The sequence below is a fragment of the Ponticaulis profundi genome, assembly GCF_042659465.1.
In the GTDB taxonomy this organism is placed as follows: domain Bacteria; phylum Pseudomonadota; class Alphaproteobacteria; order Caulobacterales; family Hyphomonadaceae; genus Ponticaulis; species Ponticaulis profundi.
Genome location: NZ_JBHSSW010000005.1, coordinates 287137 through 343241, shown reverse-complemented (window position 1 = coordinate 343241; position 56105 = coordinate 287137). Strand labels below are relative to the sequence as shown.

55 protein-coding genes, 1 tRNA gene and 1 riboswitch (2 of these 57 only partly in view) are annotated in these 56105 nt (G+C 56.2%); of the genes, 26 read left to right on the top strand and 30 right to left on the bottom strand.

Features of this window, described 5'->3' with window-relative positions; genetic code table 11:
- Both lepA and ACFQDM_RS06675 read left to right on the top strand, forming a co-directional pair.
- A protein-coding gene (lepA, locus tag ACFQDM_RS06680; protein WP_377377133.1) for a translation elongation factor 4 crosses the window boundary here: on the top strand, positions 1–1009 show its 3' portion. Its footprint begins 797 nt before the window's first position; the window shows 1009 of its 1806 coding nt (coding positions 798–1806); its start codon lies off the left edge, out of view; it ends in the stop codon at positions 1007–1009.
- Positions 1010–1285: 276 nt separating this feature from the next.
- Positions 1286–2107, top strand: a complete 822-nt coding sequence (locus ACFQDM_RS06675) for a hypothetical protein (RefSeq protein ID WP_377377092.1) — start codon at positions 1286–1288, stop codon at positions 2105–2107.
- A gap of 164 nt (positions 2108–2271) precedes the next feature.
- Here ACFQDM_RS06675 and ACFQDM_RS06670 read toward each other — a convergent pair whose 3' ends face one another.
- The 3 genes from ACFQDM_RS06670 to ACFQDM_RS06660 all read right to left on the bottom strand — a co-directional run bounded on the left by ACFQDM_RS06670 (position 2272) and on the right by ACFQDM_RS06660 (position 6051).
- Positions 2272–2457 (bottom strand): hypothetical protein, encoded by a 186-nt coding sequence (locus ACFQDM_RS06670; RefSeq protein ID WP_377377089.1) that lies wholly within the window; start codon positions 2455–2457, stop codon positions 2272–2274.
- Positions 2458–2639: 182 nt separating this feature from the next.
- A complete protein-coding gene (locus tag ACFQDM_RS06665; RefSeq protein ID WP_377377087.1) occupies positions 2640–4202 on the bottom strand; it encodes a tetratricopeptide repeat protein in 1563 nt (520 codons plus the stop codon).
- Between the two features lie 64 nt (positions 4203–4266).
- Complete coding sequence (locus tag ACFQDM_RS06660; RefSeq protein WP_377377086.1) at positions 4267–6051, bottom strand: caspase family protein; 1785 nt, start codon at positions 6049–6051, stop codon at positions 4267–4269.
- Between the two features lie 214 nt (positions 6052–6265).
- Here ACFQDM_RS06660 and ACFQDM_RS06655 point away from each other — a divergent pair, with 214 nt between their 5' ends.
- Positions 6266–7030, top strand: a complete 765-nt coding sequence (locus tag ACFQDM_RS06655; protein WP_377377084.1) for a thioesterase family protein — start codon at positions 6266–6268, stop codon at positions 7028–7030.
- A 39-nt stretch (positions 7031–7069) separates the two neighbouring features.
- Here the strand turns inward: ACFQDM_RS06655 and ACFQDM_RS06650 are convergent, their stop codons facing one another.
- The gene (locus ACFQDM_RS06650) at positions 7070–7651 is read right to left on the bottom strand and encodes a hypothetical protein (protein ID WP_377377082.1); all 582 of its coding nucleotides are present in this window, start codon (positions 7649–7651) and stop codon (positions 7070–7072) included.
- Positions 7644–8165, bottom strand: a complete 522-nt coding sequence (locus ACFQDM_RS06645; protein WP_377377080.1) for an RNA polymerase sigma factor — start codon at positions 8163–8165, stop codon at positions 7644–7646. The genes ACFQDM_RS06650 and ACFQDM_RS06645 overlap by 8 nt, the downstream gene beginning before the upstream one ends.
- A gap of 122 nt (positions 8166–8287) precedes the next feature.
- Here ACFQDM_RS06645 and ACFQDM_RS06640 point away from each other — a divergent pair, with 122 nt between their 5' ends.
- Positions 8288–8815, top strand: a complete 528-nt coding sequence (locus ACFQDM_RS06640) for a hypothetical protein (protein ID WP_377377078.1) — start codon at positions 8288–8290, stop codon at positions 8813–8815.
- A 9-nt stretch (positions 8816–8824) separates the two neighbouring features.
- Here the strand turns inward: ACFQDM_RS06640 and ACFQDM_RS06635 are convergent, their stop codons facing one another.
- The gene (locus tag ACFQDM_RS06635) at positions 8825–10093 is read right to left on the bottom strand and encodes a hypothetical protein (protein WP_377377077.1); all 1269 of its coding nucleotides are present in this window, start codon (positions 10091–10093) and stop codon (positions 8825–8827) included.
- A 262-nt stretch (positions 10094–10355) separates the two neighbouring features.
- Here ACFQDM_RS06635 and ACFQDM_RS06630 point away from each other — a divergent pair, with 262 nt between their 5' ends.
- The 5 genes from ACFQDM_RS06630 to ACFQDM_RS06610 all read left to right on the top strand — a co-directional run bounded on the left by ACFQDM_RS06630 (position 10356) and on the right by ACFQDM_RS06610 (position 13782).
- Positions 10356–11237 carry a hypothetical protein gene (locus ACFQDM_RS06630; RefSeq protein ID WP_377377075.1) on the top strand — a complete coding sequence of 294 codons (882 nt, stop codon included), beginning with the start codon at positions 10356–10358 and terminating at the stop codon, positions 11235–11237.
- A gap of 165 nt (positions 11238–11402) precedes the next feature.
- Positions 11403–11684 (top strand): hypothetical protein, encoded by a 282-nt coding sequence (locus tag ACFQDM_RS06625; RefSeq protein ID WP_377377074.1) that lies wholly within the window; start codon positions 11403–11405, stop codon positions 11682–11684.
- The gene (locus ACFQDM_RS06620) at positions 11685–12179 is read left to right on the top strand and encodes a retropepsin-like aspartic protease (RefSeq protein WP_377377072.1); all 495 of its coding nucleotides are present in this window, start codon (positions 11685–11687) and stop codon (positions 12177–12179) included. It begins immediately after the preceding gene.
- Between the two features lie 189 nt (positions 12180–12368).
- The gene (locus tag ACFQDM_RS06615) at positions 12369–12542 is read left to right on the top strand and encodes a hypothetical protein (RefSeq protein ID WP_377377068.1); all 174 of its coding nucleotides are present in this window, start codon (positions 12369–12371) and stop codon (positions 12540–12542) included.
- 148 nt (positions 12543–12690) lie between these two features.
- Positions 12691–13782, top strand: a complete 1092-nt coding sequence (locus ACFQDM_RS06610) for an alkene reductase (RefSeq protein WP_377377066.1) — start codon at positions 12691–12693, stop codon at positions 13780–13782.
- Here ACFQDM_RS06610 and ACFQDM_RS06605 read toward each other — a convergent pair.
- Positions 13779–15107, bottom strand: coding sequence for a dicarboxylate/amino acid:cation symporter (locus ACFQDM_RS06605; RefSeq protein ID WP_377377063.1), 1329 nt, complete (start codon positions 15105–15107; stop codon positions 13779–13781). The genes ACFQDM_RS06610 and ACFQDM_RS06605 overlap by 4 nt on opposite strands.
- A gap of 181 nt (positions 15108–15288) precedes the next feature.
- On the opposite strand from ACFQDM_RS06605, the gene ACFQDM_RS06600 reads away from it, so the two are divergent.
- On the top strand, positions 15289–15693 hold the full coding sequence (locus ACFQDM_RS06600; protein WP_377377062.1) for a hypothetical protein: 405 nt from the start codon (positions 15289–15291) through the stop codon (positions 15691–15693).
- Between the two features lie 56 nt (positions 15694–15749).
- Here ACFQDM_RS06600 and ACFQDM_RS06595 read toward each other — a convergent pair whose 3' ends face one another.
- Positions 15750–16934 carry an MFS transporter gene (locus ACFQDM_RS06595; protein WP_377377061.1) on the bottom strand — a complete coding sequence of 395 codons (1185 nt, stop codon included), beginning with the start codon at positions 16932–16934 and terminating at the stop codon, positions 15750–15752.
- Between the two features lie 209 nt (positions 16935–17143).
- Positions 17144–17926, bottom strand: a complete 783-nt coding sequence (locus tag ACFQDM_RS06590) for an SDR family oxidoreductase (RefSeq protein WP_377377059.1) — start codon at positions 17924–17926, stop codon at positions 17144–17146.
- Positions 17927–18079: 153 nt separating this feature from the next.
- Here ACFQDM_RS06590 and ACFQDM_RS06585 point away from each other — a divergent pair, with 153 nt between their 5' ends.
- Positions 18080–18901, top strand: coding sequence for an enoyl-CoA hydratase/isomerase family protein (locus tag ACFQDM_RS06585; protein WP_377377057.1), 822 nt, complete (start codon positions 18080–18082; stop codon positions 18899–18901).
- Positions 18902–19150: 249 nt separating this feature from the next.
- Complete coding sequence (locus ACFQDM_RS06580; RefSeq protein WP_377377055.1) at positions 19151–19555, top strand: hypothetical protein; 405 nt, start codon at positions 19151–19153, stop codon at positions 19553–19555.
- Between the two features lie 64 nt (positions 19556–19619).
- Here ACFQDM_RS06580 and ACFQDM_RS06575 read toward each other — a convergent pair whose 3' ends face one another.
- The gene (locus ACFQDM_RS06575; RefSeq protein WP_377377053.1) at positions 19620–19781 is read right to left on the bottom strand and encodes a hypothetical protein; all 162 of its coding nucleotides are present in this window, start codon (positions 19779–19781) and stop codon (positions 19620–19622) included.
- Positions 19782–19892: 111 nt separating this feature from the next.
- A complete protein-coding gene (locus ACFQDM_RS06570; RefSeq protein WP_377377051.1) occupies positions 19893–20456 on the bottom strand; it encodes a carboxymuconolactone decarboxylase family protein in 564 nt (187 codons plus the stop codon).
- 135 nt (positions 20457–20591) lie between these two features.
- On the opposite strand from ACFQDM_RS06570, the gene ACFQDM_RS06565 reads away from it, so the two are divergent.
- Entirely contained in the window at positions 20592–21683 is a 1092-nt protein-coding gene (locus ACFQDM_RS06565; RefSeq protein ID WP_377377050.1) for a hypothetical protein, read from the top strand.
- 23 nt (positions 21684–21706) lie between these two features.
- On the opposite strand, the gene msrA is transcribed toward ACFQDM_RS06565, so the two are convergent.
- The gene (gene msrA / locus ACFQDM_RS06560) at positions 21707–22369 is read right to left on the bottom strand and encodes a peptide-methionine (S)-S-oxide reductase MsrA (RefSeq protein ID WP_377377047.1); all 663 of its coding nucleotides are present in this window, start codon (positions 22367–22369) and stop codon (positions 21707–21709) included.
- A gap of 148 nt (positions 22370–22517) precedes the next feature.
- On the opposite strand from msrA, the gene ACFQDM_RS06555 reads away from it, so the two are divergent.
- Positions 22518–22607, top strand: a tRNA-Ser gene (locus ACFQDM_RS06555).
- A gap of 14 nt (positions 22608–22621) precedes the next feature.
- Here ACFQDM_RS06555 and cueR read toward each other — a convergent pair.
- Positions 22622–23008 carry a Cu(I)-responsive transcriptional regulator gene (cueR, locus tag ACFQDM_RS06550; RefSeq protein WP_377377045.1) on the bottom strand — a complete coding sequence of 129 codons (387 nt, stop codon included), beginning with the start codon at positions 23006–23008 and terminating at the stop codon, positions 22622–22624.
- A 108-nt stretch (positions 23009–23116) separates the two neighbouring features.
- On the opposite strand from cueR, the gene ACFQDM_RS06545 reads away from it, so the two are divergent.
- Positions 23117–25474 (top strand): heavy metal translocating P-type ATPase, encoded by a 2358-nt coding sequence (locus tag ACFQDM_RS06545; protein WP_377377043.1) that lies wholly within the window; start codon positions 23117–23119, stop codon positions 25472–25474.
- 1127 nt (positions 25475–26601) lie between these two features.
- Complete coding sequence (locus tag ACFQDM_RS06540; RefSeq protein WP_377377040.1) at positions 26602–27150, top strand: hypothetical protein; 549 nt, start codon at positions 26602–26604, stop codon at positions 27148–27150.
- Between the two features lie 260 nt (positions 27151–27410).
- Here ACFQDM_RS06540 and ACFQDM_RS06535 read toward each other — a convergent pair whose 3' ends face one another.
- A complete protein-coding gene (locus tag ACFQDM_RS06535; protein ID WP_377377038.1) occupies positions 27411–28190 on the bottom strand; it encodes an SDR family oxidoreductase in 780 nt (259 codons plus the stop codon).
- Positions 28187–28516, bottom strand: a complete 330-nt coding sequence (locus ACFQDM_RS06530; RefSeq protein WP_377377036.1) for a nuclear transport factor 2 family protein — start codon at positions 28514–28516, stop codon at positions 28187–28189. The genes ACFQDM_RS06535 and ACFQDM_RS06530 overlap by 4 nt, the downstream gene beginning before the upstream one ends.
- A gap of 98 nt (positions 28517–28614) precedes the next feature.
- On the opposite strand from ACFQDM_RS06530, the gene ACFQDM_RS06525 reads away from it, so the two are divergent.
- The 4 genes from ACFQDM_RS06525 (at position 28615) to ACFQDM_RS06510 (ending at position 33354) form a co-directional block, all read left to right on the top strand.
- Positions 28615–29517: a LysR family transcriptional regulator gene (locus ACFQDM_RS06525; RefSeq protein ID WP_377377034.1), complete on the top strand. Its 903-nt coding sequence runs from the start codon at positions 28615–28617 to the stop codon at positions 29515–29517.
- Between the two features lie 60 nt (positions 29518–29577).
- The gene (locus tag ACFQDM_RS06520; protein ID WP_377377032.1) at positions 29578–30195 is read left to right on the top strand and encodes a hypothetical protein; all 618 of its coding nucleotides are present in this window, start codon (positions 29578–29580) and stop codon (positions 30193–30195) included.
- Positions 30196–30340: 145 nt separating this feature from the next.
- Complete coding sequence (locus ACFQDM_RS06515; protein ID WP_377377029.1) at positions 30341–31759, top strand: S10 family serine carboxypeptidase-like protein; 1419 nt, start codon at positions 30341–30343, stop codon at positions 31757–31759.
- A 53-nt stretch (positions 31760–31812) separates the two neighbouring features.
- Positions 31813–33354 carry a S10 family peptidase gene (locus ACFQDM_RS06510; protein WP_377377026.1) on the top strand — a complete coding sequence of 514 codons (1542 nt, stop codon included), beginning with the start codon at positions 31813–31815 and terminating at the stop codon, positions 33352–33354.
- Positions 33355–33468: 114 nt separating this feature from the next.
- Here the strand turns inward: ACFQDM_RS06510 and ACFQDM_RS06505 are convergent, their stop codons facing one another.
- The 4 genes from ACFQDM_RS06505 to ACFQDM_RS06490 all read right to left on the bottom strand — a co-directional run bounded on the left by ACFQDM_RS06505 (position 33469) and on the right by ACFQDM_RS06490 (position 37568).
- Positions 33469–33828, bottom strand: a complete 360-nt coding sequence (locus tag ACFQDM_RS06505) for a response regulator (protein WP_377377023.1) — start codon at positions 33826–33828, stop codon at positions 33469–33471.
- Positions 33829–33979: 151 nt separating this feature from the next.
- The gene (locus ACFQDM_RS06500) at positions 33980–35413 is read right to left on the bottom strand and encodes a glycosyltransferase family 2 protein (RefSeq protein ID WP_377377020.1); all 1434 of its coding nucleotides are present in this window, start codon (positions 35411–35413) and stop codon (positions 33980–33982) included.
- Positions 35410–36468, bottom strand: a complete 1059-nt coding sequence (locus ACFQDM_RS06495) for a HEAT repeat domain-containing protein (RefSeq protein ID WP_377377017.1) — start codon at positions 36466–36468, stop codon at positions 35410–35412. The genes ACFQDM_RS06500 and ACFQDM_RS06495 overlap by 4 nt, the downstream gene beginning before the upstream one ends.
- Positions 36468–37568, bottom strand: coding sequence for a YaiO family outer membrane beta-barrel protein (locus ACFQDM_RS06490; protein ID WP_377377014.1), 1101 nt, complete (start codon positions 37566–37568; stop codon positions 36468–36470). The genes ACFQDM_RS06495 and ACFQDM_RS06490 overlap by 1 nt, the downstream gene beginning before the upstream one ends.
- Positions 37569–37744: 176 nt before the next feature.
- On the opposite strand from ACFQDM_RS06490, the gene cobU reads away from it, so the two are divergent.
- On the top strand, positions 37745–38257 hold the full coding sequence (gene cobU, locus ACFQDM_RS06485; protein WP_377377011.1) for a bifunctional adenosylcobinamide kinase/adenosylcobinamide-phosphate guanylyltransferase: 513 nt from the start codon (positions 37745–37747) through the stop codon (positions 38255–38257).
- Here the strand turns inward: cobU and cobD are convergent.
- The 11 genes from cobD to ACFQDM_RS06430 all read right to left on the bottom strand — a co-directional run bounded on the left by cobD (position 38241) and on the right by ACFQDM_RS06430 (position 51936).
- Positions 38241–39245, bottom strand: coding sequence for a threonine-phosphate decarboxylase CobD (gene cobD / locus ACFQDM_RS06480; protein WP_377377009.1), 1005 nt, complete (start codon positions 39243–39245; stop codon positions 38241–38243). The genes cobU and cobD overlap by 17 nt on opposite strands.
- Positions 39242–40195 carry an adenosylcobinamide-phosphate synthase CbiB gene (cbiB, locus tag ACFQDM_RS06475; RefSeq protein WP_377377008.1) on the bottom strand — a complete coding sequence of 318 codons (954 nt, stop codon included), beginning with the start codon at positions 40193–40195 and terminating at the stop codon, positions 39242–39244. Before cbiB ends, cobD begins: the two co-directional genes overlap by 4 nt.
- A complete protein-coding gene (locus tag ACFQDM_RS06470) occupies positions 40189–41679 on the bottom strand; it encodes a cobyric acid synthase (protein ID WP_377377005.1) in 1491 nt (496 codons plus the stop codon). The genes cbiB and ACFQDM_RS06470 overlap by 7 nt, the downstream gene beginning before the upstream one ends.
- Positions 41676–42215: an alpha-ribazole phosphatase gene (gene cobC / locus ACFQDM_RS06465; RefSeq protein WP_377377002.1), complete on the bottom strand. Its 540-nt coding sequence runs from the start codon at positions 42213–42215 to the stop codon at positions 41676–41678. The genes ACFQDM_RS06470 and cobC overlap by 4 nt, the downstream gene beginning before the upstream one ends.
- Positions 42206–42979 carry an adenosylcobinamide-GDP ribazoletransferase gene (gene cobS / locus ACFQDM_RS06460; RefSeq protein ID WP_377377000.1) on the bottom strand — a complete coding sequence of 258 codons (774 nt, stop codon included), beginning with the start codon at positions 42977–42979 and terminating at the stop codon, positions 42206–42208. The genes cobC and cobS overlap by 10 nt, the downstream gene beginning before the upstream one ends.
- The gene (gene cobT, locus ACFQDM_RS06455; protein ID WP_377376997.1) at positions 42979–43986 is read right to left on the bottom strand and encodes a nicotinate-nucleotide--dimethylbenzimidazole phosphoribosyltransferase; all 1008 of its coding nucleotides are present in this window, start codon (positions 43984–43986) and stop codon (positions 42979–42981) included. The genes cobS and cobT overlap by 1 nt, the downstream gene beginning before the upstream one ends.
- A 113-nt stretch (positions 43987–44099) precedes the next feature.
- Positions 44100–44308: riboswitch (cobalamin riboswitch) on the bottom strand.
- Between the two features lie 84 nt (positions 44309–44392).
- Entirely contained in the window at positions 44393–44710 is a 318-nt protein-coding gene (locus tag ACFQDM_RS06450) for a hypothetical protein (protein ID WP_377376995.1), read from the bottom strand.
- Positions 44710–45882, bottom strand: a complete 1173-nt coding sequence (locus tag ACFQDM_RS06445) for a class I SAM-dependent methyltransferase (RefSeq protein ID WP_377376992.1) — start codon at positions 45880–45882, stop codon at positions 44710–44712. The genes ACFQDM_RS06450 and ACFQDM_RS06445 overlap by 1 nt, the downstream gene beginning before the upstream one ends.
- A gap of 319 nt (positions 45883–46201) precedes the next feature.
- Positions 46202–48562, bottom strand: coding sequence for a TonB-dependent receptor (locus tag ACFQDM_RS06440; RefSeq protein ID WP_377376990.1), 2361 nt, complete (start codon positions 48560–48562; stop codon positions 46202–46204).
- Between the two features lie 306 nt (positions 48563–48868).
- On the bottom strand, positions 48869–50584 hold the full coding sequence (locus ACFQDM_RS06435) for a carboxylesterase/lipase family protein (protein ID WP_377376987.1): 1716 nt from the start codon (positions 50582–50584) through the stop codon (positions 48869–48871).
- Between the two features lie 116 nt (positions 50585–50700).
- Positions 50701–51936, bottom strand: coding sequence for an MFS transporter (locus ACFQDM_RS06430; protein ID WP_377376984.1), 1236 nt, complete (start codon positions 51934–51936; stop codon positions 50701–50703).
- 303 nt (positions 51937–52239) lie between these two features.
- On the opposite strand from ACFQDM_RS06430, the gene ACFQDM_RS06425 reads away from it, so the two are divergent.
- The 5 genes from ACFQDM_RS06425 to ACFQDM_RS06405 form a co-directional block, all read left to right on the top strand.
- On the top strand, positions 52240–52917 hold the full coding sequence (locus ACFQDM_RS06425) for an isochorismatase family protein (protein ID WP_377377130.1): 678 nt from the start codon (positions 52240–52242) through the stop codon (positions 52915–52917).
- A gap of 2 nt (positions 52918–52919) precedes the next feature.
- Entirely contained in the window at positions 52920–53867 is a 948-nt protein-coding gene (locus tag ACFQDM_RS06420; protein WP_377377127.1) for a polysaccharide deacetylase family protein, read from the top strand.
- A gap of 2 nt (positions 53868–53869) precedes the next feature.
- Positions 53870–54772, top strand: a complete 903-nt coding sequence (locus ACFQDM_RS06415; protein WP_377376981.1) for a polysaccharide deacetylase family protein — start codon at positions 53870–53872, stop codon at positions 54770–54772.
- A gap of 55 nt (positions 54773–54827) precedes the next feature.
- Complete coding sequence (locus tag ACFQDM_RS06410; RefSeq protein ID WP_377376979.1) at positions 54828–55601, top strand: GntR family transcriptional regulator; 774 nt, start codon at positions 54828–54830, stop codon at positions 55599–55601.
- A 225-nt stretch (positions 55602–55826) separates the two neighbouring features.
- Positions 55827–56105, top strand: the 5' end (the start) of a protein-coding gene (locus ACFQDM_RS06405; protein ID WP_377376977.1) for an IclR family transcriptional regulator. It continues 582 nt past the right edge of the window; the window shows 279 of its 861 coding nt (coding positions 1–279); its start codon is at positions 55827–55829; its stop codon lies beyond the right edge, outside the window.

Below are 56105 nucleotides of genomic sequence, written 5' to 3'. Positions count from 1 at the left end.
CAAGGAAGTGGCAGACTGCGCCATTGGTGACACCATCACCTGGGAAAAGAACCAGACTGACAAGGCCCTGCCGGGCTATAAGGAAGTCCAGCCCGTGGTCTTCTGCGGTCTCTTCCCGGTCGACGCGGCAGACTTTGATGATCTGCGCGCGGCCATGGGCAAGCTCCGCCTGAACGATGCCAGCTTCACCTGGGAGATGGAAACATCTGCGGCGCTCGGTATGGGCTTCCGCTGCGGTTTCCTTGGGCTCTTGCACCTTGAAATCATTCAGGAACGTCTCAGCCGTGAGTTCGATCTCGACCTCATCGCGACAGCGCCAAGCGTGGTCTATCAGATGACCATGACCGACGGCGAGGAGATCGAGCTGCACAATCCGGCGGATATGCCGGAAGTCACGCGTGTGAAGGAAATCCGCGAGCCGTGGATTTCGGCGACCATCTACACGCCGGATGAATATCTCGGCTCCATCCTGAAACTCTGTCAGGACCGGCGCGGCATTCAGACCGAGCTCACCTATGTGGGCGGGCGCGCCATGATCAAATATGAGCTGCCGCTCAACGAGATCGTGTTCGACTTCTATGACCGCCTGAAATCCATCTCGCGCGGCTATGCGAGCTTCGATTATGAGATCACCGGCCACCGCGCCGAAAATCTCGTGAAGATGAACATTCTGGTCAATGATGAGCCGGTCGATGCGCTGGCCATGCTGGTTCACCGCGACCGCGCAGAGGGCCGGGGCCGTCAGATGTGCGAGCGTCTGAAAGACCTCATCCCGCGCCAGATGTTCAAAATCCCGATCCAGGCTGCGATTGGTGGCAAGGTCATTGCCCGCGAAACGCTCTCAGCGCTCCGCAAGGATGTGACGGCGAAATGCTATGGTGGTGACGCCAGCCGGAAGAAGAAACTGCTTGAAAAGCAGAAAGCCGGTAAGCAGCGCATGCGCCAGTTCGGCAAGGTGGAAATTCCGCAGGAAGCCTTCGTCGCCGCCCTCAAAATGGACGGGGATTAGGGGCCTAATTCCCGGCTTCAGTAACTCTCATGCTCAGGCCTGGATACCAGCCTTCGCTGGTGTCTCCGGCGTTCGAAGGAGAGCACCTAACGCTCAACCGCCGATCCCAGCGCACAATTTGGAGCCCTTGCCCCCGACGAGCAATGAAAGCGGGGATTCACGCCAGAGCATTGGCAAAGTTGATCCATGGAGGCATGTTACGCTCAGGTTGAAGAAAATCGATGAGAAGCGAATGTGATCCGGCTCGATAACGAACGCGCTCTGCTGTATCCCTCCATGCGGAGCGGCGAAAATCGCCTGTTGGTCATTGATCGTCAGCTGAATGAGGTTCCGGCCGATTTTGGTGGTCTGCGGGGCGAAATCGCACGGATCGCGGACAACACACTGGTCATGCTGCATGAGGACGGCTGTTCGGTGTTGGATGCGCGCGCGGGCGGCGCGATCAGAAAACTCTCCCTGATAGATGTGCCGCCGCCCGATTTCACTCCGGATGTTGCGTTTCTGAGAGCCCTAGTCGACACATGCTCCGGCACATATCTGAAACTCAATTTGTCATATGATCGTTTTGAGTTGGACGATCGGGGATATTCCGGGCCGACACAGGTCGCTCTGCTGCCGGATAAACGTCTTGCGATTGCGATCGCTCGAAACAGTCGATTTGCCGTATATGACTGGCGCTCGGATGAGCTGTCATATGTCCCGCTCGCCGGTCCGCGTGGGAACGGTGACCCGCAGGTCCGAGACGGGACGCTCTGGATGACAGCTTACGACATGTTTTGCCGAATTGATCCGGTAACGATGGAGACGCGCTGTTCGGATGTGCTTCAGCCGGCAGGAGTTTCCCGTGGCCGTCCCGTGCGCCAGTTTATCGGCGTTCCGGAATATGTGACGGGATCTGGTATGTGGCTGATCCCGAGACCTTACAATGGGGATGTGATTCTGGTCGATGGGGCGACGCTTCAGCCTAAATCGCTGTTAAAGACCGATGGGCGGCCTAACCGTGCCTGCGTCATGGACGACGGATTTCTTTTTATCTCGGATCATCCAACGAGTGAGGTCCGTGCGTTTCATATGGATCAGTTCGCGCCGTTTTTGTAAGTGGTGTCTCCGAGCGATAGGCGTGCCGAATGCATTTCTTCACGCTTTGCGACCCACTAAGAAAAATTTAACGGCGCCTAAAAAGGCTCACAGTAAGGCACATCGAAAGGCTGTTCTGATAAGCGCACGCCTCTGGATATGTTTATTAAATTATCGAAACTCGATCAGTCGTCTGGTTCGTCCAGATTCATGATCTTGCGCGCATTTCGAATAGCCTTGTCTTCCGGTAAAGACTTTGACTGCGGAATGGCATGCGAGGTCTTTAGCTCATCATCTTCCATGTATTCTATGAAGACCCACTGAGTGTCGGCATCTTCCAACACATATGCATCGCTGAAAGTTCTTTGCATATTCTCGACTAAATTGTTTTTTAATAATTAAAAACTTAAGGGGGTTTTCTGGGTGTGTCCATGAAAAAGTCTTCTCAACCATTCTTGAATGACTGTGGTTTGGGAGATGCGTCCGCAATCAATCAAATTCTAACGTTCAGAGCGCTGAATGGCTCGGGCATGTGTTCCAGCCCCCCGCTCCCCTACTCAAAGAACCTGGCGCACATTTTCCGGGTCTCGGCATTGGACGGACAGGTGTTCAGCGTTTCCTGGAAGGTGCAGCCGAGCCGGTCGCCGATCATGCAGAGCTCGCCTGAGAGATTTCTCGCTTCACGATAGTCTCCGGCCTGCGCCAGTGCATAGATTCGGTGCTGTTTCTGGCTCGGCTTGCAGTAATCTTCTTCCTCGGATTTGAAGCAGAGCTGCGCGTTCAGCCATTCCCATTCGCCGGGATCGGCCGGTCCGCCCTGACCTTCGCTCAGCATGTCGGCAAGTGTGCGGCAGGAATCCACCAGCGCGCCCTGATAACAGGCCTGCTCATAGAATTTACGCGCAGACACATAGTCCGGCGCCGCCATGCCAGCGCCGCGATAGGCGGCTGTGCCCGCATTGTTGCAGGCCTGGATGTCGGGATTTTCCTTGCGAAGACAAAGCGGCCCCAGAAGTTCAATCGCGCGCTTGCCATCCTTCTTCCCGGCCTTGCCGGAAATCAGCCAGGAGCCGGCATTATAACAGCCATTATCGCTGCCATGTTCGCAGGCCTGGCTCATCAGCTCGAAGGCGCGGGACGGATTGGGTGTCTGGCTATAGCGGCCCTTGTTATAGATATCGCCAAGTCTGAAACAGGCATTGGCGTGCTCGCGACCGCAGGCAATGCCATACAGCGATTTCAGATATTCGAACGTCGCCTGATCGTTGGCGTCTTCTGTGCGGTCCTGTTCCAGCATCAATCCGCCATCGTAGCAGGCAGGTGTGTTTCCAAGCAGGCAACCATCGGCGTAGAGCTCCATGGCTTTGAGAAGGTCTTTTTCATGGCCCTTCCCATTGCGATAGCCCCAGGCGGCATAACGGCATCCGGCACCGAGATCGCCGCGACAGGCTTTTTCAAAGGCCGCGTTTGCGCGCTTATCGTCTTTCATGCCCGTCAGAAATTCATTGCGATAGGCATTGCCAACCTGCTCACAGGCGAGCGGGAGTCCTTCATCGCAGAGCCGGGAGAACAGATCGAACGCGGCATGGCGGTCTTTTGGTGCCCCATTCCCATTCGCCAGGTTGAACGCAAAGCTGAGGCATCCGCGCGGATGGCCAGCCTCACAGGACGTTTTAACCCAGTCATGCCCGAGCGCGACATTTTCTTCGAAAGGGGCATAACCGCGCCGGATCGCATAGCCGAGCAGGAATTGCGCGGTGGAATTGCCCGCTTCGGCTTCGCGGCGCAGCGTTTCCGCAAGACCGGCCTCAAGCACGCGGTTTGTCAGATCTTTGGTGTACGTCGTGTTCAGCTCGATTTCGCTGAAGGTCACCTGAAAGGTCGATGTTGAATCGGTGCCCGACGGGAGATTGCTGCTGTCTGCTTCATCGCAGGCTTCGCCGCGGCGCTCAGCCAGCGGGGCAAAAGCGGAGTCCGGATAGCTCTCGGCAAAGGCGCGATAGTCGCAGGGATCCTCCAGGCTGTTATAAACAAGTGCAATCGGATCATCTGTCTGCGCCAGTGCAGACGTCGTCCAGAACAGTCCAAAGCAAAGATATAAAAACAGGCGCTGCATATCCGTTCCCCCTTCATTTCATTTATTTCTGCAAAATCAGGGGGGATTTGACAAGTTCAGCCTGTTACCATGGCAACGGGCCCTCCGTCATGGCAGACGGGCCGACCAGTTCCGGGCGCTGGTCATAACCAAGTTCGCTCAGCTGTCTGGAGGTGCGATCCACCAGCTCGGCAAAGGTCACGCTGCCCGGTTTGCTACGCCGCAGGAGATTGACCAGCGAATAGGTAAAGGCGCCATAGCTCGTTGCGCCATGGACATATTCAAACGCGTATTCGCTTTCCTGACAGGCGGACAGTATGACGGGCAGATAAGGGCCGGTGGCGATCTCGGCCTGTTCGTCCCGGATGGCGACATATTTCTGGTCGGTAATGCCGCGAAGGCTGGCGGCGCGGCCGAGCCGTTCGCAGGCGGCGGACTGGCCGAGCATTTGTTTTTCCCATTCCGAGTTGGTCGCAAAGGCAGGCGTGATGCGCTCGAAACTGCGCGGCACCCACATTTGCGTTTCCTTGTCCCATTTCAGCTGGCGGTGGCGAATGTCATCGGGCGGCGAAATCCCTTTCGGCGCACCGCCGGATCGCGACATGCCGCCGGAATTGCAGGCATCAAAGATCATCACAAAGCGCGTATCGTAAGACAGCTGCGCATAAAGCTCGGCAAGCTGGCGGTCCAGAATGGCCCGGCCTTCATCCCAGTCGAAATCATAAGGGACGAGTGCTTCGACAAACCGGTCAGGCTCTCCGCTCGCGCCGTATTCCGGGTAACGCGTGCCGTGCGAGCTGCAATAGAACAAAAGCTCATCGCCGGGGGCGGCCTCGGCCAGCAGCCAGGCAAGCCGTTCCAGAATGCCCTCCGTCGTGGCCCGGTCATTCAGGCAGACGCGAATGTCCTGCGGCGCAAAGCCGATCTCCTGCAGAACGGCGCTCATCTCATAGACATCGTTCACACAGCCTTCCAGCGTAGGAATGGCAGGCGAGGCATAGTCATTAATGCCAACCAGCAGGGCTTTGCGTTGTGGCGGGCGCTGCCGTTCGGTCGACAGAAAACTGCGCACACCCGGCAGGCCGGCAATCTCCACGCCCGCATCCTCGACAATCTCCGGCCAGAGCAGGCTGCGCGTGACGTCGTGATTGAAATAGCCTTTCGAGCTGTGCGGGGTCATATCCGCTGCTTTCTCAAAAGGCGTGTGCAGTTGCACGAAATTGCGGGCCGAGGGCAGGGAGATCGGCGCGGTGAAGACTTTGTCGTGCTGGTTGAAGAGGTGATACCATTTCTCGACATTGAGCCGCGCAATCCGGCCATTGGTGAGGTTCTTCTTCACGAACGGATTGTTGAGCTGTGAGCCGAACGTCACATAGCGCATCTGCGCAAGCACCTCATCCAGACCATCTTCCATGGCGTCCGGATGGGCCAGCGCGTTATAGGTGATCAGTGAGCCGAGCGAGTGGCCGAGCAGCACATCGGGCTTGTAGTCTGCAATATGGTTGAGAATGAATTTCCGCGTGCGGGCCTTGAAGTCTTCATCGGCCACCCAGGCGACGACATAGCCTGCGCTATAGCGAATGTCCTCGGCAAGATCATCGAACCAGTCCCACAGCCCGCGTCGCCGGAAAGGCCAGACCTGTGACAGGCCCGACCAGCCAAGCTTGACCAGCGCCTCCCCCACTTCGCCGATCGAAATATGGGTGTCCTCGAACAAATGGTCATAACCGGCAAACCGGAAGTCCAGCTCAACACCGTTCAAATGGGAAAACGCGCTTTCCAGCTCGGCTTTCCAATGATCCTGCCAGATCGTTCCCGGATGCCCACCCAGCCCGTGAACACACATGATCTTCAAAGTCTGATCGCTCATCACCGCCCCCCAAGGCCCTCAATGACGGGCGTCATCTTAACATGTTTGGCGGGCAATCAGAAGTGGTAAATTTGTGTTAACGGCTGGGTTTCGTAAGTCAGGACAGGCGAAAACGCGTGGCGGGCTGTCTTCCGTGCGCAAATTCCCATTGACTCCTCCCGCGTCAGCTTTGATTTCAATATAGTGAACTACACATAATAATCGGGGAGGTTTCATGGAGCCGTATTTCGAACTCAGGGGCGACAAGGTCATTGCCAGTCCGCACACGGCGGGGCCCTGGGATCCTGGCATGCAGCATGGCGGCGCGCCGACGGGTCTGATCACGCATATCGCTGAGAACCTGCCGTCAGATGCCCCGATGATGCTCACCCGGCTGACCGTCGATATGAAGCGTCCCATTCCGCTCGGTGAACTGACGGTGCGCACCGATATCACCCGGCAGGGACGCAATATTCAGGCGGCAGACATCACCCTGATCGCCAATGACAAGGAAGTCTGCCGCGCGGCCATTCTGAAGGTTCGCGAAGCCGAGTTCGACATGCCGGAAAGTGTGCGCCCACCGCCTGCAGATTTTCCCGCCAGCGAGGTTCAGCATGAAGTGCGCCGCTTCAGGGGGTTTAATGATGGTGTGACGATTTATGAGGCCAGCTCCGCGCCTGCCCATATGCGACGCGCGGCCTGGTTTCACATTGCCCGGCCATGGCTTGGCGATTATCCGACCACACCCTCCATGCGCGCAGCGGCCACGGGGGACTATTGCAACGGCTTTGGCTCGGGCCTCGATTTCGAGAAATGGACCTTCATCAATGCCGATCTGACCATTGATTTTGCGCGCAAGCCCGTCGGCGAAAAGATCATGCTGGCGGCAAATGCCTGGATCGGTCCGGAAGGGCGGGGCATTTCCTATGGCGAGCTGGCCGATGAGCAGGGCTTTTTCGGCCGGGCGACGCAATGTCTGGTGATTGATCAGCGCAAATAGATACAGGCATGGCGCCGCAGGATATGCGGCGCCATGGTGTTACTGCTCAGCCTCCAGCGATTCGATCTCTTCGGTGAGCTTGCGCGCAGCCGACTGGTTCAGCTTCCAGATCCCGACATCAATCGCGACGACGATGAGAAGACCAATCGCCAGCGTGCCAAGCTTTGCAGCCCATGGTGCCGGGTTATCGGCTGAAAACGTCACGCCAAACATGAAGACCAGCATGCCCGGAATGAAGGGGGCCAGATACCATCGCCACACCGTGGAAAGCGCATCACGCTGACGGCGCAGCTCTGTCAGGTGAAAATCTGCAAGGCTCATCGCTGTCTCATGGGCGCCAAGCGCTTGCGCGCTGGCCTGTTTGTGGAGTTGCCAGACCACATACAGCGTACCCAGCACGATCAGAACGCAGCCCGCCCGCACGATGGGTTCAGGGATCAGCACGGCGATGGCGGCAAAGACCAGGGCAACAAGGCCGCCTGTGATATATTCGGTGATATTGCGCCGGCGCACTGTCGACTGGAATTTGTCCGCGCGAGTGTGAATCTCATCAAGTGTCATGTGAAAATCCTTTGTGTCCTGTGATTTCCAGAGTTCCTGGAGGTGTTTGTCTTCAGGCATGGTCATCCTCCCTGAATGCGTGCTGCAGTCGGTCCTTCAGCCGCGAAATCCGCGTTGAAACCGCACCGGGTGTCAGCCCGGAAATCTCTGCAATTGTCTGGGTGTCGAGGTCTTCCAGATACAAGGTCATGATCTGGCGCTCCTCCGGTTTCAGGCCGCGGATCCAGGCATGCAGCTTTGCCAGCGCATCGGATCGTTCCTGCGCGCTTTGCAAATCCTCACCGCCGGGCATATCGGCCAGTGCGTCGTCGGAAACCTGTCGGCTGTGATGACGCTTTTCCCGTGCCACATGGCTCGCCGCCACATTGTGCGCCACCCGATAGACCCAGGTGCGCAGGCTGCATCGCCCATCAAACCGGGCAAGGCTTCGCCACAGCGCCACATGCATATCCTGCAACAGGTCATGGCGCCGGGCAGGATTGGCCTCCATGGTGATGGCCAGCCGTTCCAGGCTCGCACCATATTCGGTGCTTGCCTCCAGATAGCGTGCGTCCTGATCGTTTCCCTTGGTCATGATCAGATAGTCTGACCAGCTGCGGGTTTCTTACAAGAATTCTGAAAATATTTTGGCCGGAATGTCCGGGGCCGGGCGTTTCCTGACCTGTGGGGCAGGACTTGTCGGGGGATTGGCCGGATATGACATTGCAGGTTTACGCGCAGGCATCAACGGCGCGCTCGCTTGGCCGTATGAGCATGGTCTTTGCCGCTTTTCTGGCCGGGTTGTTCTTACTCGCCGCCGTCATTCTCATCGCAAATGGCTCGCCCATGTGGATTCTAGTGGTTATGCTTGCGCCACTGGCTGTCCTGGCGGTCAGCTCTGTGGTGCGGAACGCAAAACGCAGTCGGCATATCGCCGCAATGACGGGACCTGTCCTGACCATCAGCTCCAGGGGTGTGATAGATCATACGACCACGCCGCAAACCTCGCTCAGCTGGGAGGCGTTGCGCCTGATCAAGCTACGCAACAATCGCGGCGCCGTGATTGTGTTTTTTCGTCCGAAACACATGTCTCTGACATCACGCCTGTTCAGCCTGGTTGGCTTTGGCGCACATGCCTTTCCGGCGGCCATGCTGAAAACGCCGGTCAAGCAGATCTGGGGCGCATTGCAACAACACGCCCCACCAGACCTTCTGAAAACCAGCCATATCCATCAACTCTATTGAGGGCTGAGGCTAGCTTCCGTCTGTTTCCGACCGAACGTCAGGTCCGGGCAATTCCGTGTCGAGCGTCTGAACGATCGCTTCCATTATGGACCGCGCCGTCTCATAGCTTTCATCTGACGTGTCATATTCAAATATCAGATCAGCGAATTTGCTGGTGCTGCGCCACTGATAACGATCCTGTCGAAGTCCGGCTTGTGTTACCTTGAAGCGTTGTGACAGATCGCCCGGCGTGAAATCGGTCTCCCGTACCCAGGAAGGGATATGCCATTGCGCCCGGGCGGGGCGTATCGGGTCGAGCGCATCATCCCGATAGGTGACCATGACATCGATATTGTCACACTGCGCGACGACCTGCCGACCTATCGCGACAAGCTCGTCCTCTGCTCCCTCATCCGGGCTTTGCCGTTTCAGCTCCGGATTGGCTGTCGACTGCAGGATCTCACACCCGAAATCGGTCAGCACCGGATCGACCACAGGGGGCAGTGTTTCGATCACCGCAATAGCGTCGGCTGACACAGCATTGCGTTTTGCTTGTGCGATGGATGCTTCAATCAGGGTGTCTTCATCTTCCATGCTCGCGAGCTTTTGGTCCGCTTCAGCTTGCGTGAACACGCCTTCTGCGACCGCTGCGTTCAGCGCGTCCTGAAGGCGGTCTTTCTGCATTTTCATTCCCACATGGGCGCGTTCGCGCAACGCCTCTTCCTTGGCTTTCGTCCAGACGCTATCGGCTTCCTGTTCGGCCAGCCTGTCCTCGATGGTCTTCATCTCATCGACGACGGGTGGTGCATCTGGGTTGGAGTCGATCAGATAGCGCTCATGGGCGGTTTTACGCGATGCGACACGCCGACAAAGATTGTCGTCGAGCGTGGCCACCGCTTCGTCTGATAGTCCGTCGCAGGCTTGTTCGATGCGCCGGTACCATTCCTCCTGTGCGGCATCCAGATAATCTGCATAACCTGTCAGATATCCTTCAGGGGGATCGTATGTTGCGCGGCTCGGGGGTGAAAAGAGCACCTCACGTAATGCTTCATCGCTGAGCTCTGAAACAGCGATTGTGAGATCCGGCAAGGTCTCTGTCTGACGCTTCTCTGCCGTGGCCTCTCGGAAATACATACTGCCCGATTCCGTCCTTAAGACCGTCGTGCCGTCCGGTGTTTCCACTGCTTTTCGAGACAGCGCCGAGAGTGTTTCAAGTTTTGCGACCTCGGCGTCAGAGCGCGCGGCTTTCTCCTGTGCCAGAGCCTGACCCGTGGGCAGTAACGCGCCAGCCAGCGCCATGGCTGAGCACACATGTATCTTGGATATTCGGACGGAAGACATAATGACCCTTTCAGATGTTCCGGGCGAAGACTCGGAACGCCACAAATCAAAAAATACTGAAATAACAATCTGTAGTTAGGTTTGCAGCATCTCTATGTTGCGTCTCTTCGTCAAGATTAAATGCAATTAAGTTGCAAGAGCATTTCAAACGAAAGATGGATCGGAACAGGGCAGGCTATGCTGGAGCGCCATTCCCGCGTCGTTTTCACGCTCGGGGCAGATGGCTGCGCGCGCCCCCGAACAATCTTATCCCACATATCCGAACTGCCCTCATACTGGCGGCATGTCAGATACGGATGCGTTCACGATTGCGCGGATCATCGCGCCGCAGGTTGAGCAGGCAGAGGCCAGCTCACCGGCGACGCATCGCGCGCGACTCTCCCGTCTTCTGGACGGTGCGCTGGGCTTTCTGGACGTAAATCTCATACCGAATGCGCCGGAAACCTATCATCAGCCATGGACGACGCTTTATGCGATCCATGCCCGCCGCCTCAGAGCGCAAATTCGACGGATCGAGCATGGTTTGCGTTGTTTCATTCTCTTTCTGGCAACCGAGCTTTTAAAGAGCGGGGCGTTTCGCGCGCAGGCGTCAAGCCAGCCCACACCGGCAACTCGCGCCCTTCCTGAACGGCGTCCCTACGACCCGCTGGTCCTGACGGAAGCTGACAAGCCAGCCGCGCGGAGCAGTTTTACGCCTTTGCCGGTCCCATCCGGGCCTGCGCGCGGCAGGTCGGCCAGTCGACATGCCTGGCAGCCACTCGACTGGGCCGAAATCGATGCGGGAACCCTGATCAAACGCCTGCAGGCGCTTCCCGGCGCCTTTGCCAGGGCGGAGGCGCATGCCGAACGGCTGGCCCAGCGTCTCTACCGCTCGGAATTCTGTCTCAGCTCAGATGAAGCTGAGGGCCCCCTCATTCGATGTCTTGATGGCCCGTTTGCGGCGCATCAGGCGAGGCGTCCTTTTCCGCCTTTCTTTATGAAGCTGGAAAACTGGTATCCGCCCCCTGACCTCCTCGACAACATTCCTGATGAGGACCGCATCGCCCTCACAGAGCTCCACCTTGCCGGGTGCTGGGCCCTTTCGGGCTGCGCGGAATTCTGAGTGGCGGCCTGCACGGGTTAAGGAACCGCATTTACGTTAGGGCATTGTTATGCACAATGAGAGAGGATGTCATTGAAGTGTCACGGTATTGACACTCTGGATTGAAATCGTATCTATTCATCCCCGAGGACGGAGCGGCACGAGCCGGCGGATTTGGGGGAAGAGATGCTGGCACAGCAAAAAGATGATCGCGACGTTATGTTAGAGGATAAGACAGACTGCCCCGAAAGTCTGATAGGCTTTGAGAAGTCCGCGCGATTTGCTGCCGAGCGCGCAACCGAACTGGCCGAAAAATTTCCTGACGAATGGGTCGGTATTTATGATGGCACCATCTATCACAATGGCGATCTGGACACCTTGTTTGGTGAACTTGAGGCCAGCGATATTCCGATCAGTCAGGTTGATGTTCGCTTTGTTCCGAAAGACGTACCAGCGCCGACATACTAGATGCTCTACGGGTTTTTTCGGCGCGGGCGTGCAGGCTATCTGTATGACCCGCCCTGTCTGGCAGGCAAGGTTGAGATCACTCTGAATGCTGGCGAACCACCCCTTTCGGGATGTGTGACCTTCCTCGTGGATACAGGTGCGCAACACACTATACTGAACCCGGTTGATGCCCGTCGTCTCGGCTGGACTTTTTCATCTGACGTTCCGAACGTTCTCGTCCAGGGAATTGCGGGTGAAGCGCTCGCTCAGGAAGTTGAAGCCAGTGTTTTCTTTGCCGATCCTGACGAGGCTGTTCTGAGAGGATTTTCTGTATCCTTGCTGATTTTGCCATATGAAGAGCGCCTGCTTAAAAGACCGTCCGTCATCGGGCGCGATCTCCTGCATTTCTGGGATATGAGCCACGGCCCCTATCAGGGTGTCCTGGAATTCGAGCCTGTCTGGAAGGGCGAGGTGCGGGCTTACGAGGCTGTTATTGAAGACCGTCACCCGCGCTGAACGCGTCGAATTCTGAAAATCATTCATTGCCGCTCGTGAAATCCTCGTGTGGAGCGCCAGCAAACATCGTCCTTTCAATACCTTAGAATGCACCTTCTGGCATGTGTAAGCGCATGTCGATTCCGAATTGACAAACTTACACATGTTATGTAGATTAACCATGAAGATTGGGAAAAGGAGGGTAGTGACATGACGAAGATCATTTATCGCGGCTTTGATGTTCCGGCGGATACATCAGCAGACTCCAAAGAGACGCGCGAACGCACTTATCGCGGTGTTCGCTATGTCCCGACCGATCGAAAATATGTGTGTGGCAAGTCAGGCCATACCCGCCAGATCTATCGCGGCGTTGTCGCCGCATAGATACACCCAACCTCGAGACCGGCTTCGTGCCGGTCTTTTTTTGCCTGACCGGGATCAAAAAAAGCGCGAAGCTCCCGCCACGTCACGGATAGCCGACCTTCGCGCGCTCGCTTACCCTTTGCACAATAACAATCAGAGGGAGGCAAATATGGCGGGTGAAAAACTCTTTCAGCCCTGTGAACTTGGCGGGCTGAAGCTCCAGAACCGCATTGCGCTGTCACCGACCACGCGGGCGCGTGCGACGCCGGATGGTTATGCCGGTGACCTGCAAAGGGATTTCTACACGCAGCGCGCCAGCGCAGGCATCCTGATCACCGAGGCAACGGCCGTGGTGCCCGGCGGTCGCGGCGGACCGTTTCTTCCAGGGCTCTGGGAAGATGCGCAGATTGATGGCTGGAAACAGGTCAATGACTCCGTTCATGAAAAGGGCGCGAAGATCTTCTGTCAGCTCTGGCATGCGGGGCGTCTCAGTCATTCATCGCTCAGCGCTGATGGGAAGAGAGCCCCTGTGGCCCCATCGGAATTTCTGCAGCCAGGCAAGATCTTTACCGAGCAGGGCCCGCAGGATTACGAGCTTGCGCATGCGCTCACCATTGATGAGATCGCAGAGATTGTCTCGGCCTATCGCGACGCCGCGCGTCGGGCGAAGGAAGCAGACTTTGATGGTGTGGAGCTTCATGCCGCGCATAGCTATCTGGTCAGTGCCTTTCTCAATGACATGACGAACAAGCGCGATGATGACTATGGCGGATCGATCGAGAACCGCTGTCGCTTTCTGAAAGAGGTGCTCGGCGCCTTGCTCGATGTCTGGGAACCGGAGCGGGTGATGATCCGTATTGCCCCGCTCGGCCATGCCTACAATACATGGGATACCAATCCCGAACCGCTCTTTACACGCGTGGTCGACATTCTGAATGAGCTGAAGATTGGCTGGCTGGATCTTGTGGAGGGCGATACCGGTGTCACGCGCAAGCCTGAGCCTTATTTCGATTTATCGAAGCTCGCGCGGCAATTCCATGGGCCGGTCATCCTCAACAATCTCTACACACGTGAGATGGCCATCGAGGCGATGGAGCAGGGGGCAGGTGACATGGTGGCCTTTGGCCGCGCCTTTATCGGCAATCCCGATCTGGTCGCACGGCTCGAAGCGGATGCGCCAATCATCGATGCCGATCAGCGCGCCTATTATTCCGGAGGTGCCCGCGGTTATACGGATTTCCCGACGCTGGCCGAAAGCTAGACAGCGGTATCCGGCTTGCCGCTGAAATGGCTCTCCAGCCATTTGTCCATAACTGTGCAGGCGGTCAGGTCACCGGTGACGTTGACCGCCGTGCGGCACATATCGAGAATACGGTCCACGCCGAGCAGGATGGCAACGCCCTCTCCGGGAATGCCGAGGCTTTGCAGAATGGTCGCCAGGATCACAATGCCGACGCCGGGCGTTGAGGGGCTGCCAATCGAGGCGCCGACCACTGTGAAGATCAGAATGGAAAGCTCTGCCGGTGCCAGGTGCACGCCGTAAAGCTGTGCGATGAACAAAGCTGCTACGACCTGATAGAGAGCGGTGCCGTCCATGTTCACAGTCGCGCCCAGCGGAATGATGAACCGGACAATGGGTGGAGACACCCGCAGCCGATCCTCGGCGATCCGCATGGAAAGCGGCATGGTGGCCGCAGAGCTCGATGTCGAGAAAGCCAGCAACTGGGCATCCATCACCTGGCTGGCAAAGCGGAACGGATTACGCCGTCCCAGCACGGTGACGATCAGCAGATACATGAGCAACAGAATGACAAGGCCCAGTATGACGGTCAGAATATAGGCGGACAGGCCAACCAGTGCGCTAAGGCCAACGCGGAGAACGAAGTCCAGGATCAGACCGAATACCGCAAATGGGGCAAGGCGCATGGCCCAGCCGACGATCTTCAGAGAGACGTCCTGAATGGTCTGAAGCAGTTTTAACGCGGGCTCAGCCTTTTCTCGCGGCATGGCGACGAGTGCCACGCCGGCGAACAGGGCGGCCACTACGATCTGTAGCATATTGCCTGACAGCGCTGCCGACAGCAGGTTTGAGGGGATCAGGTCTGCAATCTGGCTCGATGCGGACGCCGAGGACACGGCCTCCATGTCTGCGGGATTGATCGGGGCTGTTTCGCCGGACAGGTCGAGTGTGCTCGTGTCGATGAACTGGCCGGGCTGGATGATGGTTGCAACCAGCGCGCCGATCAGCACAGCAATGGTCGAGGTAACGACGAAATAGGGGACAATCCGCGTCGCGGCCCGTTTCAGAAACTCTGGATCACTGCTCGATGTAATGCCGAGGATGATCGAAGAGGTCACCAGCGCGATCACAACCATCTGGATCATGTTGAGAAAGAGCTGCCCTGGCAGGCGGCTCCATTCGCCCAGCGTGTCGGCGCTGTCTTCGGGTATCGCGAGCAGGCTCTCTGAAGATGGTGAAAGCAGAATTCCGATCAGGACAGCGAGCACCATGGCGAGCAGGATCTGTGCCCAGAGATGGGTCTGGATCAGCCCTCGAATGTCACCAACCTTCAGTCCATTTGCCATCGAACCGCCCCAAACCGGACATGGTAACGCCCGCTATATCCGGATGATATTCTTAGGATGGTTGTTGCTTTGCGCAAGTTCGAAACAGGATGATGGCCAAGAGTTATCGGAACGATTTGGTTTTCATGGAGTTGGCTAATGCAACTGGTGGGCGTCGCACACGAATTAATTGGAGACCAGAATGACTATTGCCACCAACAAGACCCTCGCATCCTTGTTTGCCGAAGCCAAAAGCCATGAGCACTCGCTCGGTCGCGCTGTAAATACTGCGCACCCGGTTGAGCGTGAAGTATTTGGCGAACTGCTCACCGAGACCCGCGATATGGTGTATCACCTCGAACATGCGCTGGAGCTACGCAACATGCATCCAGAGCAGATCGATTTCAAACGCCGCACGGATACGATTACACCGCACAAGCTGATTGCTGAGCGTGAAGCCATTCGTGACACACTTGGTCAGGCTCTGTCTGAGTACACCACCAAGTCGTCGGTACGCGAGGTTCTGAAGACTCAGTACTCGCGTCTCTCCGGTGATGGTCAGGACAAGCTTGAGATTCTCTGTGCAGCGATCCTGAGCGACCAGTAATGTGGTTGCGGGGCTATTGGACACCATAGTGCCACCGTCTCAGACGGTGGCATTTTTCATGATCTGAGATCCTTTGCGCCTCTCATGCGCCAGCCGATAAAGGACAGGATCAGAACACCGAGCGAGAAGCCAAGTGCGAGCACGGCATTGCCCATCCAGCCGCCAAAGTCGTAAGCCGCCGTTCCGGCCCAGCTTGCAATGCCCGCGCCAGTGAACATCAGAACAATGAAGACGGTCATCAGCCGCGTCCGGATTTCCGGCGCTTCACTGAGAAAGGTCATCCGACCGGCCACATCAATCGCCGGGCCTGACATATTCATGATCAGGATCGGTATGATGAGCAGCCACAGGCTATGGCCAAGAAAGCCGAGCAGACACACACCGGCAAACTGCAGGATGGACAGCAGAAAGCGGGCCTTGCGCGCGCCGACCCGGTCAGCCCACCGGCCCAGCACAGGCGTGATTGCCAGATTGAGAATGGTCAGCAGGGCCAGATAGCCCACCACATCGACGCCATATCCCATCTCCGGGCTGGTCAGGTGCAGGCCAAGCCCCATCCAGACCGACAGGAACACCCCGAAGCTCATGCCCTGAAGGCTGCCTGACAGCAGGATTTCCGGATGCTGGCGGATGATCGGAAAGATGGAGAGGATCAAGGACAGATAGCTCTGCTTTGGTGTATCGGGGCGCGGCGCCTGTGGTCCCTCCATGATCATCAGGAGCAGCACAGAGACGATGGCCATCAGCCCGGCGGCAATGACATAGACGGCCCGCCAGCCGAGAAACTCGCCGACAATGCCCGCGCCTGCCCGAGCGACCAGCACGCCAAAGATGATACCGGCCGTCAGAATGGCTGTGGCATGCCCGAGCCGGTTTACCGGGATCCGTTTAGAGACATAGGCTGGCAGAATATAAGGCGCGATGGTGAAGAAGCCGAGCAGGGTTGAACCAACCACAAACAGGGCGAACCCTTGCGCCATCGCCATCATGACCAGCGCGCCGACCTGAGCGAACACGAAGATCAGACACAGTTTGCGATTGCTGAACCGATCGCCTAGCGGCAACAGCAGAAAGATGCCAATCGCCAGAGCAAGCTGATTGAAGGCTGGCACCATGCCAATCATCGCATGGCTCACCTCAAAGTAATCAGCGACCAGCGCAATGATGGGGTGGATGTAATATGCGTTCGCCGTCACCACTGCGCTTGCCAGAGCAAACAGCAGAAGTGTGCGTTCGGTCATATGGTGACCCGACGGGTCAGATGGCCCGGAAATCGTCTTGTCGCTTGAGTCTGAAATCTCACCGCCCTCCCGTTTTTGTATATGTCACTATACCGATGAGGACTGTGCGGCCATGAAAGAAATTCAACACCGCCTGAAAGGTGCGATACTGGTCTATGAGAGATGCGGTGATCCGGAGGCCGGGGTGCAGCCTCCGGATCGCCAGTCGTTTAACGCGGCGCCATGCGGATCGCGCCGTCGAGACGGAAATTGTGTCCGTTGAGATAGGTGTTGCGCGCAATTTCAAGCGCGAGAGACCCGAACTCTGGCGGGTTACCGAGGCGTTTCGGGAATGGAACAGACGCAGCAAGGCTGTCGAGCACGGGCTGCGGCGCACCCAGCATGAGCGGTGTCGCAAAAATGCCAGGCATGATGGAGTTCACACGAATGCCGATATCCATCAGGTCGCGTGCCATTGGCAGAACCAGGCCGTTCACGCCCGCCTTACAGGAGCCATAGACCACCTGACCAATCTGAGCGTCCTGAGCAGCGACAGATGCGGTCAGCGTGATCGCACCGCGTTCGCCGTCTTCCATTTCCGGTGCATTCGCCATGCCGAGGGCTGAGTGAGATGCAATGCGGTAGGATGAGGTCAGAATGCCTTCTGCGCCAAAGGCGTAGTCTTCGGTCGGCAGGCGCTTGAAGCCGTTTGTCGCCTTGTCAAAACGCAGCGTCTTGCCGCCTTTTGCTGTCATCGCGCAATGCACGCAAACGCGTTCCTGACCGTTCGCCGCGCGGGCTTTTTCAAAACCGGCAATCACGGAGTCTTCGTCCATGATGTTCACTTTACAGAACACACCGCCGAGTTCCTTGGCGACGGCTTCGCCCTGTTCTTCATTGATGTCGAAAATGGCAACCGGTGCACCCGCCGCCGCAAAGGCTTCAGCTGTGGCGCGGCCGAGGCCGGATGCGCCGCCCGTAACAACCAATGGCGTATCTTTTGAAATCTTCATGTCTTCCTCCCTTTGAGACGACCCATTTTGCGCAGGCGAACATCCCCGTCAAACCCTGTCGCAGCGGCAGGATCATGACGCAACGTCACAGATAGAGGAAGTCTCGGAAGTCCGTTAAGCTGGGTCAAAACGAGAAAAAAGAGGGAGAGAGACATGGCCGATACAAGCCACCCGGTAGCGTATGAAGAACTTCTGTTTGAGGTCGAAGATCATATCGCCACCATCACATTGAATGCGCCGGAGCGCATGAACACGATTTCCGGTCCCATGCTGGACGGGCTGAGTGAATTGCTGGTCAAGGCCGATGCCGACCCAGACATCCGCGTCATCATTCTGACCGGCGCAGGCAAGGCGTTCTGCGCGGGGCTGAACCTTCAGGCCGCGACCAGCGGCGAGGGCGGCGTTTCTGCGGGCTCTGCCGGTGTGACCCAGGCCAGTATTGATCTGCGCAACACCCCGCCAACCATTCTCTTCAACATGGACACGCCGACCATCTGCGCCATTAATGGCGGTGCGGCAGGCTATGGCATGGATACGGCCATGGGCTGCGATATCCGTGTGATGTCAGACAAGGCCAAGCTTGCTGCCGCCTTCACCAAGCGCGGCGTCGTGCCGGAATCCGGCGGCACCTGGTTCCTGCCGCGTCTTCTGGGATGGGAAAAGGCCGCTCAGCTGATCTTTACCGGGCGCACGCTGAATGCGCAGGAAAGTCTTGATTATGGATTGGTGGCCCAAATCGTACCGCATGACGATCTGATGAGCGAAGCGCGCCGCCTGGCAACCGAGATTGCCTCAAATGCGCCGCTGGCGGTCCAGAGTGCCAAGCGCATGATGCGCATGGGTTTGTCAGAACCGTTCAACGAGCATGTGCATCACGTTTATCTCCAGCTGCTTCCCTTGCTGAAGTCAGAAGATGCGCGCGAGGGCATGATGGCATTTCTGGAGCGTCGCGACCCGGTCTTCAAAGGTCGCTGACGCGGCCTGTTGCGGCTGACGAATCAAACTGGACAGACGAGATGACAATAATGTCACCCGCATTATTGCCAGAAACGGGTCTGACTTCTTCAATTTCGTGCCGCATTTCTGTCTTCTGAGCAGTTGAGCCTGCATTTGTTTTGAACAATCACAGTTATCACCGGAAAAGAGGGTGTCGTTGATAGACTGTAAAGATTTCAGAACAAATCTGAACGTGTGCATGTGCACCGACTGGCATGGGAGACTGAAATGACAGCCGCAACCAAGGACCGCCTGGAAGATGTTTATGGCTTGCTGAAGCGACATGAAAAATCGCTGGCCAGTGTTGCTGTTTCCGGGTTTCGAACAGAGAGCGATATCTTCTGTGAACTGCTTTCCGACACGCGCGCGCTCGCGCTCGAGGTCGAAAATATGCTGGAGCAGTCAGAAATTGATACGGCGCGAATTGAGATTCCGTCTTCGAAGCACGCTGTCACGCCGGGCATGCTCATTCGTCAGAGACAGGATTTCCGACACGCTTATGATACAGCGATCCAGCAGTATCCGCGTGGCTCGGAAACACGCGAAAAGCTTGAGAAACAGCGCCTGAAGCTCGACGGCTCAGGTCAGCAGAAACTGGAATTGCTCTGCGCCGCCGTGGTTGGCGGTCAGTAACACCGACCAGTCCCGACAAGTTCTGTTCCGGACTTGTCGGGGCGTTTCATGACTGGGGCAAACCCTAGAGGTTTGCGACAAAGACCAGTTTCATGAAAATCTGGATCGCCAGAATGCCTGTTGCGACCAGAAAACCCGCTTTTGCGATTGTTGCGACTCGTTCTTTTAAGCCCGAATTGCCCAATTCGGCCGATGCATACGCATCGGAACGTTCAGTCTTATACATGCCCACACTCTCATTCAGGCGTCTTTCCCACGCGCCTTACGTTAGGTACCCTAGCATGCGAATTTGCTCTGAAAAGTCTGAAATATAAAAAATTATTACCTGACGCGCGCGTCAACTTGGTAAAAATCCCGCCTCTTCGCCCCATTCGCGATAGCTTCTTTGACGTTTCGCCTCAGGGGCGAGTGCGCGCGGTGCCTCATAGGAGGCCTTCGTGGCGAGCCCGGCGCCATCAACCAGTCGGTTCATGAAATTATAGAGGCAGGTGATCATCAGAACATCATGCAGTGTGCGCTCCTGCCAGCCTGCGTCTTCAATGGCCCGGATGTCAGATGGCAGCACACTCTCCTTCAGCGTGACTTTGCGGGTATAATGAAGCAGGGGTTTGAGCTTTTCCGGCAGCGGGGATGTCTCAATATCGGCCATCAGGGCCTCAATCAGCTGCGGGTCCATGCCAAAGGCAATGGCCGTCGTGCGGTGTGCACCAAAGCAGTAAGCACACCGGTTGAGGCAGGAAACATAACAGGTGATCAGCTCCCGCGTGGCAATATCGAGCTCACTGTCATCGCTGCGTAGCAGGGCGTCATGAAGTGCAATCAGGGGTTCAACACCTTTTGCATGCGCCTTGAACAGGTCTTCCAGATTGGCGCGGCCTGGCAGGGAAGGAAAAAGCGACACGATGTTCAGCTCCGTTCTGTATGCGATTTGCACGGGACTTGCATGCGCTGCAACATAGTTTGACTTGCATGCTGGCTCCGAAAAGTCCAAACCATGCAGTCAGCCTAAACAGAGTGTAAAGTATTGGATTCGGCCATGGCGCAGACGGGCACCTCTTCAATTTCTAATCCGATCGAAGCGATCGCGGCGTTCACGCGCAATCAGATCGATGGTGACATTGCCACCGTGTTCGGATTGCTCGCGATCCTGGTGCTGGCCATTGTCGGTCTTGGCTTTGTCGGACTTCAGATCCTGCGCCTGTCGCGCGCTCTGTATCTGAAAGCGGCCTATCGCAATATGAAAGCGGACAAGACGCCGGGGAACAAGATCCTTGTCGGAACAGTGCGTGGCACGGGCGGTGGACGCGCGCGCCGGCATGTCCTGATGGCGCTTCAGCAGCATTTGCCGGACTTCAATTTCCGTTCGGCATTCTACATGAATTCAGCGCCGCTTCGCGTTGAATCGACCGAATACGCACTCTCCTCGCAGGACCGCAAGACTCTCAGCGAGGCGTTTGAACAGTCAGCGGCCGATCTGATCGTCTGGGGCGTGGCCTCGTCAAAACCAGATACTGTGCGCCTGTGCTTCTCGACACCTGCGCTCCTCAAGGGTGAAGATCCATCGGGCTTCTTTGCGTTCGATATTCATCAGTCACCAAAAGACTGGCATGACGATATGTACCGCGCCATCGCCTATGTGGCGGGCCGCCGTCTGCGTCCATCCATCGGCACGCCGTCCGCTTACAAAGCGGACCGTCTGGAGCCGATGCTGGATGCGATGATCCATCTGCTGGAATCACGCGACGTACTGAGCGGGCAGGCGCTCGTTCAGCTTGAGGATGATTTCTCGGCGGGCGCTCTGCATGTCGGTGAGCTGATCACCAGCCAGACCTGGCTGGAAAAATCAGCGGAGTGCCGCCAGCGCGTTCTGGAGAAGCTGTCATTGGCGGAAAATCCGCTGCGCTGGTCACAGGCGAAGATTGATCTTGGCCGCGCCATGATCGGTCTGTGTGATCAGAAGTTTGACCAGATCAAATTGCAGGAAGGGATGACCCACATCCGTGAGGGTATTGATGCGACCAAGTTTGACCGCCGGATGCAGCTTGCAGAGATCGGCTTTCAAAGCCTGAAGCGCGGCGAAGAGATTCTCGCCACGCGTCGTCGTTTTTCCATTCGCTGGTCCGTTTAGGAACAGCGCCGCACGGCAGAGGCTTAGCTCTCGGCTGGCATTACCCCGATCGGGCAGGACACGCCGGTTCCGCCAAGGCCGCAATAGCCGCCCGGATTCTTCGCCAGATATTGCTGGTGATATTCCTCGGCAAAATAGAAGTCATCCAGGTTGAACGGTGTGATCTCGGTGGTGATCGCGCCATAGCCAGCCGTTTCCAGCTGGGTCTGATATTCAGCCTTCGCTGCTTTTGCGATCTCGGCCTGCTCATCGTTCAGAGCAAAGATGACCGAGCGATACTGCGTTCCGATATCGCCGCCCTGACGCATGCCCTGGGTCGGGTCATGGTTCTCGAAGAAGACTTTGACGAGTTCGCCATAGCTCACCACGTCCGGGTTGAAGATCACCAGAACGGATTCGGCATGGCCGGTCTTGCCGGAACAGACCTCTTCATAGGTTGGGTTTGGCGTGAAGCCACCGGCATTGCCGACAGCGGTCACCCAGACACCTTCGGTTTGCCAGAAGCGGCGTTCCGCGCCCCAATAGCAGCCCAGGGCGAAGATGGCGGCCTGATATCCGTCCGGATAACCGTCTTTCAGGGCGCGGCCGGAAACAAAGTGAGTTTCGGCGGTTGGCAATGGCTCCTGGCGTCCTGGCAGGGCCGTGTCTGCGCTCGGCAGTGTGTTCGTCTTACGGGTCAGAAACATGGAAACGGACCTTTCTTGTCTTGTCTGCCAAGATAGTGTCACCAGCCCGCGCTGAACAGAGGGGCACATGATTGTGATTTTCCGTGCGATTGTGAAACTTATCTCTTGCGGGTTTGCGCGCGATGACTATATTCCGGCCCTTCTGAACGGTGAGGTGGCCGAGTGGTCGAAGGCGCACGCCTGGAACGCGTGTAGGCGGGAAACTGTCTCCAGGGTTCGAATCCCTGTCTCACCGCCAGAATTTCTCGCAAATCAAATTCCGGCAAGGTCATCCAGTATTGGGCATTCCGGACGCTGGTCTCCGTGACATTTGTGCACAAGATGCCGGAGCGTGCGTTGAAGTGATTCAAGTTCGGTGATTTTCGAGCTGATGCGCGCCAGATGATCTTCTGCAAGTGTTTTGACATCTGCGCTGGACCTGTCCCGGTCGTCATACAGAGACAGAAGAGACCGGCAATCATCGATCGAAAAGCCCAGTGATCGTGCCCGAGAGAGAAAGATCAGTTTCTGGCGGTCGTTTTCGCTGAAGACCCGATAACCGTTTTCACCGCGAGCGGGCTGAATAAGGCCAATGTCTTCGTAATAGCGAATGGTCTTGGTTGGCAGGCCGCTGGCCTCGGCAATATCACCAATATTCATACACAGCTCCGTATTGCGACGTTCATATTGAGAATCTGTAGGTATGTCGCTTGACCTTCCGGTGACTGGAAGGATTATTTAAGGGGTCATAGACGACAGGAGTCTGACATGACAAGTCATAACCACCCTCATTCGGACGCGCATTGTGGCCATGATCACGGCGTCGAAATGTCGAAAAACAGCGCGACCGACCCGGTCTGCGGGATGTCCGTCAACACAGAGCGTGAGGGGGTGCATGCGCGCGACTATCGCGGCGAACGCTTCTATTTCTGTTCCGAAAGCTGCCAGACATCCTTTGACGCAGATCCCTGGTATTATGCGTCTGGTCGAAAGGATAAAGCCCCTGAAACTGCGTCAGCTGGTGCGCATTGGACTTGTCCGATGCATCCTGAAATCATTCGGGAGGAACCAGGATCCTGCCCGATTTGTGGCATGGCGCTTGAACCGATGGTGCCCGGTGAAGAAGAAAACGAAGAGCTCGCTGATTTCACGCGTCGCCTCTGGGTGAGCGCTATAGCGGTGCCTCCCATCATGCTGCTTAGCATGGGGGGTATGGTGGGTCTGCCTGTGAGGGACTGGATCGGGCACCAGACCGCAATCTGGCTGGAATTTCTCATTGCGACACCGGTCGTACTCTGGGCCGCTCTGCCCTTCTTCAAACGCGGTTGGGATTCCGTCCGCAATCGTTCTCCGAATATGTGGACGCTGATCTCGCTTGGGGTGGGTGCAGCCTACATCTACTCAGTCATTGGCAGTTTTTTGCCAGAGATCTTTCCCGAAGCCTACCGGTCATTGCACGGCGTGGGTGTCTATTTTGAGTCCGCCGTCGTCATTATTGCGCTCGTCTTTGTCGGTCAGGTTCTGGAACTTCGAGCGCGCGAGAGAACGGGAGACGCCATCCGCTCGCTGATGGATTTGTCGCCCAAAACAGCGCGCCGGATCCTGCCTGATGGTGAAGAATACGATGCCCCGCTTGAGAATATTCTGGCAGGTGATGTGCTGCGTGTTCGGCCGGGCGAGAGTGTGCCTGTTGACGGAGAAGTCATTGAGGGCAGTTCCTCCATCGACGAGAGTATGATTACGGGCGAGCCGGTTCCGGTCGAAAAGTCTAAAGGTGACAAGGTAACGGGCGGAACAATCAACAGGAACGGAACGCTGTCGGTCAGGACCACAGCCGTTGGGTCGGAGACCGTTTTGTCACAGATTGTGACCATGGTTGCCGGGGCGCGTATGTCGAAGGCACCGATCCAGGGAATTGCCGATCGTGTGGCCGAGATTTTCGTGCCCGCAGTATTGGGCGTCGCTTTGCTTGCCTTCGCGCTGTGGGCCTTTCTGGGACCAGAGCCGGCTTATGTACATGCCATGGTGGCGGCGGTTTCGGTTCTGATCATTGCGTGTCCATGTGCGCTGGGGCTCGCAACGCCAATATCGGTGACCACATCAGCAGGCCGAGGCGCGCAGGCTGGCGTTCTCATCCGGAATGCCGAAGCCCTGGAACGCATGGCGAGTGTCGATACGTTGATCGTCGACAAGACGGGTACGCTCACCGAAGGGCGTCCGCGGCTCACCGAAGTTCTGGCGGCAGATGGTTTGGACAGGGACAGGGTTCTGAGCGCAGCAGCCGCACTTGAAATGGGGTCGGAACACCCATTGGCAGAGGCCATTCTGGACGGCGCGCGTGAGAAAGGTATCCAGTCCGACAAGGTTTCTGACTTTGAAGCGATTACCGGAAAAGGTGTGACCGGCAAGCTCGCTGGCGTTGAAATTTCGCTCGGGAACTCCGCGCTGATGCGTGATCTGGGTGTCGATATTTCTGCGCTTGCCGATCAGGTCGATGATCTGCGCGAGAGCGGGAACACAGTCATGCTGCTTGGCATGGGGGGTAAGCTCGCCGGTTGTGTTGCCGTCACTGACCCCGTGAAAGCGACGACGGAAATCGCCATTCGTACGCTCCATGAACAGGGGCTTAAAATCATCATGGCCACCGGCGACAACAGGAAAACCGCAAAGGCTGTTGCGGAGAAGCTGGGCATTGATCAAGTCGAGGCTGATTGCCTGCCCGAAGACAAGAAGGCCCTGATCGAGAAACTACGGGCAGACGGCAAACGCGTCGCCATGGCGGGCGACGGCGTGAATGATGCCCCGGCACTGGCAGCGGCAGATGTCGGTATCGCTATGGGTACAGGAGCAGATGTCGCCGTTGAAAGTGCTGGGATGACCCTGCTCGGCGGTGATCTGGAAGGGATTGTGCGTGCGCGGAAAGTTGCAAAGGCGACGGTCCGTAATATCCGCCAGAATTTGTTCTTTGCCTTTGTGTATAATGCGGCGGGGATTCCGATTGCAGCTGGCCTGCTCTATCCGATTACGGGTCTGCTTCTCTCCCCTATGATTGCAGCTGGTGCGATGTCGCTCTCATCCGTTTCGGTTATTGCGAATGCCCTGCGCCTCAGAGGTGTGAAACTCTAGTTGGCACCAGGAAGTGCGTGCGGCCGGAGAAAGTTCGATCACGGCTGCACTCGCTCCGCCTGAATATCTATTACAATCGAGTTGGTGTTTTGGCGAACCAGATCGCCTCACTCGGATGAATCCGTCAGTTCTCGGGTAGCCGGTCTTTCATGACTTGCGTCGATGTCGCAATGGGTTACCACTCCTGAGTGTATCAGTTGAGGACGTGACAAAATGCGCTTTCGGAAACAGGCTTACTCGCGGCTACGGTAGGTGGAAAAATGGTGGCAAAAGAAGGCTCTCCTGAAATTTCAGGTCAAGACATAATCGATGCTGCCTCAGATGTTTTTTCGAAGTGAGCGACAAAGTTAGTGAGGGTTTTGAGACAAAGCCGGTGAGGGTTTTGAAGCGATGAGCACTCAATTAGATTTGTCCAAAAATAGAACTTCTTCACAGCTATATAAATAGACACGAAATCTCTTGAGGAGGGTTAGGCATGTCTTTTTTTTCCAGGCTATCGCAAGATTTTCTGAAGTCTTTTTTTAAAGCATTTATTCAAAATATATTATTTTGGTACGTTTCGCTTACTTGGCTATCTAGGCTACTAGAAAGTGGCAGTTTTTGGGAGGTGCTTTCCTTTTTATTCTCTGTCTTTGGTCTATGGATAATAGTGTATAGAACGAGAAAGGTAATGAACATCATTCGGAATCGCTGACGCAGGCGTACCTATTGAATGAAATACTTTGGCCTTCGTCAGATTTTGATCCGTGACAAATCAATTTTTACTAGATATTTTTTGAAGATTCTTTTTTAGTCATCGTTTAGCTTAGATCTTCAGACAGGCAGCTATGTTCCCAATGATCTAAACCAGTATTCGAACGTGTCCGGGACGCAGAGCTATACCTATGATGCTCAGCACCGAATATTCATCGGGCCAGGTGAGACCCTTAAATATGACCCGTATGGCCGTTTTTATGGAGTGTTCCCACAAGTGCGACCGACTTCGCACGAGCCTTTAGTTCCGAAACTCAAGCTGATGCTGTCCAAAGAGAGTTTCTAAGGCATGTTCCGATGCTAAGCGCTGACGCAAAAGCTAATATGGTGCCTAAACGAACGATGAGCGATGTAATTAGAGATTGGGGCCGACCATGAAATTTACTTTAATATTGTTTTTCATGTCACTTTTTGCCCCCATGTGTAGTCAAGCTAACGAAGAAGATAAAAAACTCTCTTTCGATATATCAGCGGGACTTGAGGAGAAATACATTCGAGTGTGTTTGAGCATTACGAACAAATCGAAGTATCCTGCCTTAGTGCCAGCACCTTTTTCCTTCAAACTTGGAAATCAAGTGGCACTAGAGTTTGTGGACACTTCCGGAAACCCTTTAATATATTTCGATGGAATAATAGGCGGTTCATCGCGCCCAAAACCATTCCGCTCAGACCGCCTGAACTATTTGCAATTGTGGCCCGATGACTCTTTTAGTACGTGTTCAAGTTATTATTTACAAAATCTACCTGAAATCTTTGAATTTTACGGTGTATATGAGCCTTGGTTGGAAATTGATGACCCAGTCCCGTTCACTGCTGATGAATTGAGACTCTACAAGGAAGTGTATCGAAAACATAACAAATTAAAAACTGATACTTGCATCGTGGATAAAGCTCGTAAAACGATAAAATGTCAGCCTATGTGAATGACGTTCTTGCGTCCTTTTTTTTAATAAGAGTGATTTTCATAGCTTATGCAATCATCTCATATTCAATAAATTTGGTAAGCGGGTCGAGAACCACGCCCATATACCACTAGTATGGCCGTTTTTACGGAGTGTTCTCCAGAGGTGCGGTGTGCGTGGGTGTGCGTGGACCCGCGCCGATAACTGGCAAATCATCATCAGATCGTTACAGCAAACAATCGTTTGATCACGGTTGCACTCTCACCGCCAGAAGCATGATTTCATGCCACTGGAATTGTACCTCCATCGATCACGTATTCTGTGCCGGTGATTGTGCCAGCTCGATCTGATGAGAGAAACGCGATCAGATCTGCGATTTCATCGGGGCGAGACGGACGACCGATAGGTATACCGCCCAGTGACTCCATGATCATCTGTTTGCCTGCATCAACATTTCCGCCGTGTTCCGCGGCAAGGCGTTTTGCGAGTTCGATTGAGGCTTCTGTCTCGATCCAGCCTGGTGAGACCCGCACTACGCGCACACCCCTGGGTGACACCTGCCTTGCCAGCGCTTTGCTGTAAGTGGAAAGTGCAGCTTTTGCTGCCGCGTAGGCGGTTGTGGCATCGGGTAGCGGCAAGGTCCGCTGGATGGATGTGACGTGAATGACCACACCTGTGCCGCGCGCTTCCATTGCTGGCACCAGTTCCCGGTCGAGCCGCACCGCCGACATGAGGTTTAAGCTGATTTCTTTTTCCCACGCCTCATCATTGAGTGCAGAATAGCCTCCGGCTGGCGCGGAAGAGCCACCCAGCATGTGAATGATGACGTCAACAACACCCAGCCGGTTCCTGACGGCGTCTGCCAGCTTGGCCACGCCATCTCCTGTTGTCAGATCTGCCGAGACGAAACTCTTTTCTGGCAAGTCGGTCGGCTTGTTTCGGGCGGTGGTGAGCACGTCAGCGCCGAGTTCCCTGAACAAGCGCACAGTTGCCTTTCCAGCACCGCGGGTGCCCGACGTGATGAGCACCCGCTTTCCGGACATATCCAGAAATGGCTTCATGGAATGATTTCCAGCTCAGCAATCTCGTCGTTCCGGAGCTTGAAGAAATAGCGCAGATCGACGGGGCTGCCGGGAAAGTTACCGACAAGATGGCTCGTCACGATGATCTTTCCGTTTTCTTCGGAAAGCGAAAGGGGTTCGACCGTATAGCTGTACTGGGTGGAGGCATTTGCGATCCACTCACGGATGGCGTTTCGGCCGGTATAGGTGTTGCCTTCGTCTTTGACGATGGCGTTTTCCGCGAAGTACGTCGATAGCACATTCGCTTCGCCTTTATTGTCCGCGTCAAAATACGCGGCGATCACTTTTGGTAGGTTCAGGGCCATTTATCTATCTCCTTGCGGTTGATGAGATAAATTTAGAGGGTTGTTGTGGTTTTGATAATCGGGATAAAATGGGATGAAACGTCCCGGTTTTCAGGATAATGAGAAACTATAATCTTTCAGATTTTGATGCCGTTCTTGCGATCAGCCGGAAAGGCTCCTTCCGGTCTGCTGCACTGGAATTGGGGATGTCGACGAGTGCGTTGAGCAGTGCGATCGCCAAGATGGAGGCGCAACTCGGTGTCAGGTTGTTCAATCGAACAACCCGCAGTGTTTCGCTGACCGATGCGGGCCAGAGATTTGTCGAGCAGGTGACGCCGGCACTGAAGGATATTCATGCCGCGCTGGATACGGTCCGTTCGCAGCAGGGGACGCCATCAGGAACCTTGCGGATCAATACCTTCGCGACGGCTGGACGAGAAATATTGTCGCCCCTGGTGCTGGAGTGTCTACGAAGATATCCCGAAATCAGGATCGACGTCGTGACCGAGGGAAATCTCGTCGATATTGTCGCCGACGGGTTTGATTTCGGGGTCCGAAGCAAGAACCTTGTTCCGTCTGACATGATTGCCATTCCGCTTGGGCCTTCGCGCCGCTATGCCGTTGTCGCCACAGCGGACTATCTGGCGAAAAATGGCACGCCGGAATTGCCTTCGGACCTGCTGTCGCATGCCTGTATTCGGACCAGACTGCCCAATGCTGCAATATTCCGCTGGCAGTTTGAAGTGGACGGGCAGATTGTGCAGATCGATGTTGATGGTCCAATCACGCTCGACGAAGCCAGTCTGGCTCGCATCGCGGTTTTTGAATCACTGGGCATCGGATTTTTCATGGAATCTGACGTGATAGAGGATATCGAAGCCGGACGGCTCGTGCGCCTGCTTGAAGACTGGTCACCCGCTCTGTCTCCGCTGTGCCTGTACTACCCAAGTCGTCACAATCCACCGGCCTCGTTTCGCGTGTTCGTCGAGCTCGCCAGAGAGCTTGCGCGGGCCCAATCCTGACTTGCGTCGATGTCGCAATGGGCTACCACTCCTGAGTGTATCAGTTGAGGACGTTTCAAAATGCGCTTTCGGACATCTCTTTTTTGCCTGGCGATCTGCGTTGCCGGGGTCCTGTCACATATGAATGCTTTTGGGCAGGGCACGTCCTCTGATGGTGCCAAACCGGATCCACGGATCGTTGCCTATATTGCTGCGCAACGCGAAGCCAATGTCGCCGTTCTTGACCTCATGCAGACGATTTTCGCCCTTGATCTGAGTTGTGAGGTGACAGAGCGCGGAGAAACAAAATTGGACAAAATTGTGTGTCAGAGCGCGTCAGGCGAAGACTTCTGTCTGTCCGTCAAATTTGCAGATGGCGTCGAGAAGCCCGTCGAGCGCTGTTATCCGTACCAGAACGAAATGTACCTCTTCGATTCAACGAGAATTCCGGTGGGGCCAAGCGAAACGCACCTTTTGCAGTCCTGGGCGGTCTGGGGCGCCGACGCCACAGAGCCGGACATCCTCAATATCATGTATGTCCAGTACAACTCCGGAGAATGGGTTGGCCTTCTGGGCGGATATGGTGCGCCGCCCGCGCGCGTGGCGCAGGCCATGTATCCGCAATGGCTCAATCGAACAGCCGAAAAGGGCCGTGTGATTCCAGATCGGCAGATCACACCCGCGCAAACAGGAGAATAGTTCTTTCACTCAGCCGGAAAATGCCGCGCCCAGCGCCTAATTTATGCGAGCATGTCCCGTAATCGAGGATCGATCCTTTCACCAGTCCGAATAGACTGACGTCGACGCATCGTCGTAAGGCGTCAGTGGGTTCAGTGGAGGGTTTATGATCAGACGTTTCGACAAACAGAGTGTCCTGGCAGCGATATCGACAGCTGCTGTGCTCCTCACAAATCCGCTGTCTGGCTGGGCGGACGACATCCCGCCCATGGCAAGTCAGTGCCGCGACGCGCAGATCAATGATCAGACGATTTCCTATTGTTCGGAAACGGGCGAAGTGCCGCTCTATCTGGAAGATGGAAGTCTCGGTGGAACGCTGTTCAGTGCGGCCTTTATCGGTGACGAGCCAGCTCGTCCGGTCACATTTGTGTGGAATGGCGGTCCGGGTGGTGCGACCTGGCCACTCCGCGAACAACTTGCGCCGACAACCTTCGTCGCGGCAGAGACCGATACCGGCTTTCAGTTCGTCGATAATGACGACAGCCTGCTGGATGCAACCGACCTTGTCTTCATGGATGCGCCGGGCACAGGCTATAGCCGTGTTTTCAGCGACGCTGCGAAAGAGACTTTCTGGAATGTCTCTGGTGATGCAGACGTTTTTGCAGATTTCATCACAGACTGGCTGGAACGCCATGGCCGCGAGGGATCACCGGTCTATCTGCTCGGTGAGAGCTATGGCGGCACGCGCGCCGTTGAGGTTGCTGCGCGCCTGATGGATGAACCGGCAGATAGTGTTCAGCTGGCCGGGCTCCTGCTCATCTCGCCCAGCATTGCAGGCGAGATTGAAGGTGTTGAGATGCCGCCGCGTTCGGCTGTGTTGCTTCCGAGTGAAGCGGCTTCCGCGCACTGGCATGACAAGGGTGATCACACGGACCTTTCACTTGATGCGCTCATCGCCCAAGCCGAGGCGTTTGTTGCGGATGACCTGACAGCTTTGCCTGAACCGGATGCGCTGAACTATGCGCAGATTGCAGACACCATGTCTGGCTATATCGGCATTGACGAAACGGTGCTGAAGGCCGCTGAGCTAGATCTCGAAGCAACCGAGTTTCGACGGGCTCTGCTTGATGCAGAGGGGCTCGTCCTGACAACGTATGATGGCCGCGCCACCTATCCGCGCCCTGCACCGGGCGAAAGCCGGTCGGTGATCCAGCAGCGTGATGGGTATGATCTGCATGAGGCGATCGTCAGCAGCCTGACCGATGATCTCGGCTATGCCACCTCTGCCAGCTATAATCGCGACCCGGTCGAGATCAATAATTTCTGGTGGGCGAATGGTCGAAGTGAGGTGAATGCACTTTCGACCCTGAAGCGCCTGACCGCCGATGGTGAACTCCGGGTGAGTGTTCTGGCTGGCTATTATGATTTCGCGGTCCCTTACCTGCTTCAGAAATTGCAGATTGAGGCCCTGAATGCGCCAGCGCCGTCCGTCAGTTTTGAGGTCTATCCGGCAGGCCATGCCGTGTTCGAGGACCATGCGCTGAAGTCCGTGACACTCGGCGCTGCGCGAGACTTCCTGCGCTAGCCATACGTGCAGGCGGGGGCGAGGTCCTCGCCCGTGCTTTCAGAAAATTGAGATTGGATCAGATTGTCCTCAGAGGAGATATGCCGGTGAACGGACGAAAATTACGCTATCTGGGATTTGCCCTCCTTGCCCTGTCAGGGTTCGCAGCGCCGGGCGCAGCCTTCGCGCAGGGCGCGCCGTCGGAAACTTCAGCTGTCCAGGCCAGTGAGGACGCCTTTCCGCCGCCGCGTACCATCTCTCAGGAGGCCCGCATTTCAGGCCAGCTCCTGAAGTATGACGTGACGGTGGAAGCTATCCCGACGCATGGGGCTGGCGACAAGGTGACCGGTCATGTCGTGACCATGTCTTATATCGTTCCGAGCAAGACGCCGCGTCCGGTCGCGTTCGTGTTCAATGGTGGGCCGGGTGCTGCATCGGGCTTCCTGAACATTGGCGCTCTTGGCCCGAAGCGCGTGCAGTTCGGCGCGCAGGGCGACTCGCCATCCGACAGCCTGATCCCGGAAGACAATCCCAATACCTGGCTGGAATTTACCGATCTTGTCTTCATTGACCCAATCGGAACGGGGTTCAGCCGTTCAGAACTGGGGCCAGAAGAAACGGCCAGAACATTCTACGGCATCAATCAGGACGCCAGCTATCTTGCCCGCGTGGTCTATGACTGGCTGAAAGCGCATGGCCGGATGTCATCTGACAAATATCTGGTTGGCGAAAGCTATGGCGGGTTTCGTGTTCCGCGCATTGCCGCTGAGCTGCAGGTCTGGAACGGCGTCGGACCGAAGGGCCTGATGCTGATTTCGCCTTATCTCGATGGTCGCCTGCTGTCGCCCGGCGGCGGCGAAAAGGCGGCGGTTTCTCCCATGGCGGCGATGGTGCGCCTGCCTTCCATGGCAGCGGCAAACTTCTCGGCCAATGGCACGCCGCTCTCGCCAGAGATCATGACTGAGGTCGAAGACTATGCGCGCGGACAGTTTCCGGCAGACTGGCTGAAAGGCTGGTCTGATCCTGATGCGCTGGCGCGTCTGCAGGACAGGCTGATCGAGTATACCGGCCTATCAGAGGAAGCTGTAGAGCGCGTTGGTGGCCGCATCGACCAGAGCTATTTCCTGCGCGAGCGTTTCAAGTCAGATGCGCTTATGGCCAGCCGTTATGACATCAATGTCACCATTCCTGACCCGGACCCATGGTCGGCTTACAATGTGCCGATGGATGCGGTGGCCTCGACCTTCACCATGGTTGGTGGCGCCATGACGGACCTCATCACCAATACGCTCGGCTGGAAGGCGGATGGCAAGTACTGGGTTTATAATCCAACCGTGGGCCGTGACTGGTACAATCAGGGTGTTGACCCGGAATCGGTCTCTGCACTTCGCGGCGCGATGTCACTTGATCCGAAAATGAATGTTGTGATCGCCCATGGCTATGCAGACCTGTCCTGCCCGTATTTCGCCTCGACGCTGATCATTGATCAGATGCCACCCGGCCTGACAAAGGACCGGCTGGACTTCAAGATCTATGATGGCGGACACATGTTCTACAGCCGTCCAGGCAGCGGGGCGTCTTTCCGCGAGGATGTCCGGGCGATCTTCGAGCAATAGGCTTCAGAGCAGCTTGTTCAGACATGGCGGCTTGTATCAGGTCGCCATGTTGCCTGCTGAGACTGCAGGTCATAGCCGGTTCGGTATATCGCCCGATGTCTAAGCTCTTGAATGTTATTGAGATAATCGACGGATGCTGGCGATCATCTCATCGCGATCAATGGGCTTGGTCAGATAGTCATCCACGCCTTCCTTGCGGGCGTTCAATTCTTCCTCAGCGGAGCTAAGATTGCTGAGCATGAGAATCCGGATGTGACGCAGATTCGCATCTTCTCTGATGTGTTTTACCGTCTCGATTCCGTCCATGACCGGCATGATCTGGTCGAGAATAATGATGTCTGGCGTCTCCGCTCGCGCCAGTTCAAGCGCAGATTTTCCGTTGTCCGTTTCAATCAGACCAAACCCGGCTGCTTTTAGCTGATGGCAGATCAGCTTGCGTAAAATACGATCATCTTCGGCGACTAAGACTTTCATGGCAGAGGTCCGCTAAAAGCTCAAATTGTACGACAGTAAGCGGCTTTCTGCTCGCGGAGTAATGCGTTAGAAATTACGAATTACTTCAGTAAAACTGAAAGAAATTATGGTTGATCCTAACATGGAAAGCAGCCGAAAAACACATTTGACTTCAGTTATTCCCAGGTTTTGGGCCAAAGCCCTTGCGGGTCATCTCGCCCCAGCTTTCCGATCCTTTCAGATACTGCCAGGTCCCCAATATGCGCCAGAAATTATTGATCTGCCGATAGCCGAAGTTTTCCAGGATCGCGATGAGGGTCAGAAGGAGTAGATGGCGCACACGCGGAAAGCGTTTCAGCTGAACCTCCTCCAATGCCAGCGAGCAGACACTGACGGTGATGCCAAAGGTGAAACTGACAGCGAGGTAGGCAAGCAGGTACTCAATGGACAGAATCCCGGTCAGCCAGAATACCGGGATGAGGATATAGCCCAGCACTTCGACGATTGGCCCCAGCACATCGATGAAGAAGATATTGCCAAACCCGACGACGCCGACGCGGCCATAGCGCGGGTTGAGGAACATGCCCGCATGGCGGAAAAAGGTCTCCAGTGACCCTCTGTGCCAGCGCGCGCGTTGCCGACGCAGAATTTTCAGCGTCTCTGGTGCTTCTGTCCAGCAAACGGGTTCCGGTATATAGGCGATCCGGTAGGGTCGTTTTGACTGGCGGCAGTATTTGTGAAGCTTGATGACCAGTTCCATGTCTTCGCCGACGGTTCCGCGCTGATATCCGCCGACCTCAATCACCGGTGCACGGCGAAACAATCCGAACGCGCCCGATATGATGGTGAGCGTTCCCAGCTTGCTCCAGGCAAGCCGTGCCATGAGAAATGCACGCAGATATTCGATGACCTGAAACAGGGCGAGCGGGTTGGTTGGAACTCGAACTTCCGTGACGCGGCCGTCTTCAATGCGACTGCCATTTGCCAGTCTTACGGTCCCGCCGACGGCGATGACATTGCCAGGATCATCGATAAAGGGCCGTACAGCGCGGATCAGAGAGTCCGATTCCAGAATGGAATCGGCATCCATTGAGCAGAACACGGGTGCGCGGGACACATTGATCCCTGCGTTCAGAGCGTCCGCCTTGCCCCCATTTTCCTTGTCGATCACGATCAGGCGGGGGATACGCGGCGCGCTGTAAATGCCCCGGATCGGTTTGTGATCAATGTCGGTCGGGAAGGCCCGGGAAAGCGGTTGCAGATCAAAAGCGTCCTTCAGCGTCTGAAGGGTGGAATCCTTCGAGCCGTCATTGATCACAATGACTTCGAAAGCGGGATATTCCAGAGCCAGCATGGAGCGGACGCTGTCCACGATGGAGCGTTCTTCGTTATAGGCGGGCGACAGAAGGGCGATTGGCGGGGCGAGGTCAGCATAGCGTTTCCACAGCAGAGCCAGTCGGTGAATCGGCGGATTGGCGGTAAGCTCGCGCGCAGCCAGTATCAATTGAAGGATATAGATTGTGTTCTGTGCGAGCCCGACAAGCACAATGAACAGTGTGGCCCAGGCGGCGATGTCTGACAGGGAGCCGATTAGCCAGTCCGTCATGTGTAAAGCTCCTCATCCAGAATGAGCGCTGCGGTTCGCGAGGCAATCCGGTCTTCCGAATAATCAGCAATATCAGACAGCACAGACCGGCCCTGATCACCGAATGTCAGAAGGGCTTTGGCCGCGCGGAAGCGTACATCCCAGGCCCGGTCACCGATCAGAAGCGCAAGCTCATTTATCAGGGCACGCAGGCGAAGCAGCCCCACCGCGTCGGCCGCCTCGGCGCGGACCTCCTGAACCGGGTCTTTCAATGCGTCTGAAATGATACCGATCTCATCGGGTATAATCCCAATTGTGCCAATGGCGTCGAGCGCGGAGGCCCTGACCAGCGGGGAGGCGTCGCGCGCGTCTCGAATAAGGACGGGAAGACTTTCGGAAATGGCCAGAATGCCCAGCGTCTTCAACATCATGGCGCGAACATAGGGTGGGTCATATGCGATGCGGGCGCGCCGGACGAGCGGCTCGGGATTGATCCGGGCAACAGCTGTGAACAGCCCGGCCATGTCGATGGAGATGTCCTGACTGTGCAGGTCGAACTTTCCGAGGAAGTCCGCAAGCTCGGGTTTTGCCCCGGCAGACAACAGAGCCTGTGCAATCAGAATGCGCTGGCCCAGTGGGCCGGGTCTTTCAAAAGCTTTCCAGAGGGCATCGCGCACCTGGGGTGTGGGGAAGTAGGCCAGCGCTTCGGCAGCAACGATCCGAAACCGCGGATTGGAGCTGCCGAGCAGTTTGATCAGGCGTGGTTCAATCTCAAAGGCAGCGAGGCGTCGAATGAAGTCATCCAGCATGGCACCGCGAACCATGGTCGATGTTTCGACAATGGTCTGCGCGACCACGACACTCGAGCGGGTGAGGCGCTGCAAAACGGCGCTGTCTTCTGTTTCCGGACCGGTTATCAGCAGATGTTCGACGAGGTCAGATCGGGCGATTTCCCGGCGGCGGCTGAAGGCGCTCGAAATGACGCGGTTTATGATGAGCAGGCTCATGAAGATGACGGAAAAGAACGCCATCGAAAGAGAGATGTACCAGAGCAGAAGAAGTTCTGCCTGAAGCATCAGAACCGCCAGTTTGTCGCCAGAACCAACCCTGTGCGATCATAGGCGCCGCGTTCTTCGGTCAGCGCCACCACCTGGAAGCCATGGGTCTCAAACTGGAAGCGTGCGCCGATATGATAGCTCTTCACATCAACCGTCACACCCTCTGACGTCTCTGGCGAGTCTGCATAACCTGACAACAGTCGTATTGTGTCTGTCACCTGCCATGCGCCATCGAGCGCATAACCATTGCGACTTTCATCTGTTTCGTCTGACAGACCAATCAGGCGGGCGCCGATGCGATAACGGTCATTATCCAGTCGGAGCTGAAGACCGGCGCTCGCGCTCTGCACATCTCCGGATGCGAAGCTGGCCGTACTGGCGCTGATCTGGCCCCAGATTTCCAGGTCACGCTGGCTGCTGCTGACCATTGGGAAATCTCCGCCAGCCCGGAACTCGAACTCGGGACGGAAATCGCCGTCCGGTGCCCCGCCGAGCGACATGTAAAGAAGCGCTCTGTTATCCAGACTGTGTGTCAGGCCAGCATGCAGGAACAGGTCAGTGTTATCGAAACGACGCGCATACTGCAGACCGGTGGTGAGCGTGGTCGCGTCGGACAGGCGATAGCCAAGCGATAGCGCGCCTTCCGACCAGCCGGGCAGATTTTCGGTCAGCTCGCTATAACCAATGCTTGCATCCGCGCGCCAGCGTGGGCCGGATGCGGCGCTGTCGATTTGGGCTCGCAGCGCGTTTGCGTCTTGTGAGGTGCCCGCGCGTTCCAGATAGGATTGGGCTGCGGACCGGTTGCCGCGATACCATTCCACGCGTGCCAGTCCCAGATAGGCGTCTTCGTAGTCGGGTGCGATACGGAGCGCGCGCTTTAATGCCTCTTCTGCCTCGTCCAGTCTTTGCAGGTTGAGATAGGTGAGGCCGAGCTGAACCCAGGCGTCCGAATTATCAGGGTTTTCCTGTGTCAGGCGCTGAAAGATATCGACAGCCCTGTCGAGCTCACCAGCGTAACGCGCGCGCGTGCCGTCTTCAAAGGAGATGTCTTCTGCGGCCTCAGCCGTGCTCGCCAGTGCGAAGAGAGAAAGAGCCAGAAAGAGGGCGCCGGGCTTCATGGAAGCTCCACTTGTCGTGTTTGGTCCAGACCTGTGTCTTGCGGGGTGAGCGTGCAGGTGAGACGAAAACAATTGGTTAACAAAAACGGACCGCCTGCTAAGCATTTTTACGTTCAGGCCGTCATCTGTGGGTAAGTCAGCTTACAATTCCCGCAACGTCGCTATAACACGTCGCTATGACAGTTTCTCTCATTCTTGGTGGTGCGCGGTCAGGCAAGAGCCGCCGCGCACAATCGCTCGCCGAAGCGCATGTCGGCCCGCGTGTGTTCATCGCAACGGCTGAAGCAATGGACGACGAGATGACAGCGCGGATCGCTCAGCATCAGGCCGATCGCGGAGAGGAATGGACCCATGCCATCGAAGCGCCGGTTGATCTGGCAAATGCCCTGACCAAAGCTGAAGACATCGGGCGGGTCATTCTGGTCGACTGTCTGACCGTCTGGTTGTCGAACCTGATGTATCATGAGGTCGACCTGGATTCTGCAACCGATGCGCTTCTGAAGACGCTTCAGGCCGCGCGCACGGATATCATACTGGTCACGAACGAGGTCGGGCTGGGGCTGGTGCCGGAAACACCGCTCGGGCGCGAATTTCGTGATCTTCAGGGACGACTGAACCAGCAGGTTGCCGGGATTGCCGATCGGGTCGAATTTGTTGCAGCAGGTCTGCCGCTTACGCTGAAAGGCTGAGTTTCAAAGCTCCGACCAGCCTGTCCTGGTCGCGCTCAGTCTCTGGCAGACCGATGCGAAGATGGTCGGGCTGATCTGCAAACCGTCGGACATACACCCCTTGAGCACACAGCTTTTCCCAGACCTGATGGGCGCTCTCGATATGGACATAGCGGAAGAGGTCCGTGCCGGTGATGGTGGCGAGGCCCAGCGCGGCGAGTGCCGCATCAAGTGCTTGGCGCGCCGTCGCCAGACGCATGCGCGTTGCGTCCTGCCAGTCTTTGTCCTGATAGGCGCGCGTTCCAATGGTCAGGGCCGGGCCGGAGATTGGCCATACCCCCAGCGCCTGTTTCGCTGGTTTCAGAATAGATTGCGGACCAAGCAGGGCGCCAAGCCGCAAGCCTGCCAGACCGTAGAATTTTCCAAACGAACGCAGGATGATGAGGCCATCAGCGCCAGCGTCGGGCGTTATTCCGTCACCGTTTAAAAGCTCACCATAGGCTTCATCCAGAATGAGCCAGCCGCCTCGCCGGAGCATCTCGCCATGGAAGGCCTTCAGGGTGTTGAATGACCAGAGCCGTCCATCCGGATTGTTCGGATTGCAGAGCACCAGTGCCTGCGCATCTGAAGGGATCTGGCTCGGATCCGTCATGGGAATGACCTTGCGCCCAGCGTCCCGCCAAACGCTCAGATGGTCTCCATAAATGGGGTGCGGCACGGCAATTGTGCCAATGTTCAGGAGCTGAGGGAGCAGCCTGATCGCAAGTTCACTGCCCGGTACCGGCAAAACGCAGGACGGGTCGCATTGCCAGGCGTCCGCCATGGCGGATCGGCAGGCCTCTGTCATGGTGGCTGTGGGTAAATGCGTAAGCGCTGCTGCGGGCCATTCTGTGTGCGGATAAGGCCAGGGATTAATCCCCGTCGACAGGTCCAGCCAGGGTGAGGGCGCTTGCGGGAAGCGGTGCCTGATCTGGTCGAGCGCGCCGCCATGAATGGGATCATTGATCATGCAGTCACCATTTGGGGCAGGGCGATCACGGCCATCAACAGCCCAGCAAGGCTCATGGCTTTCAGATAGAGCGATAGTCCATCCCTGATTGTTGTACCATGTGGATCAGGGGCAGAGCCATTCAGCCAGGGCTCGTCAGCCTGATGGTTTTCATATTGGCGGGGGCCCGACAAGCGAACGCCCAGCGCGCCGGCCATGGCGGCTTCCGGCCAGCCGGCATTGGGAGAGCGATGCTTGCGGGCATCGCGAAACATCATTGTGAAGGCGGATCGCTTGAGAGAGGCTGCGGCAAACAGAATGCCGGTCAGTCTGGCCGGGATCAGATTGGCAAGATCATCCAGACGCGCAGCAAACCCTCCGAATGCCTGATAGCGGTCAGATCGATGTCCGATCATGGAGTCCAGCGTGTTGATCGCCTTATAAGCTGCTATGCCCGGAAGGCCGAAACAGACACCCCAGAAGAGCGGAGCGATGACACCGTCCGACGCATTTTCCGCCAGGCTTTCCAGACTGGCCCGCGCAATGCCGGCTTCATCGAGTTGAGACGGATCGCGTCCGACAATCATCGAAACGGCATGGCGTGCGGCATGGAGATCTCTAAGGATAAGCGGAGCTGCAATGGCGGAAACATGGGAATAAAGACTGCGCGATGCGATCAGGCTGGATGCGATCAACGCTTCGAGCCCCAACGCCCAGAGCTTGTCTGGCAACAGAATGGAAATGGCGAGCCCGAAACTCAGCGCAACACTAATCGCGATCAGGCTTGTCAGGGCGCCAAAGAGATATCTCTGATGATGACTGAAGCCCGTTCGATTGAGACGCGTTTCGAGGGCTGAGATCAAGGCTCCCAGCCAGACAACGGGGTGAGCGATCCGGCGATAGAGCCAGTCGGGCCAGCCAAGCGCAGCTTCGAGGCCGAAGGCCGTCAGCATGAGGGGTGCGCTCAACAAGATGCGTTAGGCGTCCAGCCGGGCGTTTCAGCAAGCGCGAGGAAGCGTTCGAAATCGATATGAGCGTCAATGCCATCCGCCAGTGTATCGAGTGCGGCTTCTACAGCTTCGCCATAGCTCTGGTCTGCGAGCTCGTTTGCGCCATGTTGTTTCAGCCAGCGCTGGCGGAAATCGTCATTGGCAAACAGACCATGGACATAACACCCGGCAAGTCGCCCATCGGCGGACACCGCGCCGTCTGGTCCATCCGGCAGAGTGAGAAAGGGGCGTGCTGTGTCTGGTCCGGTTGTCCGTCCGGTATGGATCTCATAGCCCGTGAGCGGGTCGCCGCTCCCCGCTTCGTAAGCGGTGACTGGGCGTACACGCTTATCGCCGGTCATGCGGGTCTCCAGGTTGAGAAGTCCAAGGCCGGGTGCGCTTCCGGCTGGCCCATCTACTCCGTCCGGGTCATGCACCCATTGGCCAAGCATCTGATACCCGCCGCAAATGCCAAACACGCGTCCGCCGGTTCGGGCATGTGCAAGGATATCATGGTCCCAGCCCTGTGTGCGCAGGAAGTCCAGATCGCCCAGCGTGGATTTAGTGCCAAACAGCATGATGATGTCGGTGTCGCGCGGAATGGCCTGACCGGGTGGAATGAAATCAAACTGAACACCCGGCTCGGTGCGCAACGGGTCGGCGTCGTCGAAATTGGCAATTCGTGACAGCATGGGCGCTGCGATCTTCAGCGTGCCGCTTGTACGGGCCTGTGGCCGTTCGAGGGAGACGGCGTCCTCTGCAGGCAGACGGCTTGCGGCGCTCAGCCAGGGGATAATGCCGAGCGAAGGCCAGCCGGTTTCTGCTTCAATGGTTTTGACACCATCCTCAAACAGGCTCGGATCACCGCGAAACTTGTTGATGAGGAAGGCACGGATCATTGCAGCATCGGCTGCCTCGATGACGGTCCTGGTGCCAACCAGCGCGGCAATGACGCCGCCGCGATCAATATCGCCGATCAGGCAGACAGGGACACCGGCGGCGCGGGCAAAGCCCATATTGGCGATGTCGCGTGCCCGCAGATTTGTCTCTGCAGGGCTGCCAGCCCCTTCGACGATCACAAGGTCATAGTCTGCCGTGAGACGGTCAAAACTTTCCAGCACGCGGCCAAGGAGCTTGTGGCGTTCGGTCATATAGAGCGATGCTTCCTGTGCGCCGACAGCTCGCCCATGAACGACGAGCTGGGAGCGCCGGTCCGTCTCCGGTTTCAGGAGGACAGGATTGAAGTCCGTGCGAGGTTCCAGTCCGCAGGCAAGCGCCTGAAGTGCCTGTGCCCGGCCAATCTCGCCGCCATCAGAGCAGGCGGCAGCATTGTTCGACATATTCTGTGGTTTGAAAGGCGCAACACGTAGACCGCACCGACTTGCGAGGCGGCACAGCCCGGCGACGATAAGGGATTTGCCGACATCCGAACCGGTTCCCTGCAACATGATGGCGCGACCGGTCATCTCAGAGCGCTCAGTTCATGTTCATCGAGCGTAATCCAGTCGCCGAAATTGAGCTTGTACTGCCAGGCATTCTCGGCGTTGATCTCTGCGAGCAAGGCGCGGATAATCCCGGCATGGCAGACAATCAGCGTGTCTTCGCTGAGATCCGGCAAGTCAGCAAGAAAGCTGCGGACGCGTGTTGAGAGATTCGCCACGGATTCACCCCCATGGGGTCTGGCGTGATGGAAGTCATCGGCCCATGCGTCCAGTTCGGGACGGGAAATGTCGTTCCAGGCCTGGTTTTCCCAGTTGCCAAAATTCATTTCCATCAGTCTGGGGTCGACAAAAACCGGTATGCCCCGCGCAGACGACAGATGCGCTGCGAGGATATGGCAGCGCTGAAGCGGGCTGGTATAGAGCCGTGAAAAGCCTGGCAGCGTTTCGTAAAGACGCTGAAGCTGCGCTTCGAAGTCTGACGCAAGTGGCAGGTCGGACTGCCCGTAACAGATGCCTTCTGCAATGTCGGGCTGTGTATGACGTAACAGGATCAAAGCCATGCGAGCGCCCCCAGATAAAAGCCAATCTCGCTGATTTGCTGGGTCGCGCCGAGTGCATCGCCTGTATAGCCGCCAAGCTTGCGCTCATAGAACAAACGTATCAGCACATGTCCTGCGATCAGGCCGACCAAAGCACAGGCCAGCAAGGGGAGTGACCAGCCGGTAAGGCCCAGTCCGATCAGAATGAGCGCCGTAAAAGCAGCGAGGAAGACAAGTCCCTTGGTGCCAACATCTGAAGCGACCGGTTTGGCTTTGCCCTCAAAGCGGACATACCGGCTTGTGACCATGACCATCACAGCGGATACGCGGCTGAGGCCATGGCCCGCAATGAGCGCGCCGATGGCGAGCGGAAGCGACAGCGCGGACAGTGTGAAAACCTTGATCAGCAGAATGGTCACAAGCGCTGCTGTTCCATACGTGCCGATGCGGCTATCTTTCATGATATTGAGAGCGGCCTCTCGTGTGAGCCCGCCACCAATGCCGTCAAAGGTGTCAGCCAGTCCGTCTTCATGAAAGGCACCGGTCAGAAGCAGGCTCGCAGCGGTTGAGATCAGTATAGGCAGAGGCGCGGGAAGCGCCAGTGCGCAGAGGTAATAGGCAAGAGCCGCGACGCTTCCGATCAGCAAACCCACAAGCGGATAATACCGGGTGGAGCTTTCCAGGCGCTCCGGTGAAAACTCATCGTCTTTCAGAGCGATCGGCAGCCGGGTCAGAAATTGCAGTGCCAGAAGAAAGCGAAGCCATTCTTCGCGGATCTGGCGCATCAGGCAGGTCCGCTGACGCCGGCATCGCTGAAGCTTGCCATATCTCGCAACATGGCTGCAGCAGACTTGACGATGGGCCATGCCAGCAATGCGCCTGTGCCTTCACCCAGTCGCAGGCCGAGATCCAGCAGGGGCTCGACATACATGGTCTTGCAGACGAGCCGGTGGCCGGCCTCATTGGAGACATGGGTGAAGATCATGGCGTCGCGCGATGAGACATCCATGCGCTGCGCACAATAGGCTGCGCAGGTTGCGATAAAGCCATCCACGAGGACCATCCGGCCCTTTTTGGCCGCACCGATCATGGCGCCGGCCATTGTCGCGATTTCGAACCCGCCATACTCCAGAAGCGCGTCTTCCACGCTGAGCCGGTCCGGTGTTCGTCTGGCGGCGCGCTCCAGAATAGAGAGTTTGCGACGCAGGCCTTCATCATCCAGCCCTGTGCCGCGTCCCGTGAGACTTTTCAGGCTTTCATCGGTGATTTTGGACAGGATCAGCGTGGCTGCTGAGGTGTTTCCAATGCCCATTTCGCCGAAGCAGAGCGCGTCAAAATCGCCGTCTCCGGCGAGCTGCGCGCCGCTTGCCAGGGCCATGTCGAGCTGTGGTTTGCTCATGGCTGGTTTCTGCGCACTGTTTTCTGTGCCGTCGCCAAGACGGCGCGAGATCAGGCCGGGATGTTCAATCGGTTCGCCATACACGCCGGTATCAACAACACGCACCTGAACGTTATTGGTTCGCGCAAAGACATTCGCAGCGGCGCCGCCAGTGAGAAAGTTCTGTACCATCTGGCGCGTCACGGCCTGCGGATAGTTTGAAACACCTTCCCGTGCGATGCCATGATCTCCTGCAAACAGGATCAGGCCGCAGGTTTCAAGCCTGGGTGTAAGGGTGTTCTGAAATCCGGCAATCTGGGCAGCAAGCTTCTCAATCCGGCCAAGCGAGCCGACCGGCTTTGTTTTCATATCAATGGCTGCCTGAATGTCTTTCGACGTAAGTTGTGTCGCCAACGGGGCGGTCTCCCTGACTCATAGGTTAAACCGCCCCTGTGAGGAGGCGGCTGTGTCCAGTGTGATGTCGCCGCTACGGTGTTCCGCTCTTTCGACTGTGACCCGGTCGAGAAGAGGGGCGACGTATGATGGCAGGTCTCCTGGCTCCCGTTTCATCGCTTGGCCGCGCCTTCCCGGATGAGATATCTTACATCCAGTGGCAAATGAGCGGCTTTGCTCATCGGTTACAGTTGCGGGCACAGCTGCCGACTTTGCTCGAAGAGCATCACGGCATTCCCGTTTTCATTTCCCTTGCGGGAAAACCATCATGAATCATCCCATAAAGACTGGGGTTTCGCGGGTCCAGTCAAAAAAAGGCCGGGATGAAACCATCCCGGCCTTTGATATTGTTTGCTCGTGTGATCGCTTAGTCAGCGTTGGCGAGGACCGGGCTGTCTTTCAGGCCCGCACGTTCCAGAATGTCTTTTACAGAACGCTTCTCACCAGCGATTGGCGCGCTGAGGACGAGGGTTGCAAACTTGTCCCGTTCAGCATCGATCTTCGCAGCAAGGTCTTCTGGAATTTCCATGTTTTCCAGCTCGTCCTTCGCAATGCCGCCGCGTGTTTCGAGAACGTGCTCAAGCAGCATGGTGCGATCTTTCAGAATCCAGACCTCTGACATGAGAGCCATCAGCATGCGGCCAAGATCAGTGACGCTTTTCTCGTCGAGATAATTTCTGTCCATTACGCCGCAACTCCCTGTTCTGCGGTTGTTGTCTCGGGTTTGCGAGCACGTGTGATGTATGGATATCCACCCTGACCAATGGCGTAGGCTTCAACCTTCTCAAAACCGGCTTCTTCAAGCATGTCTTCGAGGCTGGATTCCAGAATGGTCGAGAAGAATGGCTCTTCGCGGTGGTCCGTATCCCAGTCCAGCAGGACGGCCTGGAACAGGCTGACAGCGCGGAAAGGTGGCGGGTCAGACAGGACGATATCGCCGCCTGGCTTCATGATGCGGAACATCTCCTTGAAGAGTTCCTTGTTCGCCTTAGGTGGCAGCTCGTGGTGAAGCGCATAGGTGATGACGCCGTCGACGCTCTCATCCGGCTCGCTTGTCGCTGTCGAGTCTTCCAGTTTCAGGTGAACCGGGAATTTCTGCTTGTTGGCGAGCATATAGCCATTCTTCAAAAGCAGAGGAGAGAGATCGGAACCATAAAGCTCTGCGTCCGGGAATATCTTGTTGATCGCGCCGAGGGTAGAGACACCGCCGCAGCCTGGCTCATAAATGCGCTCATAGCTTTCTTTCGGAAGCTGGCGGATTGCGGAAGCGCGTTGCTCGATGATGTCGTCACCATAGCCAACGGCCGCATAGCCACCGAAGCGGAAGATGAGCGGACCGAGACCGAAAGCGAACAGCGGGCCGTAGAGGTCATAGCCATCCCAGCCGCCTGGCTCGAGGTGCCATTCGACGCGGTCATAATATTTTGGCGGTTCGATTTCGTTGGAAACGTCCAGTTCCGAACCTTCGACCGGTTCCACCTTCATGTTCATGAAGGCTTCGAAGTTTTCGCGACGCTCTTCGATCGCGGGAATGCCGCGGTTGAAATTCTCTTCGGCGACATAGCGCTGAAGAAAGCGCTCCATACGGTAATCCTTGTCTGACAGGCAGATCTCACGTGCGGCAGCAATACGCTTGCGCAGGTCGGCCTTGTCCGGATTTGTGTCGGCTTCATGCTCTGCAGAAAGCTTCTGGGCTTCCGGGTTCGCATGGAATGTGTCTGAGGCAATGCTGCGCAGATAGCCCGAAGAATACTTCTGGATCGAGCCCAGGATTTCGAGGCCGGATCGACCGCGCTGGCTGAGGGAGAAATCAGGCGCCGCTTGTGAGCCGGAGCTCGAGCGGTCGATTTTCGTCATGAAAGTCATTGGTTCATCCGTTTTGTTTATGTCTTTTTCGAACGAAAGGTATGCTGCCTGTCGCGTGAGTATTTCTGCCTGGCGTGACGCCAAATACCACACAATCAATAGGGATAATCGCTAGGCGAATAAATGTGCATGCATGGCGTTTCGCCAGCACACTCTTACGAACTCATTTAATCGATGTCGGAACAATGTCCACTTTCGTCGACAGCCGAACAGACCATCAGCCAAAGAAAAACGGCACCGATGAGGATCGGTGCCGTTAAGTTGGAGAATAGAGCTGAAAAGCTGAGTCTTTCCAGCTCTGTGCTCGGGATTAGTAAGAGAAGGACACCGTCACACCAACTGTACGACGCTCACCGAAAGAAGGGGTGATCGTGTTCAGAGATGGGATCAGGAAGGAGCTGTCGATGTAGTATTCGTCGAACAGGTTCTTCGCGAAGAAGAACGCCTTCACATTGCCGCGCTCAATACCGAAGCGACCGTTGACGAGCGTACGTGGCTCGATTTCGATCGTGTTGTCCGGCGTGATGTACATCTCGCTGTCATAGTTTACGTCGAGAGCCGCGAAGCCTTCGATGAGATCTGTGAGCGATTGACGGTATTCACCACCAACAGAGATAGAGAGTGGCGGTGTGCCTGGGATCTCGTTGCCGGAAACTTCACCATAAGCAGGGTTGTTCGCACCGTCACCGTATTCGGTTTTGGTGTAAGACAGGTTGCCGTAGAAGCTCCAGTTGTCTGTTGGGACCCAGCTTGTTTCAAGCTCGATACCTTTAGCCGTTGAGTCGCCAACCGAACCCCAGATGCCTGGAACCGCCTGATCATCGTCGCCGATGGTCACGTCATAGTTCTCAGGAACAACAGAGATCTGCTGGTTTTCCCATTTCGTGTAGAACACGGCAACGTTCGCGAAGAGGCGGCCGTCGAGGAATTCGTTCTTCGCACCGAGCTCATATGTCCAGTTGGATTCAGGACCGTAAGACTGCTCGTCTTCGGTGAGCGGCACTGTACCTGTGACGTAACCGTTGAAGCCACCTGATTTCACGCCTTTGGCAATCGAGCCATAGACCATGCTGTCTGGTGTGACGAAGTAGTTCAGGCTCACGCGTGGTGTGAACTCTTTCCAGGAGTCTGTGAGATCCGGAGCTTCGACGTCTGGGTCGAGGCCTGCATCTTCAGCAGCGTTGCGAGCCAGTTGGTCACGAACTTTGACGTCTGTGACCGTGTAACGGCCTTCAACGCTCAGGCTTGCCTGGCCGTCGAGGAAGTCGACCTCACCGCGAGCAAAGACAGCTTCAGTTTCGAAGACACGGTTCTGCAGCTGGAATGGCAGCGTCATCGCGTTCGGATCAACCGGGTTGGTCGACGTACGGTTCACTTCACCATCTGCAGGCTGAATGTTCAGACCGAATGCGAACAGGTCGTCAGCTTCAGACTGATAAACGCCGACTTCACCACGGAAGATGCCGCCATCGTCATAGTTCAGGCGAAGCTCGTGGCTCTTGAACTCGATCGTGCCGCCTTCGTGCTGGTTCTGATAAACAGCGAGGCCACCAAGTGGGTTATAGCTGTTCTGTGGGAACCAGAAGTTTTCAAGCGCTGTACCTTCGGCGTTACCGTAGGTGTAGTTCAGCGTGAACGCGCTGTTGATTTCCCATTCCGCACCAAGACGGTAGATCTCGGAGTCTGTGATCAGGTTTGGCTGAGGCACAGAGAACAGACCGCGTGGACGATCCGGGTTTGCACCAGACAGCAGTTCGCCTGGGTTCGTTGGCAGTGTGCCTGCGAACCAGTCGCCTGTGCCGAACTGGTTGGTTTCGCCAGCGTTCAGAGCCCATTCTTCAGCAACACCGCTCATTGTGTAGTGCGCGCGCTGCTCTTCTGTACGCTCGAGCTTCTGGTAAGAACCTGTGAATGTCAGATTGTCTGTTGGCGTGAAGACAACAGTACCGGAATAGGCTGTACGGTCATAACCACCGAAATGGTCGAAATCGTCGCCGTTAATGCCTGGATAGTTGTTTTCGATCGAACCGCCATACTCAGAGTTTGCGTAGAAAACGCGCGCCATGAGTTTGTCTTCAATGATTGGACCACCAACGCCGAGTTTGACTTCTGTGCGGTTGTAGTTGCCAACCGTGACAGAGCCGTCAGCTTCAAATTCGTTTGTTGGTTTCTTGGTCACAACGTTGATTGCGCCAGAGAAGGTGTTCTGGCCATAAAGCGCTGATTGTGGACCTTTGACGACCTCGATACGCTCCATGTCAGCGAGCGAGAAGTTCACCATGTAACCACGTTGCAGGTAGATGCCGTCAACGAAGACACCAACGTTACCAACAGCGTCCTGAACGTTCGCCTGAGCGAGACCACGCATGGTCGCAACGCCGTTAAAGCCTGTTACGAAGTCACGGAAAGACAGGCCTGGCGTGTAAGCTGCGACGTCGTCGAAGTCACCGATTGATTTTTCAAGCAGGTCTTCATCGCCGAGCGCCGTGATGGAAATCGGAACCTCTTGCAGGCTCTCTTCCTGGCGGCGCGTCGTGACGACGATGCTGTTCATGCGACGAGCGCCTTCTTCAGCAGCGACTGGCTCAGCAGCTTCTTGTGCGTGGGCGAGAGAGCCAGTTGCGTAGATTGCCGTCCCCAGGGCAATTGCGCTTACACTCTGTCGAACCATGCGGAATTTTGATTTGTTTACCACTTAAAACCCCATGTAGTTTGCGTCGTGCAACCCGCGTGCACGATTAACAAGGAAACGGATTTTCCCTGTCCGCATGAGATCGTCGGAGCAGAAAATCTGGAACAAGGACTTGGGAATTGTTCGTGTACCGAACAGAATTCGTGAAAGCGTAAAACAGATAGACAGAATTCTTCTGAATTCAGCGCTAACCTGTGACCTTTTTCTCACAGAGCCCTGGGTAAAGTGCAAAACTACGTTTGCACTCATCATGCGTTTTACGGATTTCTAAAATACAGTTGTATTCTAGATTTTGGTCTCTCGGATCACGCTCAGCATAGGCTCATCGCGCTCCACTTCGATACGTGACGTGGCATCGAGGATCATTGTGGGCGCATTTTCCGGGAAGACGCGTGTCCAGTTCGGAAGGCCCTCATGGTTCGGATTTCCGTTTCGGGCGAAACTGATCCAGGCGTCACTGACCTGTTGTTCGACATTCAACGCTTCAGGTCCACCGCCGGTTGCCTGAGCCTCTTTGGTGGCGTTGGCGAAGGCCATTGCGATTTCCGAACAGTGATAGGCACGCGGAAGGCCATCAAGGACGGGTGTCTGCCAGCAGTATTGATAGAGATAGGCTGGTGCGCCGCCAAGTGCAGCTTTCGCCCGGCACTGATCGATCGCGTTCTGTCGATTGAAGCCGCCTGCGCCAATGATTGCCGCCAGTGCGACGGGCTTTTCGTTTGGATAGACCGCGCGCGCGCTTGCCATCACGGCATCCGGGTCTGAGTAAGCGCGGGCGAGATTGGTCCGCAGTTCCTCGAACGTCATGTTTTCCGAAGGCGGGAAGAAAAGCGCCATATTGAATTCATGAAGTGTCGTGCCTGCCATCAGGGCGATGTCTTTTGAAACGCTCGCAGCCTCTTTTGAATAGGGGTTATGCGGCAGGCTGTTTGCCTCCAGACGCGGGGCCCAGCCGACGAGTGTCCAGATGTCGTTCGGGTTGCCCTGTGCTTTCCAGCGGGCGTTTGCCCGTTGCGCAGCCGCTTGCAGCTCTTTGAGCGGAACGGCCTGAAGCGCTTTGATATCCAGAGACGATTGAGACAGCTCTTCGAGCAGGAATTCGGCAAGCGGTCGGGTCATCGTTTCATCAAACGGCTCGACCTGGGAGCCGCTTTGAACAATTGCCTTATGGAAGAGGCCCTTTGCGGCGGGTGCGCCGCTCAGATGACTGATTTTCAGTCCGCCGCCTGATTGTCCGAAGACGGTGACATTATTCGGGTCGCCACCAAATTCACGAATATTGTCGCGTACCCATTCGAGGGCTTTGATCAGGTCAAGAATGCCGACATTCACGGAACTTGCATATTCGTCCGGAGCGCCAATCGCACCCAGATCGAGATGGCCATGAACATTCAGGCGATGATTGACCGAAACCACGACCACATCACCGCGGCGGGCAAGATTTTCGCCGTCCTGCGCGCGGATGGCATAGCTGGAACCGGTGGTGTAGTTGCCGCCGTGAATCCACACCATGACCGGGCGTTTGTTTGTATCTGTTGACGGGGTCCAGACATTCAGGTTCAGGCAATCTTCGGCTTCATAACCGTATTGATGCGCCAGCAGAAAACCCATGCGGCCGCCAGCTGTGGGGGCCTCCTGAGGGCAGGTTGGGCCATATGCAAAAGCGTCTTTGACACCGCTCCATGGCTCTGGCGACTTTGGCGGCAGAAAGCGGTTTTCTCCGCCGGTTGGCGCGCCATAGGGGACGCCCTTGAAGGTCAGAATGCCAGAGGAAACATAACCTCTTACGCGTCCTGCAACGGTCTCGACAACCAGATCTGCTGGGGTCTGAACCGTGCGTTTTTCCGGATCGCAGGAAGGGTTTGGCTGAGCGCGTACTTCGGTCTGCGCCGCTGCGCTTCCGGCAAGGATAGCGGGAGCAGCAAGTCCTGTCGCCAGAAGGCTTCGGCGCCCCGGATTGAACGGTGCTGACAGGTCTGTCGTGGCTTTTTTACTGGACATGTCTGTCTGGTGCTCCGTGCGTTTTTCTGGCCGCTGCTCGTCAATCGGGCTTTGCAGATACAAATCGAAAGAATGGGGAGTACGAAGGCGCGTGCGGCTTATCAGCTTAAAATATTTTAAGTTTTCGCCTGTCGGGCAAAATCAGGATATTTTCCAAGACATCCAATCAGTCCTGCGCCAATCGCAAAGATGACAATACCGCCAATCAGAGCGGTCTGATAGCCGTTATTTGCCTCATAGATCATGCCGGTCACCATGGGCCCCAACCCGCCGCCAACGGCAAATCCGGACAGGGCGACGCCGTAGATCAGGCCATAGCTTCGCAGGCCGAAATAGCGGCCGACCAGATAGGCGAGCAGATCGACTTCAGCGCCAGCTGCCAGTCCAAGAAGGATTGCGGCGAGCCAGGCGCTTGCCAGGTCGTCGCGTGTCAGAAGCAAGAGGAGCGAGAGCGCAGGCACCATGAGGAAGACGCGTGCAACTTTGGGCGCTTGAAACCTGTCCAGAAGATAGCCGACGACAATCCGGCCGATAATGACCGAAATGCCGAGCGCGCCCATAATGCCAGCCGCTGTCTCAGCGCTGATGCCACGGCTTCTGAGGAGTGGAATGAAGTGAACCGTGGAGCTTGCCTGAGCAAAAATCACAAAACAGATGCCGGAAATAATGAGCCAGAAAGCGGGCTTGGTGACTGCCTCTCCAAAGGTGAAGCCTTCTTTCAAAGGCGCAGCTTCCCCAGAGGCCTCTTCAGTCTTCGGCTTTGTCGTTCCGCGCAAGCCGATCAGGGCGAGGGGCAGTGCGATGATCAGAACAAAAAGGCCCATCGCGCGATAGCCTGCCTGCCAGCCGCCGGATGAAATCGCATATTGTACGAGAGACGGGCCAAGCGCGCTGGCAACGCCAGTGCCGAGCAGGGTCAGGCCTAATGCCAATCCTCGCGCCTGATCAAATCGCTCGGAGATGGCGCGCGTCCAGCTGAGCGGTGTGGTGCCGCTCGCCAGGATCGCCAGAACCACCCAGCCAAGATAGAAGCTGAGAATGCCCGGGCCACTGAAAGACAGCGCAAAGAAGCCCGCGGCAAGCCCGATCAGAGCCGGAATGGCGATCACGCGAACGCCAAATCGGTCCATCAGAACGCCGAGAAGCGGGCTTAGAAAAACCGTGCCACCATTAACGATCAGGAGCCCTGTCATGATTTCGGACCGGCTCCATCCGAAGGCTTCCTCGAGCGGATTGACGAAAACGCCGAAGGTGTAGAATGGGAGGCCCGTCAGACCAACGCCGACGCCGACTGCGCAAGCAATAATGGCGAGCCAGGATTTTCGAAATTCACTGGCGCTTGTTCCTGTCATATGTCGGGCCCTCTTCATCCGTGTGAAGAGCAAGGCATCGACCCTTTCAGTCGTCCAGTTGCCTGTGAAGCTTTCTCATTGGGCGGATAGCGCGCGCATTGGCGAGGCATTGCGCGAAGCTCCCCTCAGGGTTTAATCGCATACCGATTACTTTGTTTTTTATCGAGGAAACGCGTCTTCTTCGCTCTAGGACTGGAAGATGCACGATTTTCTCATATCGACCAGCGTATTCGGGTCGATGTCTGGCAGATATCAAAAGGTACGTATTTCATGACTCAGACTTCCAATGATCCCCAGCCGACAATGGTGACATCGGACAAAACCGCCAGACAGATTTTTGAAGACGTTTATGCCAATCCGACACGTGCAGCCTTCGGTTTCGGAGAGCGCCTCGCGATTGTGAACGTTGATCCGCAAAAATCTTACACGCGTCCGGACCTTTATCCGAAGACCTCCTACGTCACCGATCCAAAGCAGATGTTCTACATCGACCAGATTTCGGCCCTGGCGCGATCCAAAGGGCTTCCGGTTGTGTGGACACACGTCGCGTATATGGACAATGCCGCTGACGCCGGCGTCTGGGGTACACGCACGGACACACCAGACAGCTTGCAGAATATCAAATTCGGTTCGGAACGGTCTGAGTTTGATGACCGCCTGAATATCGATCGGTCGGTTGATGCGGTCTACACCAAGCGTATGCCATCCGCGTTCTTCGAAACACCGCTTGAGAGCTTCCTGACCTGGCACAAGATCGACACGGTTGTCGTGACGGGTGGATCGACATCCGGCTGCATCCGCGCAACGGCGGTGGATAGTCTGTCTCGGGGCTATCGCACCATTGTTCCGATGGAGTGCGTCGCCGACAAGCATGAAAGCTATCATTTCGCGAACCTGACCGATCTGCACCTGAAATATGCAGACGTGGTGAAGGTTGCTGACGTCATTTCCTGGCTCGACTCCTATGAGGGCGAGAAATGAGCATGTTCGCAGAACCAAACCTCTACGATTACTGGCCGTACGAGAAACGTCCGAAAATCGAATGGCCGGGCGGAAAGAAACTCGCTTTCTGGATCGCTCCGAATATCGAATATTATGAATACCAGCCGCCTCACAACGACTGGCGTCAGCCCTGGCCGAAGGGCAATCCGGACATTATCGGCTTTTCCCAGCGCGATTACGGGAACCGCGTCGGACATTTGCGCCTGATGGAGCTGCTCGACAAATATGATCTTCGCGGTTCTGTGTCGCTGAACATTGCGCTGCTGGACCATCATCCGGAGATTATTGAGGATTGCGTGAAGCGGGACTGGGAGTTCTTCTCTCACGGTATCTACAACACGCGTTACTCCTACGGCTTTGACGAAGCCGCCGAACGTGCAGTGCTTGAAGACTGTATCAAAAGCGTCGAGGAGAAAGCCGGGCAGCGTATTCGCGGTTATCTGGCACCAGCTCTGACACACACTGAACGTACGATCGATCTCATTGCAGAATATGATTTCTGGTATTCCTGTGACCTGTTCCAGGATGATCAGCCGCAGCCGCTGAAGACGAAATCCGGCAAGCTTGTCTCTTTGCCGTATTCGCTCGAAGTGAATGATGTCATCACATACGGCTCGCTGTCACAATCACCGTCCCGATACGCTGATGTGCTGAAACGCCATTTCGATCAGCTGCTCGAAGAGGGTGAGGAAAGCGGCACAGTGATGTGTATTCCGCTTCACGCCTATCTGGTGTCTCAGCCACACCGTATCCGGATGTTTGAAGAAGCGCTCGAGCATATCAAGGCGCATAGCGACGATGTCTGGTTCGCAACCGGGCGCGAGATCGCAGAATATTATCGTGAACATTATTGGGATCAGACGCTTGCCGACATCAATGCGCAGGGTCTGGCAACAGGTGGGACTGGCTTCTCAGGAGCCGGCAAATGACAATGAGTTATCTTGAATATCCAAAGCGTGCTTACGGCAATGATCATGACCTATATCCATGGTCATACAGCGCGCAGCGTGAGCCCGTGCGTTTGGATGACGGCACCAGGCTGGATGCCTTCATCGTTGTTCCGCTGGAATTCTTCCCGCTGAATCCGTCTGGTAAGCCTTTCAAGCATCCAGGTGCAATGGTGACGCCTTATCCGGATCTGCGCCATTATACGACGCGCGATTATGGTCTTCGGGTTGGCGTATTCCGCATACTGAAAGCTTTGCGCGCGGAAGGCCTGAAAGCGGTCTTTCCCGTCAATGCTGTCCTGCTTGATCGGGTAAAGCCACTCATTGAGACCGTATTGGCTGATGGCCATGAAATCGCAGCCCATGGCGTCTCAACCGACCATATTCACTATGCTGGCCTCAGCGAAGCGGATGAAGAGGCTTACATCGTCGAGACCAAAGCCTTGTTCGAAAAGCATGGCCTGTCGCCAAAGGTCTGGATGAGCCCGGCACGCAATGAATCCTACAACACGCCGGAACTGCTTGCCAAACATGGCTTCACGACGCTGCTCGATTGGGAAATGGACCAGAGACCGGTTGAGATGAAAACCGCTGCCGGGTCTCTGACATGCCTGCCTAATCACTTCGAACTCAACGACTTCAATTTGCTGATTACGAAGCGCCAGTCGGAGGATGAGTGGGAAGCCGAAATCACCGAAGCGGCTCGCTATCTGCTTGCAGAATACGACCGTTTTGGATCACAGGTTTTTGGTTTCACCTTGACGCCTTATGTTTCAGGACTACCTTTCCGCATCCATGCACTAAAAGGTATACTTAAAGTATTGGCTGGTTTAGAGGGCGTACGAGTTTCGACCGCTTCCGAGATTTCGGCAAACTGGTCCAAGTAACGAACGGGATACATTCGGTTTGAATGTGGGGACATCCCAGTAAAGGATTACCAGCTTGACGATTGAACTCCATCCGCAGGAAATCGATACATTGGGTGGGGTTCCTCTGTATCAGCAAATCTATCAGCTGTTACGGGCGAAAATCGAATCCGGCGTGTTCGGCTTCAATTCAAAGCTTCCGGCCGAAGAAACGCTCGCAGTTGATCTGGGCGTTTCACGTATCACGGTGAAGCGGGCGATGAACGAGCTGGCAGCGGCCGGGTTTGTTACCCGATATCGTGGGCGTGGAACGATTGTTTCCTATAGTCACAATACGCCAACGGTCCGCGGGGACTATATGACTCCGATGGAGCATTTGCGTCAGCTGGGCTTCAACACCGAAATTGAACTCAAGCATCTCGAAGAAGTCCACGCGGATGCTGAACTGGCCGGACATCTGGAAATCACGCCGGGTGCTCTGGTTCAGCGTGCCGAGCGTCTTCGCCACCTCGAAGGCGCGCCATTTTCGTTCATTGTGAACCACACACCCATGGATATCGCGGCGCAGATCAATCGGGACGATATCGCGTGGCGCCCCTTCACGACCTTGCTTGCAGAAGCCGGGCATATGGTTGTCAGTGCGGAACAGACCATTCTGGCGGAAACGGCTAAGGGGAAAACCGCACAGGCCCTGATGCTGGCAGAAGGTGCGCCTGTTCTGACAATTCACCGCGTTCTGCGCGACAGTGAAAAGCGTCCGATACAGTTTTCGGTCACCAATTATCGCGCCGACAGATATCAGTATCACATGGTCATGCATGACCTGGAGCGCAAAGCTCCGGCTGACTGATCCGTCCGACACAAGCAAAAAACACGTTTAAGTGACACTCGGCCGCCTCATGCAATCATGGGGCGTTTGTTCGCTCTGCGAGTTGCACAAGCTTTTGTCGCATCTGCCTGATCGAAGTCAAAAAATGCGCAACCTACCCTAGCGTGAGGGGTGGCCAGGAACCATTCTTGACAGTTAAGTGAAGCTTTGCCGTAATTGGTATATCAATATACCAAGGAGCCGATCATGACCGAACTTCTGGAAACCGCTGAAGACACCAATGCGATGGGTGAGGAATCCCAAAAAGGTATTCCGATCAGATCGATCAGTCGCGCTCTGAATATCCTTCAGATTGTGAACCGTGCCGGTTCGATCTGCCTGATGGATATCGCCAAGGAATCAGGCCTGCCTTATCCGAGTGCTTGCCGTATCGTTCAGACTCTCGTGCATGAAGGCATGATTGAGCGTGAAAAGACCCGCAAGAATTATCGCCCGGCTCCGAAGGTCCAACTGCTCTCTTACGGC

Coding starts and splice junctions, on each gene's coding strand:
- ACFQDM_RS06675 (WP_377377092.1), top strand. CDS start 1,286: ATGCGGAGCGGCGAAAATCGCCTGTTGGTCATTGATCGTCAGCTGAAT.
- ACFQDM_RS06670 (WP_377377089.1), bottom strand. CDS start 2,457: ATGCAAAGAACTTTCAGCGATGCATATGTGTTGGAAGATGCCGACACT.
- ACFQDM_RS06665 (WP_377377087.1), bottom strand. CDS start 4,202: ATGCAGCGCCTGTTTTTATATCTTTGCTTTGGACTGTTCTGGACGACG.
- ACFQDM_RS06660 (WP_377377086.1), bottom strand. CDS start 6,051: ATGAGCGATCAGACTTTGAAGATCATGTGTGTTCACGGGCTGGGTGGG.
- ACFQDM_RS06655 (WP_377377084.1), top strand. CDS start 6,266: ATGGAGCCGTATTTCGAACTCAGGGGCGACAAGGTCATTGCCAGTCCG.
- ACFQDM_RS06650 (WP_377377082.1), bottom strand. CDS start 7,651: ATGCCTGAAGACAAACACCTCCAGGAACTCTGGAAATCACAGGACACA.
- ACFQDM_RS06645 (WP_377377080.1), bottom strand. CDS start 8,165: ATGACCAAGGGAAACGATCAGGACGCACGCTATCTGGAGGCAAGCACC.
- ACFQDM_RS06640 (WP_377377078.1), top strand. CDS start 8,288: ATGACATTGCAGGTTTACGCGCAGGCATCAACGGCGCGCTCGCTTGGC.
- ACFQDM_RS06635 (WP_377377077.1), bottom strand. CDS start 10,093: ATGGCGCTGGCTGGCGCGTTACTGCCCACGGGTCAGGCTCTGGCACAG.
- ACFQDM_RS06630 (WP_377377075.1), top strand. CDS start 10,356: ATGGCTGCGCGCGCCCCCGAACAATCTTATCCCACATATCCGAACTGC.
- ACFQDM_RS06625 (WP_377377074.1), top strand. CDS start 11,403: ATGCTGGCACAGCAAAAAGATGATCGCGACGTTATGTTAGAGGATAAG.
- ACFQDM_RS06620 (WP_377377072.1), top strand. CDS start 11,685: ATGCTCTACGGGTTTTTTCGGCGCGGGCGTGCAGGCTATCTGTATGAC.
- ACFQDM_RS06615 (WP_377377068.1), top strand. CDS start 12,369: ATGACGAAGATCATTTATCGCGGCTTTGATGTTCCGGCGGATACATCA.
- ACFQDM_RS06610 (WP_377377066.1), top strand. CDS start 12,691: ATGGCGGGTGAAAAACTCTTTCAGCCCTGTGAACTTGGCGGGCTGAAG.
- ACFQDM_RS06605 (WP_377377063.1), bottom strand. CDS start 15,107: ATGGCAAATGGACTGAAGGTTGGTGACATTCGAGGGCTGATCCAGACC.
- ACFQDM_RS06600 (WP_377377062.1), top strand. CDS start 15,289: ATGACTATTGCCACCAACAAGACCCTCGCATCCTTGTTTGCCGAAGCC.
- ACFQDM_RS06595 (WP_377377061.1), bottom strand. CDS start 16,934: ATGACCGAACGCACACTTCTGCTGTTTGCTCTGGCAAGCGCAGTGGTG.
- ACFQDM_RS06590 (WP_377377059.1), bottom strand. CDS start 17,926: ATGAAGATTTCAAAAGATACGCCATTGGTTGTTACGGGCGGCGCATCC.
- ACFQDM_RS06585 (WP_377377057.1), top strand. CDS start 18,080: ATGGCCGATACAAGCCACCCGGTAGCGTATGAAGAACTTCTGTTTGAG.
- ACFQDM_RS06580 (WP_377377055.1), top strand. CDS start 19,151: ATGACAGCCGCAACCAAGGACCGCCTGGAAGATGTTTATGGCTTGCTG.
- ACFQDM_RS06575 (WP_377377053.1), bottom strand. CDS start 19,781: ATGTATAAGACTGAACGTTCCGATGCGTATGCATCGGCCGAATTGGGC.
- ACFQDM_RS06565 (WP_377377050.1), top strand. CDS start 20,592: ATGGCGCAGACGGGCACCTCTTCAATTTCTAATCCGATCGAAGCGATC.
- msrA (WP_377377047.1), bottom strand. CDS start 22,369: ATGTTTCTGACCCGTAAGACGAACACACTGCCGAGCGCAGACACGGCC.
- cueR (WP_377377045.1), bottom strand. CDS start 23,008: ATGAATATTGGTGATATTGCCGAGGCCAGCGGCCTGCCAACCAAGACC.
- ACFQDM_RS06545 (WP_377377043.1), top strand. CDS start 23,117: ATGACAAGTCATAACCACCCTCATTCGGACGCGCATTGTGGCCATGAT.
- ACFQDM_RS06540 (WP_377377040.1), top strand. CDS start 26,602: ATGAAATTTACTTTAATATTGTTTTTCATGTCACTTTTTGCCCCCATG.
- ACFQDM_RS06535 (WP_377377038.1), bottom strand. CDS start 28,190: ATGAAGCCATTTCTGGATATGTCCGGAAAGCGGGTGCTCATCACGTCG.
- ACFQDM_RS06530 (WP_377377036.1), bottom strand. CDS start 28,516: ATGGCCCTGAACCTACCAAAAGTGATCGCCGCGTATTTTGACGCGGAC.
- ACFQDM_RS06525 (WP_377377034.1), top strand. CDS start 28,615: ATGAGAAACTATAATCTTTCAGATTTTGATGCCGTTCTTGCGATCAGC.
- ACFQDM_RS06520 (WP_377377032.1), top strand. CDS start 29,578: ATGCGCTTTCGGACATCTCTTTTTTGCCTGGCGATCTGCGTTGCCGGG.
- ACFQDM_RS06515 (WP_377377029.1), top strand. CDS start 30,341: ATGATCAGACGTTTCGACAAACAGAGTGTCCTGGCAGCGATATCGACA.
- ACFQDM_RS06505 (WP_377377023.1), bottom strand. CDS start 33,828: ATGAAAGTCTTAGTCGCCGAAGATGATCGTATTTTACGCAAGCTGATC.
- ACFQDM_RS06500 (WP_377377020.1), bottom strand. CDS start 35,413: ATGACGGACTGGCTAATCGGCTCCCTGTCAGACATCGCCGCCTGGGCC.
- ACFQDM_RS06495 (WP_377377017.1), bottom strand. CDS start 36,468: ATGCTTCAGGCAGAACTTCTTCTGCTCTGGTACATCTCTCTTTCGATG.
- ACFQDM_RS06490 (WP_377377014.1), bottom strand. CDS start 37,568: ATGAAGCCCGGCGCCCTCTTTCTGGCTCTTTCTCTCTTCGCACTGGCG.
- cobU (WP_377377011.1), top strand. CDS start 37,745: ATGACAGTTTCTCTCATTCTTGGTGGTGCGCGGTCAGGCAAGAGCCGC.
- cobD (WP_377377009.1), bottom strand. CDS start 39,245: ATGATCAATGATCCCATTCATGGCGGCGCGCTCGACCAGATCAGGCAC.
- ACFQDM_RS06470 (WP_377377005.1), bottom strand. CDS start 41,679: ATGACCGGTCGCGCCATCATGTTGCAGGGAACCGGTTCGGATGTCGGC.
- cobC (WP_377377002.1), bottom strand. CDS start 42,215: ATGGCTTTGATCCTGTTACGTCATACACAGCCCGACATTGCAGAAGGC.
- cobS (WP_377377000.1), bottom strand. CDS start 42,979: ATGCGCCAGATCCGCGAAGAATGGCTTCGCTTTCTTCTGGCACTGCAA.
- ACFQDM_RS06450 (WP_377376995.1), bottom strand. CDS start 44,710: ATGGACAGAAATTATCTCGACGAGAAAAGCGTCACTGATCTTGGCCGC.
- ACFQDM_RS06445 (WP_377376992.1), bottom strand. CDS start 45,882: ATGACGAAAATCGACCGCTCGAGCTCCGGCTCACAAGCGGCGCCTGAT.
- ACFQDM_RS06440 (WP_377376990.1), bottom strand. CDS start 48,562: ATGGTTCGACAGAGTGTAAGCGCAATTGCCCTGGGGACGGCAATCTAC.
- ACFQDM_RS06435 (WP_377376987.1), bottom strand. CDS start 50,584: ATGTCCAGTAAAAAAGCCACGACAGACCTGTCAGCACCGTTCAATCCG.
- ACFQDM_RS06430 (WP_377376984.1), bottom strand. CDS start 51,936: ATGACAGGAACAAGCGCCAGTGAATTTCGAAAATCCTGGCTCGCCATT.
- ACFQDM_RS06425 (WP_377377130.1), top strand. CDS start 52,240: ATGGTGACATCGGACAAAACCGCCAGACAGATTTTTGAAGACGTTTAT.
- ACFQDM_RS06420 (WP_377377127.1), top strand. CDS start 52,920: ATGTTCGCAGAACCAAACCTCTACGATTACTGGCCGTACGAGAAACGT.
- ACFQDM_RS06415 (WP_377376981.1), top strand. CDS start 53,870: ATGAGTTATCTTGAATATCCAAAGCGTGCTTACGGCAATGATCATGAC.